Below are 54,966 nucleotides of genomic sequence, written 5' to 3'. Positions count from 1 at the left end.
GGCCGAGGTTGATGTTGCGGATGCCGAGGGCGAGCAGGGCGAGCAGCACGGCGACGGCCTTCTGCTCGGTCCAGGACAGCACCAGGGTCAGCGGCAGGTCGTTCAGCTCGCAGTCGAACGCCTCGGCGAGGGCGGCGGCGATCCGGATCGCCGAGTGGGTGTCGTTGCACTGGCCGAGGTCGAGCAGCCGCGGGATGCCGTCGATGTCGCCGAAGTCGTGCCCGTTGAAACGGTACTTGGCGCAGCCGAGGGTGAGGACCACGCTGTCGGCGGGCGCGCCGACCGCGAAGTCGGTGTAGTAGTCGCGTCCGGGGGTGGGCCCGTCGCATCCGCCGACCACGAAGAAGTGGCGGATCGCACCGCTGCGGACGGCGGCGGTGACCCGGTCGGCGACGGCGAGTACGGCGTCGGCGCCGAAGCCGACGGTGAGCATCCGCTCGGGCTCGCCCTCCGGTTCGGCGGGGAAGCCGGGCAGCGCGCGGGCGGCCTGCAGGACGGGGCCGAAGTCGCCCTGGGCGAGGTGGCGCACGCCGGGCCAGCCGACCGGGCCGGTGGTGAAGATCCGCCGCCGGTAGCTGGCGTGGGGTTCGATGATGCAGTTGGAGGTCATCAGGATCGGGCCGGGGAACGCGGCGAACTCGCGCTGCTGGTCCTGCCAGGCGCCGCCGTAGTTGCCGACCAGGTGCGGGTAGGCCTTCAGCGTCGGGTAGGCGTGCGCGGGCAGCATCTCGCCGTGGGTGTACACGTTGATGCCCTGGCCGGCGGTCTGCTCCAGCAGTTGCTCCAGGTCGTGCAGGTCGTGGCCGCTGACCAGGATCGCCTTCCCGGCGACGGGCGTGGTGCGCACCGCGGTGGGCTGCTGGGCGCCGTACGCGCCGGTGTTGGCGGCGTCCAGCAGTTCGATGGTGGCGAGGTTGAGCCGGCCGAGGCCGACCGCGCGTTCCACCAGGTCGGCGGCGTCGGTGGGTTCGCCCGCGAGGTAGGAGAGGGCGCTCTCCACGCCGCCGAACACCTCGGCGCTCTCCTTGCCGAGGACGTGCGCGTGGTGCGCGTACGCGCAGATGCCCTTCAGTGCGTACAGGTGCAGCGCGCGCAGGCCGACCACGTCCGGTCCGACCAGGGCCAGGCCGGCGTCCACGCCCACCTCGGCGGCCTGGCGCATCAGCGCGTCCGGGTCGTCGGCGGGCTGCCAGGCCGCAGGGCCGGTCAGTTCGCGCGGTTCCTGTCCGGCGGCGCGGGCGGCCCGCTGGTAGGCGGCGCGGGCGCGGTCGCGGTGGGCGACGGCCTGCTGGATCAGTGCGCCGAACCGCGACGGGTTGAAGTTCACGTTGGTGAGCGTGGTGAACATCGCGTACAGCAGGAACCGCGACGCCTCGTCGTCCGCCGCGCCGAGGGTGCGCGCCTCGGCGGCGTACTGGGCGATGCCCTTCGCCGCGTGGATCAGCAGGTCCTGCAGGTCGGACGTGGCAGCGTCCTTGCCGCAGTTGCCGATCGCGCCCGCGCACCCGGGAACCGTACCGGTACGGTCGGTCTGCTCGCACTGGTAACAGAACATGCGGTCCTCCTGGACTCGTGCACCTCGCCCCGGGGCCGGCGGACCCCCCGCACGGGCGTGCCTCCACGCTACGAACCCCGCCCGCGCCGTCGCAGGTCCCGTACGTCCCCGCGCCCCGGGCCGTCCGGCCCCTCCGCGCGGCCCGCGCGGGGCCGCAAGTCCTCTGCCGCGCCCGGCCCGTGGCAGCCGCTCGGCTCCGCTGGCGACGGGCGTCCCGTGGCTGTTGATCCGTTGTTGATCGGCGGAGGCCAGCATGGGAGACGTGCCGGTCCCGGGGGTGGGTTCGAGTGGTGGCCGGCCGTCAGTTTCGGCGCGGTACCCGCTGCGGGGCCGCCGAGATCACGGGGAACAGATCATGCGTATCCGTCAGCTCTCCGCCGCCGCCGTGGTGGCGGCCCTGGGTGTGTCCCTCACCGCGTGCGCCGACGACCGGCCGTCCGGCCCCGTCGCGCCCGCCGGGCCGGTGGCGCCGGTCGCGGCGGAACTCCCGGTGTCGCCCGTGGTGGCGAGCTCCCCGGCCGCGAAGGGGACCCGCCCGTGCACGGCGGCGGACCTGCGGGCGACGGTGGCGGCGGCCTCGGTGGTGCCGGCCTCGGACGGGCCGGTGGTGGAGCGGATCGAGCTGGCCAACCGGGGCACCGCCACCTGCACCATGCAGGGTTTCCCGGGCGTCGACCTGGTGAGCGGGGAGACGACCTGGAGTCTGCCGCGCTCCCGTTCGGCGCAGGCCCGGACGGTGACGCTGCCGCCCGGCGGGACGGCGTACCTGCTGATCGACTACCTGCCCTACCGGGGGCGCGGGCAGCGCGGCCAGGACGAGTTCAAGGTCACCTCGATGGTGCTGACCCCGCCGAACGACACCGGCCGGCTCACCGTCCACTGGGAGGGCGCCAACCCGCAGGACCGCCGCACCGCCCCTCAGCCGGGCACCCAGGTCCGTCCGATCGCCGCCACCCGCTGAGCGGCGATCTGTCGGAACGTCAGGACGCGGACGGGGAGTTCGGGTCGGGACGGATCGCGCCGAGGATGGGCAGCATGGTGACGGGGGCGAGTTTGATCACCGTCCCGGCGTGCGGAGCGTGCACGACGGTGCCGCCGCCCAGGTAGAGCGCGACGTGGCTGGCGTCGTTCTGGTAGATGACGAGGTCGCCGGGCCGCAGTTCGCGCAGCGGGATCCGGTGCAGCGCGGCCCACTGCTCCTGGCTGGTGCGCGGGATGGTGACGCCGGCGGCCAGCCAGGCCTGCGAGGTGAGGCCGGAGCAGTCGAACGCGTCGGGGCCGGTGCCGCCCCACAGGTACGGCTTGTCGCGCTGGTCGAGGGCGAAGGCGATGGCCTGGCGGCCGGCCTCGGACGCGCTGCCGCCGGGGCCGAACACCCCGGCGGCGAGCATCTGTTGGCGGGACTGGTCGGCGCGGTCGTAGTCCAGCTGCTCCAGCAGTTCGAGCTGGTCGGCGGGGGTGGAGTCGAGCAGCTGGGCGGTGCGGTCGGCGGCGGTGCGGGCCTGGTCCAGGGCCTGCTGGGAGTCCTGCGCGGCGGCGGCCGCCGACTCCTCGGCCTGCCGGGCCTGGTCGGCGGCCAGTACCAGCCGTCCCCGGGCCTCGCGCAGTTCGCTCAGCACCTCGGCGGCGCTGTGGGACCCTTCGAACGCCTGGCGCCGGCGGCCGAGGAACTCCTCGGGCCGGTCGGAGAGCAGCAGCCGGGCCAGCGGGCCGAGCGAGCCGAGCGGGCCGTTGCGGTACTGCTCGCCGACCAGCCGCTCGGCCTGCGTCTCCGCCTCCGCGACCCGGGCCCGCTCCCGGTCGGCCTGCACCGCCGCGTCCGCGGATTCCTTTTTCCTGCGGTCGAGTTGGGCACCGGCGGCGGTGGAGCGCTGCTCCGCCGTCTCCGCCGTGTGCCGGGCCTGCGCGAGGTCCTGGGCCAACTGGTCGAGTGCCGCCCCGGCGACCGCGCTCTCGGGGGCCGCCCCGGCGGCCTCGCTCTCGGGTGCCTCCCCGGCCTGCTCGCCGCCGGCTGCTTCGCCGGCGGACTCGTTGTCGGGAACGGGCAACGGCTCGGCGCCGGCGGGTGCGGCGATCGTCAGCAGCAGCGCCACGACCGGCGCGACCACCGCCGACCGCCAGGACCGGGAGGTGCCACGGGACATGGGAGTCCACCGCCCTAGCTACAAACTGCACCGGACGCGCCACCGACCGGTCGGGTCCCCCGGACCCACCGGCCGCCGCGCATCCATCGGATGATCGGAACCCGGCCACTGTGCCACCCGCCCCGCCCACTCCCCCGCAGGCCGACCCCGACACCCCCCACATCTCACCCGGCCGGCGCAGCCTCCTCCGCGACCGCCCAGCCCAGCTCGCGGGCCCGCTCGGCGACGGTGCCGTGGTGCGCGGTGGCGCTGAGCGCCGCGACCGTGGCCCTGGTCAGCGGGGCGCCCGCCATCACCGCCGCCACCGCGTCCCGGTCCACGGGCCGCTCGTAGTAGTCCTCGGCGAAGCTCAGGTACCCGTCCGTGCTCCCGTCCACCAGGAGGTCGAACAGCCAGCCCGCGCCGTCCGACTCGCCGGGGCCGAACCGAACCGGCCCGCACCGCCACGCGCTGTCGCCGGCCTCGCGCCAGACGCACACCGAGGCGTCGAAGAACCCCTCGAACCGGAACGCCGGATCCTGCGCGTAGTGCGCGAGCGAGGCGGGCAGGCCGTCGAGCAGCCCGGGCCAGTGCGCGCGGTCCTCCTCCCGCCACGGCGTCGCGGCGCTCTCGTGGTCGAAGCCGTGAAGGAACACCCCGGCGGCCGGGTCGAACACGATCGCGTACCGGTCGCCCCCGCCGTTGTCCATGCACGCCAGATCCACGCCCTCCCGCCAGCCGGGCAGGTACGTGTGCCTGGGGTCCGACGGGTCGAGGACCGCGTCGAGCAGGGCGATCGCCCGGCAGCGGGCGCGCAGCACAGCCGGTTCGGGCAGCAGGGGCAGCAGGTCGTGAACGTTCATGGCGGCCATTCAACAGTGCGTCACCGACAGCGCTGACCTGCGCGTTCGCTCCGCCCGGGGGCGGGGGCGCCGGGCCCGTGGTTACGGTGGGCACATGACCGATCGTCAGCACCCGGGGTACCTGGGGGCGGCGGGCGCGTTCGCCGTCTGCATGGCGGGCACCACGCTGCCCACGCCGCTGTACGGGCTGTACCAGGAACAGATCGGCTTCTCCGAGCTGATGGTGACGGTGGTGTTCGCCATCTACGCGTTCGGGGTGATCGGCGTGCTGCTGCTGGTCGGCAACGTCTCGGACGCGGTGGGGCGGCGCCCGGTGCTGCTGGTCGGCCTCGGCTGCGCGGCGGCGGCCGCGGTCGCGTTCCTGGCCGAGGGGGGTCTGCCGCTGCTCTGCCTGGGCCGGCTGCTGTCCGGACTGTCGGCGGGCCTGTTCACCGGCACCGCCACCGCGTACGTGCTGGAACTCGCCCCGCCCGGCCGCCGCGCCCGCGCCGGGTTCGTGGCCACCGCTGCCAACATGGGCGGTCTCGGCCTCGGACCGCTGCTGTCCGGGCTGCTCGCCGAGTACACCTCGCACCCGCTGACGCTGCCGTACCTGGTCCATCTGGTGCTGCTGGCGGCCTCGTTCGCCGTCACCTGGTCGCTGCCGGAGACGGTCGCGGACACCGTCCCACTGCGGGCGGCGCGCCCCCGGCGGCCGAGTCTGCCGCCGCAGGTGCGCGGAGTGTTCGTGCCGGCCGGGATCGCCGCGTTCGCCGGGTTCTCGCTGCTCGGGGTGTTCACGTCCGTCAGCCCGGCGTTCCTCGCCGAGAGCCTGGACGTGCACAACCACGCCGCGGTCGGCGCGATCGTCTGCCTGGCGTTCTTCGCCTCCACCGGCGGCCAGCTGCTGGTGCCCCGGCTGGGCGCGGCCCGGGCGATCCCGCTCGGCTGCCTGGTGCTGATCGCCGGACTCGGCCTGCTCTCCCTCTCCCTCGCCACCGGCACCCTTGCGCCCCTCGTGCTGGCGGCGCTGGTCGGCGGCACCGGCCAGGGCATGGGGCTGCGCGGTGCGGTCGACGAGGTCGCGGACGCGTCCCCGGCCGGGGAGCGCGGCGGGGTGCTGTCGGCGCTGTTCGTGGTGGCGTACTTCGGCATCTCGGTGCCGGTGATCGGCATCGGCCTGCTCAGCGGCCCGCTCGGCCTCACCCACGCGGGCCTGGTCTTCGCGGCCTGCATGGCCGCCCTGGCGGCAGCCTCCGGCGCGTACCTGCTGCGCCGTGGGTCCTGACCGGGCCCGGTGACGACAGGTCTGATTGCTGTGACCGAGGAGGACGGGCGAGGAACGGTCGGGGGCGGGCTGTGGGGGCGCTGCTGGCGGCGATCGGCGCTGCTGACGTGCGCACCCGGGGTGGCGGCAGCCGACCGTACACACGCCCAGCCGGAGCACAACTCCCGGCGCCGGCCGGGCCGTTCGCGGTCGTGGGCACCGCCCCGGTCCGGCGGCGAATCGTCGACGCGGTTGATTCACCCACCGGGTGCGCCGAGCCGGGCCTGGCGGGTCTCGGCACCACGCCGCGTCAGTGAGTCAACTCCGGGAACCCCTCGAGACGCTCGCCGACCCGCTCCCGCAGCAGCAGGTACTCCGCCCACCGCCGACGGGTCGGCCCGGCCGGGCGCTCGACAACCCGCGCCGCCGTCACGGTCTCCCCCGCCCGGAACTGTTCGAGCGTCAGGTCGAGCTCCACCCCGCTCGGCAGCCGGTTCCACCAGTGGAACCCCCGCTGCTCGCCCTCGCAGTGCACCTCCCCGACCAGGAGATCCCCGCCGAAGATGTCGTGCACCACGAGCGCCGTGATGTCGCACTGGCCCCACGCCGGATTCTCGGGCTGCCACCCGGCCCGCTCCAGGTCGTCGGGCGAGCAGGTGTCGGCGGCCCAGCTGGCGCGCAGCGCCCTGTCGAGGTCGAGCAGATTCCACGGGATCATCCCGGCAGCATGGCAGCCGCCACTGACAATCCGGCCCGGCCGGCCGTCAAAGCCTCCCCGCACCACGCTCCCGCCCGGGTGGAGGACGGTCGGGCCCGCGTGCCGGGCCTCGCAGGCGGAGACCCGGTGCGCGGGAGAGCGGGTGTCAGGAGGTCTTGGTGATGAGCAGCACGGTGTACACCCCGCACTGGGAGCCGTTGACCTGGTTGCTGACCACCCAGCCGGCCGGGATCGGGGACGGGCCGCAGACCACCATGCTGGTCTGCGTGGTCACCTTCACCAGGGTGTACATGGTGTACGTCCCGCACTGCCCGGAGCTGCCCGCCTGGGTGATCACCCAGCCGACCGGGATCGGCGACTGTCCGCAGACGGTCAGGGTGGTCTGGGTGGTCACCTTCGTCAGGGTGTTGACGTTGTACGCGCCGCAGGCCGAACTGCCGCTCTGCACCTGGGTGATGACGTACCCGGCCGGGATCGCGGACTGCGCGCAGGCCTGGATCGACGGTTGGTCGGCGAGCTTGACGAGCGAGTACACCTGGTAGCTGCCGCAGCCGGCCAGGTTCTGCATCGCGGTGATCACCCAGCCGTCGGGGACGCGCGAGTTGGCGCACACCTGGAGCGAGGTCTGGGTGGTCACCAGCGTCACCGTGAACGTCCCGTACGAGCCGCAGGCGGGCGAGTTGGGCTGGATCGCGGTGACCACCCAGCCGGGCAGGATCGCGGACTGGCCGCAGTCCTGGAGCGTGGTCTGGGTGGTCACCTTCAGCAGCGAGTACAGCGGATAGTTGCCGCAGCCCGCGCCGTTCTGCGAGGAGGTGATCACCCAACCGTTCTGGATCGGCGAGATCGCGCACGCCTGGTACGAGGTCGCCCCCGGCGGGATCAGCGTGACGGTGTACGTCCCATAGGTGCCGCAGGCGGAGGAGACGGTCTGGATCGCGGTGATCACCCAGCCGGGCAGGATCGCGGACTGGCCGCAGTCCTGAAGCGTGGTCTGGGTGGTCACCTTCAGCAGCGAGTACAGCGGGTAACTGCTGCCGCAGGTCGGGCCGTTCTGCATTGCCGTGATCACCCAGCCGGCGGGCACGGGCGAGTTGGAGCAGGCCTGGATGGTGGTGGCGTCGCCCAACTCCGTGATGGTGAACAGCCCGTAGCCGCTGCACCCGGCCCAGTTCTCGCTGGTGATCACCCAGCCGGCGGGCACGGGGGTGTAGCCGCAGATGGTCGTCGTCGCCCCCTGCGCGGCGGCCGGAGCCGCGTCTGCGGGTTGTGCCGTCAGTGCGACGGCGCCCAGCAGGACGGCCATCACCGCGATCCATCGGGTCAGTGCCTGCCGAATTCGTCTCATCTCCGTTGCCCCTCCTGGTCGGTGTCCGGAGCGGCGAGCCTGACAGGCCGCCGGGCCCGTGAACAGACCGCCTCCCACCTGCTGCGACACCGCCGGAACGCGGCCGAAAACCGTTCGCTCACCCGTGTACCGCTGTGTACCGCCGTGGTCCACCACACCTCGCCCACCCGCCCGACAAGCCGAACGGGATACCGGGGCCGATGGACGAGCACTGCTGCGAGACGCTGACCGACCGGGGCGGGCGCCCGCCGGAGTCGCTGGGCGAGCGGCGGTTCGACGCGCTGGAGCGCCTCGGACCGGCCCGTGGGAGGACGAGATCCCGGCCGCGTCCGAGGACGGCAGCCGGCCGACCGCGCATCCCTGCGCCCAGCACGACTCCCACCTGCGACTGCGCGGGAGGGACCAGGCAGAATCGGCGTCATGCGTACCCTTCTCGTCATCGGCATCGGTGCAGGCGATCCCGACCACCTCACTCTGGAGGCGGTCAAGGCGATCGGCCGCACGGATGCGTTCCTGCTGCTGGACAAGCCCGAGGAGCGCCAGGACCTGATCCGGCTGCGGCGCCGGATGATCGCCGAGCACGGGCGACCCGGGCACCGGGTCGTCGAGCTGATCGACCCGGCGCGCGACCGCGGCACGGCCGCGTACCGGGAGGCCGTCGAGGAGTGGCGGGAGCGGCGCGCCGACCTGGTCGAGCAGGCGGTGATCGAGGAACTGGCGGACGGTCAGACCGGCGCCCTGCTGGTCTGGGGCGACCCGGCGCTGTACGACAGTGTGATCGCCGTCCTGGACCGGATCCTGGCGCGCGGCCGCACCGAATTCGACTACACCGTCATCCCCGGCATCAGCAGCATCTCCGTCCTGGCGGCCCGTCACCGCACCACCCTGACCCGCACCGCGCGGCCGGTTCGGATCACCACCGGGCGCCGCCTGGCCGCCGAGGGCTTCGGCCCGGGCTCGGAGGACGCGGTGGTGATGCTGGACGGGCAGGCGGCCTTCACCAAGATCGACCCGGCGGGCGTGCACATCCACTACGGCGCCTACCTGGGCACCGAGGACGAGATCCTGGCCGCCGGCCCACTCGCCGAACAGGCCGACCGCATCGCCGAGTTGCGCGAACAGGCCCGCGAACGCAAGGGCTGGATCATGGACAGCTACCTGCTGCGCCGCACCGAGGACTGATCCCCGCCCCTCCCCCGGAGCGGACGGGCCCGGAGCCCGAACTCCCCCACCCGTCCGCTCCCTTCGACGCCCTCCGCGCCACTCGGCGCGGGCCACCGGGGCTCGCCCGGCGCCGCGCGCTCCAGGCAGCCACCCGCTGCTCGCGGTCGCCGCCCTCCACGCCGTCCCCCGGGACCCGGCAGCGCCCTGGAGGCCTCCGCCGCCGGGACCCGTGCGCGCGTTCACCTGTGCGCGGCCGCCCCTACGGCCTGGCCGACAGGACGTTCTCCCGATAGGACTTGCCCGGGTCCTGCGGATCCGTCGCGGTGTTCCCGCGCGGCGCGAAGTCGCAGGCGATGTAGGTGTCGAACCAGAAGAAACCGTCCTTGTCGGGGCCGCCGTCGCGCGGTCCGCCCACCCGGGCGCAGCCGATCTTCGTCGTGGACTTCCACACCAGCTGGGTGAAGTTGCCGGTCTCGCGGGAGAAGCCGGGCTTGCTGTAGTCGTAGTGCGCGCTCCCCTCGTACCAGGCGTCCACCGCGACCCTGCAACTGTCCGGCGCATAGCCGCTCCCGGGGTTCTCACCGGCGAACGAACTCCAGCTCAGGGTCTCGCCGTACCCACGGGCAAGGCCGTCGTGCTGGAAGCCGCCCGGCTCCGACACCTTCTGCGCCCGGGACTTGGCGTATTCCACGATCTGCGGATCGACGGTGAGTGGAGGTGCCTGATGCTTGGCCCGGTAGGCGTTGATGGCCGCGAGGCAGTCGTTCTGGAACCCGCTGTCGGTTCGGTCCGTGAACGCCCGCCGCACCGGACCGGCAGCCGTCGCGGGCTGCATCACCGTCATCACGGCCACGGCCGCCGCAGCCGCGGCCAGGGCAACCCTGCGGACCTGAGATGCAATCAAGGAGTCCTCCTACTCGCGCTGATCCTGCCACCCTGACTAACGCCCCGACCGCCACCAGGGCACGGCCCCGCAGGCCCTGCCGCTTCCTCGTCACCATCCGGTCGTTCGGAGCCGCGCCGCTGGCGTGCACGCGGCCTCGCGGGCCCGGGGTCACCCTCCTCGGCGTCACCCGTACAGGTGAACGCGGGGGTCGCTGAAAGCTGTGCACCGGCGTACCGTCGGGGGTCTCGTCAATCTGACGCCCCATCAGAATTGCGGGACGCCAATCCTGTTGCCGGTCCGGCGCGTCTGCGCGTTGCGGGGCGCGCAACACCCTCACGATCCGGCATGCTGCTGTCCACCCCGGCGCAGCGGCGGCCGGGGTTGGCGCGACCGGACCGTGACGGGCCGGCGGGTACGGGTGGAGGATTCGGGTGCGGCGTACATGGCGACCCGGCGGATCGATGAACGGCCGACGGGGGTGCGGAGCGTGATGGCAGGGCCTGTCCGGGACGGCGGGCTCCAGCCGCTGGATCGTGAACTGAACAGGGAGTGCCGGGAGTTCGCCGAATCGTTGCGCGAACTGTTCCTGGAGCTCGGCATCTCGGTGCGCCGGTACGCCACCCGCTGCTACCTCAACCCGGGCACGCTGTCCCGGTACTTGGCGGGGTCGCGGATCGCACCGTGGCAGTTCGTCGAGGAGTTGCTGCACCACCTCGACGAGGACTGCGGCACCCGACTCGACCCGTCGGCCCTGGAGGGGCTGCGCCGCAGGCACGTGGCGGCGCTGCGCACGGCGGCGTCGATCGGCCGGGCGGTGCAGCAGCTGGAGGACCAGTTGCAGGCGGCGGACCGGGAGGCCCGCCGGGCGGGGGCGCGCGAGGAGCAGCTCGACCACGCGCTGGACGACACTCGGCAGAGCATCGCCGACCTGGACGCCCGGCTGGTCCGCCTGGAGTCCCGCCCCCTCCTGCCCGCACCGCAGGACCGCACCGAACAAGCCGAACGCGCGGGGCACACCGAGCAGGCCGGGCACACCGAGCAGGCCGAGCAGGCCGGGCAGGCCGAACCGCTCTCGGCGCCGGACCGGGATGCGCTGCTCGCCGAGCGCGACGCGCTCGCCCGCGAAGTGGAGCGGCTGGCCGAGGAGTTGGCCCGCGCCCGGGAGCGGGCGGCGTGCGCGGAGACCCGCTGCGACCTGTTCGAGCGTCAACTCGCCCTGGTGGAGCAGCAACAGGGCCTCGCGGAGATCCCGTTGCAGCCCGCACGTCCGCCGGCTCCGCCCGCTCCCCCGGCTCCGCCGGGCCCGTCGGACGAGGGCCCGCCGCCGAAGGTGCTGCTGGTGGACGACCGGCCGGACAACCTGATGGTGCTGGAGGCCGTCCTGGGGCCGCACGGGCACCGGCTGGTGCGGGCCGCGTCCGGGCCGGACGCGTTGCGGGCGCTGTTGGAGCCGGACGAGTTCGCGGTGATCCTGCTGGATGTGCAGATGCCGGGGATGGACGGCTACGAGACCGCCGCGCACATCAAGCGCCGGGCCCGTACCCGCGACATCCCGATCATCTTCGTCACGGCGATCGGCACGGACCCGGATCACTCGATGCGCGGCTATGCGGCGGGTGCGGTCGACTTCATCCCGAAGCCTGTCGATCCGTGGGCACTGCGTGCGAAGGTCGCCGTGCACGTCGAGCTGCACCGCGAACGCCGCCGCCACACCGCGCTCCCGGCGCCGACCCGGCACACGATCTCGGCGGCCACCGGGACGGCGATCCCGAAAGCCGGTGTTCCTTCAGTGAGTTGACCGTCCGTCGGAAACCCAGTTGCCGTGCAGGCCGAGCGGCACCCGGACCGGCAGGTGGATGCGGGCGACGGGCTCGCCGGCGAAGTCCTGCGCGGCGAGGATCACCAGGTCGGCCGCGCCGCGTTCGGGGTTGTGCGCGTAGGCCATCACGTAGCCGTCGTCCTCGGCGGTGGGCGACTCGGCGGGGACGAACACGCCCTCGCCGACGGCTCCGAACCGGCCGAACTCGTGGGCCTCGACGGTGCCGCGCAGCAGGTCGTGCTTGAGCAGGGCGCTGCTGAACCCCTCGTCGGGGCGCGGGTCGTCGGGGCCGGTGGGCGTGGCGTACAGCTCGGCCACGGCGGCGTAGCCGTAGCGGTGCGGGCGGGCGACCCGGCGGGGGTCTACGCGCGGGAACTCCTGGGTGCGGTCGTCCAGCCGCTCCTCGCGGATCCTGTTCGCCGCCAGGTCGATCCGCCAGCGGTCCAGGGTGGGGCGGCTGCGGCCGAAGTCCCGGATGCTGAAGCCCTCGGGGTGGCGGACCACGTCGATCACCACCTCGGTGCCGTCCTCGTACGCGTTGAGGGTGTGCCCGACCAGGCAGGGGGCGACGTCGAACCAGCGCGCCGGCCCGCCGCCGCGCGGCATGATGCCGACCCGCGCCTGGTGGGTGTCGTCCCAGGTGAACGGCACGCCGGTGGGCAGGTGGGCTGGGCTGAACACCACGGGGGCGTCGAACAGTACGACGTGGTGCTCGGTCAGCGCGAAGTCGTGCATGTACGGGTTGCCGGGGGTGTGGATCAGCGTGGTGCGGCGGACGGTGCCGTGGTGGTCCATCACGATGTGCTGGACGTACTCGGTGCCGTACAGGAACGCCAGCGAGTGCAGTTCCCGGGTGTGCGGGTCGAAGACGGAGTGCGCGTTGGCGCTGTAGCCCTCGGGGGTGGCGCCGAGCTCGCAGGGGCCCAAGGTGTCGAGTTCGTATCCGAGTTCGTAGGGACGTATGCCGCCCTCGATCAGCGCGAAGGTACGACCGTTCAGCCCGGCGACCTGGACGTTCGGCGCGAAGTCCAGCCGCGGATCGACGGGTGCGCCGCGGCGCGCCTCGCCGAGGTGGTCGGCGACGGCGCCCGAGCGCACCCAGCGGTTGCGGTACCACTCGGCGCGGCCGTCGCGGATCCGCACGCCGTGCACCATGCCCGGGCCGAGGGTCCAGATGTGCGCGGTGGGGTCCTCGATGCCCAGCGCGTTGGGGCCATTGCGCAGGTAACGGCCGTTCAGGTGGGCCGGGATGCGGCCGGTGACGGGAAGGTCGTGGGCGGTGACCTCCTCGGTGACCGGGGCGAAGCTTCCCGTCAGATAGCGGTTGATCGTCATGCCGGCTGTCCTTTTCCGTGCGGTTCGTGCGGTGCGCGCAGTCGGTGCGAGGCGCGCGGTTCGTGCGGTTCGTGCCGTCCGTGCGAGGCGTGCCATCCGTGCGGCGCGCACAGTCCGTGCGGTCCGGTTCGACGGGGAACGGTCACTGCGGCTCGGCGAGGAACGCCCGCCCCACCGCCGCCATCAGCGCGTCGAAGCGGTGGGCGGCGCTCTCCGGCGGGAAGTGGCCGGCGAGTTCCAGGCTCACCGCGCCGTGGGCCGCCGCCCAGAGGAGCTTGGAGATCTCGTGTGCGTCGCCGGGCGCGAAGACGCCCGCGTCGATGCAGGCCTGGACGGCCGCCACCGAGGCGTCGAAGGCGTGGTCGGCGGCGGCGAGCGCCTCCGGTCCGGGCTGGTAGCCGGGCACCGCCTGCTCGAACATCACCCGGTAGTAGGCGGGTTCGGCTTGGGCGTGCGCCCGGTACGCGGTGCCGAGGTCGTTCAGTGCGGTCAACGGGTCGTCGGCGCACGGGACTTGCTGCTGGGCGCGGCGCAGCCGGGCGAAGCCTTCCCGGTAGAGCGCGTCGGCCAGGCCTTCCTTGCCGCCGAACATGGTGTACAGGACCTTGGTCGAGGCACCGATGCCGGTGGCGATCCGGCGCATCGTCAGCGCGGCGGGCCCCTCGGTGACCAGGAGGTCGATGGCGTGGTCGAGGATCGCGGTCCGCACAGCGCTCTGGCCGATGCGTTGCGCGTCCTGGTAGGGCGTGTTCACGGGTAACACCGTAGCCCACCGGTAACAGCGTTACCCACACTTTCCGACAATCCGTTGCGTCGTCAGCACGCCTTTCCCGTACGGCAGTTCGCGGTGGTGACTTTGTCCGGACTTACTGGTAGGAAACTTTCCTTTCACCTACGCTCCGGGGAAACGGCCCGGCGTGGCCCCGTCCTCGGCATCCAGGACTCGCGCCGCGGCGCGCCCTGTCCGAAGGGAACCCTCATGACGACCGAGACCACACCCGGAGCCGCATCCGACCCAGCCCAAGACACCGATCCAGCCCAAGACACGGACTTCGCACCGGACTTGGCGGAGCGTCCGGCGGCCGGGGCACGTCTGGTGGTCCTGGTGGTGGTCGTGGTCACGATGCTCGGCTCCGCGCTCGGGTTCGCCCTGCACACCTGCCACCGCGACGGCCCGCACCAGATCGTCCCGGCCGACGCCACCTTCACCCTCGACGAGCCCGGCCTGTACTACCGTGACGCCGCCTCCGGCCGGATCGCCCGCGCCGCGCACACCGTCGGCGATCCGGCGGCGGTCGGCGGCCCGTCCTGCGAACGCTTCTATGCCGCGGGCAACCGCGCACTGTGCCTGCGCACCAGGCCGGGCCGGCCCGCCGGTACCGAAGCGGTGGTCTACGACCGGCACTTCCACCGGCTCCAGACCCTCGCCCTCCCGGGCCTGCCGAACCGGGCCCGGGTCTCCCCGTCCGGGCAGGTGCTGTCCTGGACGACCCTCACCAGAGGCACCCACGCCACCGCCGGCTACTCCACCCGCACCTCGATCCTCGACCTGCGCTCCGGCTCCCTGGTCAGGGCCGTCGAGAACATCCCGCTGACCGTCGATGGCGTCCCCTCCCACGCCACCGACCTCAACTACTGGAGCGTCAACTTCGCCGCCGACGACAACCGCTTCTACGCCACCGTCTCCGCCGACGGCCACACCCACCTGGTCGAGGGCGACCTGAAGGCCTGGTCGGCACACACCCTGCGGGAGAACGTCGAATGCCCGTCCCTCTCCCCCGACGGCACGCAGATCGCCTTCCGCAAGCGCGTCTCCGCCGACCCCGCCGACCCCTGGCGCCTCTACGTCCTCGACCTCGCCGACCTGCGCGACCACCCCGTGGCCGAGACCCGCGCCGTGAACGACCAGGCCGCCTGGCTGGACGCCCGGACCCTCGGCTACGCCCTCCCCGCGAAGGAGGGCCACGCCACCGACCTCTGGTCCGTCCCGGCGGACGGCTCCGGTCGGCCCCATCTGCTGGCCACCGGCGCCTCCTCGCCCGTCGCCATCACCAATTGACGTGCCACGTAGCGATATTGACGGTCAGTCAAGCCAGCGGCCCACTGTGGTGCGCCAGGGCCGGCCCCGGACGACCACCTCGCGGAGGGTCGGCCGCAGGCCCGGGACGCGTTCGAACAGGGCGCAGAACCACTCCTCGAACGCGTCGCGCCTCACCGCACCTCCAGGTTCGCCATCATCCCCATGTCCTCGTGCTCCGCGTTGTGGCAGTGGAACAGGTACCGCCCCCGGTAGCCGTCGAAGCGGGAGATGATCTCGGCCGCCTCGCCGGGCCGCAGCGAGACCGTGTCCTTCAGCCCGGCGTCGTGCGGCAGCGGTGCGCGGCCGCCCCGGCTCAGGATGCGGAAGCCGACCAGGTGCAGGTGGATGGGGTGGTGGACGTCCGCGATCAGCCGCCACACCTCCAGGTCGCCGAGCCGGACGCCGACGTCCTCGCGCGCCGGGTCGAACGGGCGGCCGCCGATCAGCCAGCCGTGGCCCTCGCCCATCCGGCCGGCCCGGAACGCGAACTCCCTGGTTCGGACGGCCTCTTCGCGTCGCCACTCCGGCAGGTCGGTGGCCAGCGTTTGCGGCACCGGGGTGTCCTCCCGCTGCGCCCGGACCACCCGGAACGCCATCACCTCCCGGGTCCGCCCGCTGCCCATGCGGTTCAGCAGCCGGACCGTCCCGCCCACCGGCACCGCGCCGAAGTCGACCAGCAGGTCGTACCGTTCGGCGGGCGCGAGCGGCAGTCGGCGGTGCGTCACCGGCGCGGACAGCAGACCCTGGTCGGCGCCGATCTGCACCAGCTCCAGGGCCCGCCCGTCCTGATCGACCGCCTCCAGCTCGTAGTGGCGGGCGTTGGAGCCGTTGAGCACGCGCAGCCGGTGCCGCACCGCCGCCACTTCGTGCACCGGCCACGGCGCGCCGTTGACCAGGATCACATCGCCCAACACCCCGGCCATGTAAGGTTCTTGAACCCCGGGCCGGTCGCGAAGCGAGGGGTCGAGCGACGGGTACTCCAGGCTCCCGTCGGCAGCGAACGCGCGGTCGGTGATCACCAGCGGCAACTCCCGTTCTCCGTCCGGGAGTTCGAGCGCCTTCTCGCTGTCCTCGCGGATGATGTGCAGCCCGGCCAGGCCGCGCCAGATCGCGGGGGCGGTGTAGTCCATCCGGTGGTCGTGGTACCAGAGCATGGTGGCGCGCTGCTCGTTCGGGAAGGTGTACTCGCGCACCACGCGGCTCTGCACGGCCCTCGGATCCGCCATGGTGCCGCCGTGGCCGCCATGTCCACCGTGGCCGCCGCTCTCCGGCCAACTCGCGGGCAGCACAAGGTCGGTGGGGTAGCCGTCGAACTCGGCGGGGGTGCGGCCCCCGTGCAGGTGGACCACGGTGGGAACGGGCAGTTCGTTGCGGTGCGTGACCACGGCGGGACGGCCACGCCGGGCCTCGATGGTCGGACCGGGGAAGCTGCCGCCGTACGTCCACACCGGGGTGTGCACGCCGGGCAGGATCTCGGCGACGCCCTCCCGCTGGGTGATCTCGTACCGGTCGACACCGCCGGTGGTGGACACCGGCGTCAGCACCTGCGGCCGGGGCAGCGGCACTTGGAACGCGGGCGGCAGCTCGATCGCGCTGCGCAGCAGGCCGCCCGTCCCGGCCGGGCGGTGGGCGAGCGTCGCGGCGGAGGCCAGACCACCCGCCGTCAGCAGTCCGAACGCGCCACCGAGCGCGAGCAACCGCCGCCTGCTGAGCTGGAGTTGGGGCTCACTCACCGCGCACCTCCGGCGCCTGTCCGGGCAGCGGGGCGCGCAGCAGGCCGATGGTGAGGACGGTGAGGGCGGCGATGGTGGCCACGCCGAGCGGCAGGTGCAGCCACAGCGCGCCGTCGAGTCCGGCGAAGTACTGGACGGTCTCGGCGATCACCACCAGCGCGGTGCCGGTCAGCGGCCAGGCGATCCGGCGGCGGTACCAGAACACCATGGCGGCGATCAGTTGCAGGTAGCCGAGACTGGTGACGGCGTTGGCCCCGGCGAGGTGCCAGCCGAGGCCGTCGTACGAGCCGCTGAGGTAGACGCCGGCGAACACCGGTTGCCCGTACACGGCCACCATGTGCACGGCGGCCAGCACGCGCAGCACCTGCCCGGCAGGACCGGTCCGGCCGGCGCGGTCGGCGCGGTCGGCCGCTTCGGCGTGTTCGGGTACGGCTGACACAGCCATGGCAGAGTTCTCCCTCAATCCTGGTACGGGGTACGGAACTTGCACCTCCTCGACGCTATGCCCCGGCGGCTATCCCGTCTAAGATCAATATTGCTATGGGGTTATGCCGTTTCCGGCATGGCCGGTGCCGGACGTGCCGGGCGGTCTCGGGCGGTGTCGGCCGTCGCCGGCCGGTGCCGGACGGTTGCAGCAACACGGGGAGCGGCCATGGATCTGCACGCGCTGACCCAGTTCCTGGTGGTGGCACGTCTGGAGCACCTGAGCCGGGCCGCCGAGGAACTCCGGGTCGCCCAGCCCTCGTTGAGCCGCACCATCGCCCGCCTGGAGGAGGACCTCGGCACCCCGCTGTTCGACCGGGGCGGGCGGCTGCGCCTGAACGAGGCGGGCCGGCTGTTCCGCGGCTACGCGGAGCGGGCCCTCGGCGAGCTGGAGGCCGGCCGCCGGGCCGTCGCGGAGGCGGCGGGCAACGGCTTCGGAACGGTCCGGCTGGCGTCCGAGACCTTCCTGACCTTCACCGCCCCACTGGCCGCGTACAAACGCGCCCACCCCGCCGCCGAGATCGACCTGCGGCAGCTCCCGGCCGATCTGATGCCACGCCAACTCCGCGCTCAGGAAGTGGACTTGTGCGTCGCCTCGCAGCCGATCCGCACCGAGGGCCTGCAGAGCGCCCAACTCCTGGACGAGCCGGTCTGGTTGGCCGTCCACCGCAGCCACCCGTTGGCCGGGCGCAGCTCCGTCGCCCTGCCCGACCTCGCCGCGCTCCCGTTCATCACCGCCCGCCCCGGTCACTGGAACCGCCGTCTGCTCGACCAGCTCTTCGCCGACCTCGGCCACCCGCCCCGCATCGTCTGCGAGAGCGACGAACTCGCCGCCATCGCCGACCTGATCACGGCGGGCCTCGGCGTCGGCCTGATCCCCGCCGTCGGCCGGCAGAGCGCCACCCGCCTCCCGCTCGCCCTCCTCGCCGTCGACCATCCCGCGTGCCGGCGGACCCTCACCCTGCACTGGTCCGAGTCCGCCCGCCTCTCCCCCGCCGCCGGTCTGATGCGCGAGGCCCTTCTCAACTGGCCCTGGCCGAGCTCCTCCTGACGCCCGGCCTCCATTTCGATACACGTGTTGCGCAATGGCGCCGTCCCGCGCTAGCCTCGCCCTCATTACGAGACACGCGTAGCGAAATGAGGGGCGGGAGACATGGCCAGGCCGCGGGACACCGGTGTTGACGCCAAGGTGCTGGAGGCGGCGCGCGGGCTGCTGCGCGAGCGCGGGTACGCAGGGTTCGCACTCGACGAGGCCGCCGCCCGCGCCGAGGTCGCCCGCACCACCGTGTACCGGCGCTGGCCCACCAAGGACCACCTGGTGGTCGCCGCCTTCGCCACCATGTTCGAGACCGCGCCGATCCGGGAGACCGCCGACGTCCGGGCCGATCTGACCGCCACCCTCACCGCGATCGCGGCCGGCCTGCGCCTGCCCGCCACCCGCGCCCTGGTGGCCGAGTTGATCGCCGCCGGCACCCGCCACCCCGAACTCGGCGACGCGCTGCGCCCGTTGTGGACGCAGCGCCGCACCGCGGCCGCCGAGCTGCTCGCCCGGGCCACCGCCCGTGGCGAGTTGGCGGCCGACGCCGACCCCGCGCTGATCATCGACCAGCTGGTCGGCCCGCTCTACTACCGGGTGCTGATCAGCGGCGACCCGATCGACGACCACTTCGCGCGCGCCCTGGTGGACACCACCCTGGCGCGCCACCGCTGAAACACACGACAAGCAATCACCAGGGGGAGACCATCATGAGCCTGTTCACCTGCGAGGTCAGCGCCGAAGCCGAGTTCCCGGGCACCCCGGAGGCCGTCTGGCAGCTGATCACCGACCACGACCGCTACCCGCAGTGGCACCCGGTGGTGGTCCGGGTCGAGGGCGAACTCGCCGTCGGCACCCGCCAGACCGAGGTGGTCCGCACCGCCTCCGGCCGCGAGCTGACCTTCCACCCGGTGCTCACCGTGGTCGCCCCGGGCCGCGAACTCTCCCGCGCCGGCCGCCTCCTGGTGCCCGGGCTGCTCGACAACACGCACTCCTACCTGATCACCGACCTCGGCGACGGCCGGGTCCGGGTCGTCCAGCGCGAACGCTTCACCGGCCTGCTCGCGCTCTTCTTCCACGGCCGCACCGCCCGCGACACCGAGGCCCGCTTCAAGGCCGCGCTCGCCAACCTGGCCCCGCTCGCCGGGCAGGTGGCGCAGCCCGCCGAAGGGTGCGCCGCACGGTAGCGTGGCCCGGTGAACGGCACGGAGATCAACAGCGGCGGCAACGACGACGGCATGGTGCGGGTGCGCGGCGCGCGGGTGCACAACCTGCGCGACGTGGCGGTGGCGGTGCCGCGCGGGGCGGTGGTGGCGTTCACGGGGGTCTCGGGGTCGGGGAAGTCCTCGCTGGCGTTCGGGACGCTGTTCGCGCAGGCGCAGCACCGGTACCTGGAGTCGGTCTCGCCGTACGCGCGGCGGCTGTTGCGGCAGGTGGAGGCGCCGCAAGTGGACTCGGTGACGGGAATGCCGCCGGCGGTCGCGCTGGAGCAGCGCCGTTCGGTGCCGTCCTCGCGCTCCTCGGTGGGCACCATCTCCACCATGTCGAACCTGCTGCGGATGCTGCTGTCGCGGTGCGGCGACTACCCGGCGGGCGCGTCGCGGCTGGATTCGGACGCGTTCTCGCCGAACACCCCGGCCGGCGCCTGCCCGGAGTGCCACGGGCAGGGGGTGCTGCACCGGGTCACCGAGCAGTCGTTGGTACCCGATCCGTCGTTGTCGATCCGGCAGGGCGCGGTCGCGTCCTGGCCGGGTGCGTGGCAGGGCAAGAACCTGCGGGACATCCTGGGCGCGCTCGGCCAGGACCTGGACCGGCCCTGGCGGGAACTGCCCGCACGCGACCGCGAGTGGATCCTGTTCACGGACGAGCAGCCGGTGGTGACCGTCCACCCGGAGCGCGAGCCGGGCCGGATCCAGCGCCCTTACCAGGGCAAGTACAGCAGTGCCCGCCGGCTGGTGCTGAAAGCGTTTTCCGAGTCCCGCAGCGAGGCCACCCGCGCCAAGGCCGCCGCGTTCATGACGCAGTCCCCGTGCCCGGTCTGCCACGGCCACCGGCTGCGTCCCGAGGCCCTGGCGGTGACCTTCGCGGGCCTGCCGGTCACCGGGCTCGCGGCTCTCCCGGCCGACCGTCTCGCCGCCCTGCTGCACCCGTTCACCGGCGACGAGGGCCCGGCAGGTCTGCTCACCGCCGATCTGACGGACCGGCTCGCGGCCCTACGCCGCCTCGGCCTCGGCTATCTCTCGCTCGACCGTGCCGCCCCCACCCTGTCCACCGGCGAGTTGCAACGCCTGCGCCTGGCAAGCCAGTTGCGCTCGGGCCTGTTCGGCGTGGTGTACGTGCTGGACGAGCCCTCGGCGGGCCTGCACCCGGCGGACACCGAGGCGCTGCGCGAGGTCCTCGCCGAGCTGCGCGCCGCGGGCAACTCGGTGTTCGTGGTGGAGCACGACATGACGGTGGTGCGCGGCGCGGACTGGCTGGTGGACGTCGGCCCGGGCGCGGGCACCGGCGGCGGCCAGGTGCTGTACAGCGGGCCGGTGGACGGCCTGCGCGAGGTGACCGGCTCGGCGACCCGCCGCTTCCTCTTCGACCCGCCGCCCGCACCCGCCTCCCGGGGCCGCACCCCGACCGGCGTGCTGCGCCTGCGCGAGGTGACCCGGCACAATCTGAGCGGCGTGGACGTGGACGTGCCGCTGGGCGTGCTGACGGCCGTGACGGGCGTCTCCGGCGCGGGCAAGTCGACGCTGCTGGGCGCGGCGGCCGACGCGGCGGCCGCCGACCCGTCCGTGGGCCGGGTGGTGACGGTCGACCAGACGCCGCTGGGCCGCACCCCGCGTTCCAACCTGGCCACGTACACCGGCCTGTTGGACACCGTCCGGAAACTGTTCGCGGCCACCGACGAGGCCCGCCGGCGCGGCTACGACGCCGGGCGGTTCTCGTTCAACGTGGCGTCCGGGCGCTGCCCGACCTGCGAGGGCGCGGGCGCGATCGAGGTGGAGCTGCTCTTCCTGCCCACGGCCTGGAGCCCGTGCCCGGACTGCCACGGCAGCCGCTACAACCCGCAGACCCTGGAGATCACCTACCGCGGCGCCACCGTGGCCGACGTCCTCGCGCTGACCGTTGACGCCGCCGCCCCGTTCCTCGCCGACGTCCCCGCCGCCGCCCGCGTCCTGACGGTCCTCCAGCAGGTCGGCCTCGGCTACCTGCGGCTGGGCCAGCCCGCGCCCGAACTCTCCGGCGGCGAGGCCCAACGCGTCAAACTCGCCGCGGAGTTGCACCATGCCCGCCGCCACCACACCCTCTACCTCCTCGACGAACCCACCACCGGCCTGCACCCCGCCGACAGCGAGGTCCTCACCGCCCAGCTCCACCGTCTGGTCGACGCCGGCGCGACCGTCCTGCTCGCCGAACACCACCTCCCGCTGATCGCCACCGCCGACCACCTCATCGACCTCGGCCCGTCCGGCGGGACGGCCGGCGGCCGCGTCCTCGCCACGGGCACCCCTGCGGCCCTCACCACCACCGCGGGCAGCCCGACCGCGCCGTACCTGGCCGCCTACCTTCGCTCGAATGTGACCCAACCGCACCACCGTTTACAGACCGACCCTCTACGCTCGGCCCTCGAAGGACTCCGAGCTGTGGGGGCGAGCAATGGACCGTCATGACATCGAACTGGCCGATGCGATCGAGGCGATCAGGCAGGAACTGCTCGACGCCTCCGAGCGCGGTCGCGGCCAGGCCCTCCAGTTCGAGGTCGGCCCGGTCACCCTCGACTTCACCGTGGAGCTGAAGCGCGACGCCCGCGCCAAGGGCGGCATCAAGGCCTGGGTGCTGTCCGCCGACGCCGAAGCGGGCCTGGCCCACGGCCGGACCCACAAGGTCTCCGTCACCCTCACCCCGAAGGACGCGGACACCGGCGGCAGCGTCACCATCTCCAACGACGACCTGGGCAGCCGGGACGGGTTCTGACCGTGCCGTTCCTCGCTCACCACGTGGCGGCCGTCCGGGGTGCCACGCAGGGCAGCGGCTTCCTGCTCGGCCCCCGGCTGGTCCTGACGGCGGCCCACGTCGGCGGGTCGTCGCCGGAGGCCGCCGTCCTGGACGGCACCGGGTGGACGCCCTGCACCACGGTCTGGCGCTCCACCGGCCTCGACGCCGCCCTGCTGCTCGCGGATCGGGAACTGATCCCCGCCGGTCGCTTCGAACCGCTCCGCTGGGGCACCGTCACCACGCTCGACCCGGTGGCCGGCTGCCACCTGACCGGCTTCCCGCTCGCCGGACGCGACCGGGAGGGCCGCCTCGACACCGTCCAGGTGCTGGCCACCCTGACCCCGGCCGCCGGACAGCGGACCGGCCGTCAGGTCCTGGTCGTCCAGCAGCACCCGCCCCGACGCCGCCGCGAGACGGACTCACCATGGTCGGGCCTGTCGGGCGCCGGCGCCGTGTTCCGCGACCGCCTGCTCGGCATCGCCGTCCAGGACCGGACACCGGACACCTGGGAACACTCCCAGTTCGACCTCGTCCCGATGGCCGCGCTGCTCACCGACCCCGGCTTCTGTGCGGCACTCATCTCGAACCTGGGTGAACTCCCTTACCCCGAGGGCATCTCCGCCACCGAGATCGCCGACTCCGACTTCGAACGCGACTACGCCGCCGCCATCGAGGCCGACTACGGCCGCATCCGCATCTTCGGCCTCCGCCAGGCCGCCGGCCACGGCCGCCGCGGCTGGGACCTCACCACCTCCTACCTCAGCCTGGAAATCCGGTCCACCGCCACCACCACCGGCCCCGACCCCGGCCCCGGCCCACAGCGCGCCGAGCGCATCCTCGCGGGCCGCCGCCGCGTCCTGATCCGCGGCGAGGCGGGCTCCGGCAAGACCACCCTCGTGCAGTGGCTGGCCGTCGGCGCCATGAACGGCACCCTCGGCGAGGACCTCGCCAGGTTCAACCACCGCGTCCCGCTGGTCCTCCAGCTCCGCAAGCTGCACCGCAAGGGCGTCATGCAGCCCCGCCCCGAGGAGTTCCTCACCCTCGACGACCGCATGTGCGCCGAGCGCCAACCACCCGGCTGGGCACACCGCCTCCTCTCCACCGGCCGCGCCCTGCTCCTGGTGGACGGCCTGGACGAGGTGCCGACCGACCAGCGCGAGGAGGCCCTCGACTGGCTGGACCGACTGCTCGACCACTACCCCGACACCTGGACGCTGGCCACCGTCCGCCCCTCCGCCGTCCCGCACGGCTGGCTCGGCCACCTGGGCTTCGACGAGTTGCAGCTCTGCCCGATGAACCGCCAGGACCGCCGCCACTTCGTCGAACGCTGGCACGAAGCCGCCCTGCGCGAACTCCTCACCGCCCAGCACACCGAGGCCGAGGCGCAGCGCTGGCGCCGCGAGATCGACCTGGACCAGGCCGATCTCCTCCGCACCCTCGACACCGTGCCGGAGGTCGCCCAACTCACCGACAGCCCCCTGCTGTGCGCGATGATCTGTGCCCTGAACCGCGAGTCGGACGGCGCGCTGCCGCGCCACCGCATGGCGCTGTACCGCGACGCGATGTCCATGATGCTGGTGAAGCGCGACGAAGGCCGCCGGGTGCAGGGCGCGGAGCAGCTCCAGGCCTCCGAGGAGGAGCAGCTGGCGATGCTCCGCCGACTTGCTCACTGGCTGGTGCGCAACAACCAGGCCGAAGGCCGACGACGGGACGCGATCGCCCAACTCGCCAAGGCCCTGCGAGACTTGCCCGCCGTCGCCCGTCGCACCGACGCCGAACAGGCGTACGTCCACCTCCTCAACCGCACCGGCCTGATCACCGAAACCGGCCCGGACACCTTCCAGTTCATCCACCGCACCTTCCAGGAGTACCTGGCCGCGATGGAGTTCCGCGAGGAACGCGACTTCGGCCTGCTCGCGGGCCACGCCGCCGACGAGCAGTGGGGCGACGTGATCCGGATGACCGTCGGCCACTGCGGCCGCCGCGAACGCGCCGAACTCCTCACCACCGTCCTCGCCGCCGCGCACACCGCCCCCGACGAGCTCAAGCCCGTCATCCACCTCCTCGCCGCCACCTGCCTCCCGAGCGCCCCGGAACTCGACGGCGAGGTCCGTGACACCGTCCTTGCCCGGCTCCGCGACCACCTCCCCGCGCTGCTCACCGGCGATGCCACCGCCCTCCAACTGGCCGGCGTCGGAGAAGAACTCGTCCCCCTGCTACGGGAGTTCGCCGAAAACGAGCCGGACCTGCTGGCCGGAACCCGCCACCTGGTCCCGAACGTCCTGGGTCTCATCGGCGGCGCCGACGCCCTGGCCCTGCTGGCGACCCTGGCCGAGCAGGACGACCCGTTGCCGAACGTGGTCCACCAGTGGCCGCGCTTCGAGGTCGACGCCTTCGCCCGGCAGGTGGTGGACCGGGCCGACCTCTCCGCCGTCCATGTGCAGCTCCATTCGCCCGCGCAGCTCGACGCCCTGGTCGACCACCCGACGCTGCGTCAGGTCTGGCTCGGCGGTCCGGCCATGCCCGTCGATCCATGGCGATGGAGCCAACTGGCGGACAGAATCGAGTACTTGACCCTGTCGGCGATCCCCGGGCTGCGGGACATCTCCTTCCTGAGGCAGTGGACGCAGCTCAGCGGTCTCGGCCTCTACCAGTGCCCGGAGCTGGACGATCTGACTCCCTTGCGTGGCTTGCCACTTGAGGCCCTCGCCATTCGATCCGTCCGGGCCGCCGAGCAGCGGTTCGACGAGCTGTGGGCGATCCTGCGCGACATGCGGAAACTGCGCATCCTCTCCCTGCTGACACCCGACCCGGCCGCACTCACCGGACGGGAACCACTGACCGGTGTGTGGTACCTGACGCTGATCGACGTCCCCACCGACTACCCGCTCGCCCCGCTTCTCCCGCTGTTCCCCGGCCTGGAAGAGCTGAGCCTGATCGTCGCCCCCCACTGCACCTCACTCGACCTGACGCAGCTCCCCCACCACCTCCCACTGGTCCTCACCGTTCCCGAGGGGACAGCCCCACCCCACCTGATCGGCCAGGAGCAGTTCCCGCCCCACCACCTCACCGTCCACCAACTCGGCAGCCCCGCGCCCCCGTCCCGGCCCGACCGCGGTTGAGTGCCCCCCGCGCGGTGGAACGCGATGCGGTGCCCGGCTACGCTCCCCCGGTGACCGCGGCCGGCCCAGGATCGGTGCGGAGCAGCGAATAGATCACCTGGTCGCGCCACCGACCGCCGCGCCACTGCGCGGAACGCAGGACACCCTCACGAACGAACCCCGCCTTCTCCAGGGCCCGCTGTTCGGCAAGATTGGCGCAGTCCGTCCAGGCCTGGAGCCGCTCGGCGCGGGTGTGGGCGAACAGGTAGTCGGCGAGCAGACCTTGGGCCCGGGTGCCGATACCGCGCCCCTGGGCGGCGGGAATCAGGCCGATGGCAAGCGTCCAGCAGGCGGAGGTCTCGGGCCGCCCCCAGCTCCCGGCGAACCACTCGACCCGGCCCACCGTACGCCCGGCCTCGGCAACGGAGAGCACGCCACCGTCCGGACCGAGCAGGCCGTTCTCCGCGAAGCGCCGTCGCAGACCGTCCGCCGACCGAAACCCGAACCACTGGTAGGCACCGACACCTTCCGGCCCGCCGAACTCGCGCTCGAACAGGTCGAGGTCGTCAACGGTGACGGGTCGCAGCGTGATCGCGTCCGGCATGAGGGGGCAACTCCTGATCGTCTCGGCTCGGCCTCACCTTACGACGCCCCCTCTCCCGCCCTACCAACAGGTTCTGACTGCCCACCACTGCCCGACGTTCAACCACCGCCCGGATCCGCCGCGGAGCTCGGCGGCGCGGATCCGAGCGCTGCTTGAGGCGCCTGCGCTGACCGCCCGAAGTGGATTGCCAGGGGTCGGCCGCCGCGCAACCATCGCCGGACGGCCTCGGTGAGTTGAGATCGCTGCACACGCCAGGCGCCGGGACGGCGTTCCTCGCCGCCGCCATTGCCCCAGAACCGCGTCCACACACCTCGACCTGGAAACCGTGCTCACCCAAACCGCCACAGCAAGCGCCGGAGGCCCGCACCGGCCTCCGGTGCGGGCCTCCGATATCCGGTCATGGGGCCTCAGTTGGCGAAGTTGAAACCTCAGCGACCTGGTTCAGCTCGACTCCGGACGGGCCGACCGCCGAACTCAGGCTGAACCACCGCGAGTTGGCGGCACCGTCACCGAACTACCTTGTGGTGACATGGCCCTGGGCCCGCAGCAGCAGGTCATCGACGGGGGCGGCGCACCCCAGGGGCGGCCCGGCCAAGGCGCGGGCGAGCGGGAAGTGCCGGGGACTCCTCCCGTGGAGGGGACCTACCGGATGGGCAGGGCGTCAGCGTCCGGGCGCGACGGCGGCACGCTCGACGGGTTCGCCGTGAACGAGTCGGCCGGGCGGCGGCAGCGCGGGGTAGACCTTGTCGACGGGCCGGACGGCGACCGGTGCGTCGCCCTCCTCGCTCCCGGGAACGCCACCCCCCGCAGGGGCCCCGCCGGGCGTGGCGACGTCACCGGTCAGCGGGACACCACCGGGCGTGGCCACATCTCCCGGCTGCTGGAGGCCGGCGGGGGTCTTCATACCGAGGAACTCGAAGAGCTCTCCGACCCCGGGAGCGTGACCGGGCTTGGCGCCCGTGGCCTTGGTGGGCGACAAGCTCGGCTTGTCGGCGGTCGTGCCGGCGGGCGACAGGCTCGGCTTGTCGGCCGTGGTGCCCGCAGGGGCCACGCCCGGCTTCGCCGCCGTCGTGTCGGTCGGCTTGGCGTCCGTCGTACCGGCAGGCGCCGCACCCGGCTTCGCGGCCGTCGTCTTCGCCGGCTTGGTGGCAGCGGTGTTGGCCGGCTTCGCGGCAGCGGTGTCGGCCGGCTTCGCGGCAGCGGTGTTGCCCGGCTTCGAAGCCGTCGTGTTGGTCGGCTTCGAAGCCGTGGTGTCGGCGGCGGTGGACTCGGAGGGGCTGACCGGGGCGCCGACGGCAGCGGCGGTGGGGGCCAGGAGCAGGGTGATCGCGGCGGCCGCGAGCATCGCGGTGCCTCGGAACTGTGGTGCCATGGAAGGTTCCTCGTGATCCCGGCCGGGCGGCACACTCTGTGGCGGCGGGCCCGACCCAGTGGACGGGGTGAGTGGGACTGCCCGAATACCTAACCGCCCGTCAAAATGTTTCTGCCGCCGCGCTCCGCATTCCATACCGACGGACCATCAGTTAGTTCACCCTTCTCCCGCTCCGTCCGCACCCCCGCACCCCGCCGACCGACGCCGCCCGCCGCTTCACCCCCTGCTCCAGGTGCCCGCACAGGTTCGCACCGGTCGCGGCGAGGGGCTCGCCCGAACGGCTTCGACCCGATCTCGCCGAGGCCGGAGTAGGTCCTGGCAACCACTCGGGTACTCGTGATCGACGCCGCACACGGCCACGCTGCCCTGCCCTGCCCTTCCCGGACACGGCGACGGTCGGGCCCCGTATCGCCCGGCGCAGTTGATCGCCACGGTGCCGATCAAGCCGATCACACCGGCGACCCGCTCTGCAGCTGGTGCCACGTCAGAAAGGCGCAGCCGCCGCACCCGAAGTCAGCGGTGGTGCTCGGCGCGGCGTCCCGCTCGCCGGGACCAGCGCGTCCCGCACCGTCCACCGGGCTACGACCCACCGCTTTCCGGCCATCCGCTTTCCGGCCATCCGCGCGGCGCACTCCTCCTCCCTGGCCCACCGTCACCAGCAGCGCTCAGCGGCAGCGACTGTCGGCCCGCGCCCCTGCCCTCTCACCCACACGAGCCCCACTCCATCAACTCCGCCGCCCATCCCCGCACTTGCTCGTCATCGTGCAGGTACGGCCCGCCGGGCCCGGTGCGCAGATCGATGCCGTCCAGCAGGTTCAGCCCCCACCAGCACGCCTCGTCCCAGTCCAGCGCGTCGTCCTCCATCCACCGTCCCGCCCACCGGTCCGCCGCGTCCCGATCCACCCGGCCCTCGGCGACGGCGCCGAGCCACTCCGCGATCTCGGAAGCCCCTGGCTGCGGCCGGTTCACGACCGCCCCTCCGCGGCTTCCTGCGCGGCCATCACCTCGTCGCCGTGCTCGAACGCCCAAGCCCCGAAGGCGTCGATCGGGGTCAGCAGGGTGCGGCCGAGCGCGGTCAGTTCGTACGCCACGCCGGGGCGTTGCGGGTGACGTTCAACCAGGCCGTGGTACTGGAGGCGACGCAACGTCTGCGCGAGGACCTTCGAGCTGATGCCGCCGATCCGTTCCCGCAGTTCGACGGGGCGGCGCGGGCCGTCGCGCAGGGCCCAGAGCACTACGGCGTTCCAGGTGTTGGAGAGCAGGTCGAAGGCGAGCCGGGCTCGGCAGTCGGCGAGGAAGGCGTTGGTCGTCACGTACCGAATGGTGCCCGGCGAGCTCCGTACTGTCGAAGGAGATCTTCCAAACCCGCGCAGAGTGGAGCCAGTTGATGAACACCTCGATGACGATCGGCGTCCTCGGGACCGGCGGAATGGCCGATGCCCTCGCCACGCAGTGGGCGCGGGCCGGTCACCGGATCACCATCGGCGGCCGGGACGCGGCCAAGGCCCGCCGACTCGCCGACCGGATCGGCCATGGCGCCCGCCCGGCCGGCCTGCGCGCGGCGGCGGAGTCCGGAGAGGTGGTGCTCGCGGCGCTGCCGTACGGTGCGGGAACGGAGGTGGTCCGCGAGCTGCGTGACGCGCTGGCCGGCCGCACCCTGATCGACTGCGCCAACCCGGTCGGCCCCGGCTTCCGCCTGCTCACCGGCCAAGGTCCGTCCGCCGCCCAGCAGTTGGCCGAGGCGGCACCCGACGCCCGGGTGGTGAAGGCGTTCAACCTGTGCCACGAGGACGTCTGGCGCCGCCAGCCCCCGGTCTTCGACGGCCGCCCCCTCGCCGTCCCGCTCTGCGGCGACCATCCGGACGCCCTCGCCCGCACCGCCGCCCTGGTCCGCGACCTCGGCTGCACCCCCGTCCACGCCGGCGCCCTCTCCCGCGCCCACCTGCTGGAGGCCACCGCCGCCCTCTTCATCGGCCTCTGGATCGGTGAACACGCCGACGCCCAGGCCATCGCCCCACCCCTCGCCCACGCCGCCGGCTGACCCGACCCGCGCACCACCGACGGCCAGGCCCTCGGCCTCCGCGCACCGCGCCCACAGCTCCTCGTCGTCACCATCCATGTCCTCCCGCACCAGGAGGTGGCGGAGCGGAAACTCCCGCCCCCACGCTGCCTGTTCCCCAAGCTCCGCGCGCCTGTCCGTTGCTCCCCGGACACTGAGCCCATGGTCCGCCACGCGGGGCCGCACCGCGTCTTCACGGCGCCCGCAGTGCGGTCACGCCACCGGCGGCCGCACCCACGGCGCGTGACGCTCCCCCGGCCTCAACTCCTCGCGCCAGTACCGGAAGACCGTTCCTCGGACGATGCTCAGCCGACCGGCGGCGATCAGCCCGTCGGCCGGGTCGGGGCCGCCCGCGTCGGCGGTGAAGGCGACCAACACGGCTGGCGTCGCGCCGAGTTGGCGTTGGACGCGGGTCGTCTCGGCCGGTGTCGGGGCGCGGAAGACCGGGTCCTGGAACGAGGCCGGGCAGGTCACCAACTCGGGCTCGTCGAAGCGCAGTTCGAGCGAGTGGTGGTACGTCAGGTCGTGGTCCGCACCCAGCACCAGGCGGGACGGGTCCCAGGAGACCACGTCCCAGTCCCACCAGGACCCTTCGGGCAGCTCGATCGTCATTGGACGTCCGTGGTCAGCCGTCGAGCAGGGCGGCCAGGTACCGGTCGGCGTCCGCCGCCAGCTCGGCGCGGCCGGGCGGGTACGCGTGCCCGCCGCCCGCCGTCGCGTTGAACAGCACGCCCTCGCACCAGCGCACCAGGCGGCGCGCGTCGGCGACCGGTTCCGCAGAGCCGCACGCCTGCAGCAACTGCACCGCCACCTCCACGAAGCCCGCGCCCAACCGGTCGTAGACGGAACGGAGTTCGGGTCGCCGGGCGGCCTCCAGCGCCAGCTCGATCCGGGCCACCGTCAGCACCCGTCCGGCCGGGGTCAGCGCCTGCTCCAGCCCGTCCGCCACCACTCGCACCAACCGCCGCCGCGCCGCCGCGCCGTCCCCCACCGGCCGGGTCGTCGGCACCTCGCCCAGCATGCCGGCCGCCTCGACCTCGGCGATCCGCACCAGCGCCACCTCGAGCAGCGCGGACCGCGTCCGGGCCACGTTCGACGTCGATCCCAGCGGAAGGCCCGCCGCCTCGTCCACCGCCCGGTGCGTCAGGCCGCGCAGGCCTCGCTCCGCAATCACGGCAATGGCCGCATCGGCAATCCGGGTCGGTCGCGCCACAGTCATGGTCCCGATCATCCCGCGCCCCGCCCGCAACTCCCAAACCCCGCCACACCCTCGCGCACGGAACGTCAGGTCACCACTACCTTCTGCCACATGAACGAGATTCGGCCGCCCCGCCCCCAACCCGCGCCACCCCGCCCCCAACCCGCGCCGCCGAGCCCCCAGCCTGCGCCACCCCGCCCCCAGCCTGCGCCGACCGGCCCCGGCACCAAGGTGTGGTACGCGGCCTACGGCTCGAACATGAGCGCCGGCCGCCTCGCGCGCTACATCACCGGCGGGCGCCCGAACGACGGCACCCGCGTGCACCCGGGCTGTCGCGACCGCACGCCGCCCGAACGGACGTTGCCGATCCGGCTGCCCGGAATCCTGTACTTCGCGCACGAATCCCTGGTGTGGACGGGCGGCATCGCCTTCTACGACCCCACCCGCCACGGCGAGATGCCGGCCCGGGCCCACCTCGTCACCGCCGGGCAGTTCGCCGACATCGCCGCCCAGGAGATGGGCCGCGAACCCGGCGCCGACCTCGACCTCACCCGCGTCCTGACCACCGGCCGCGACCAGCTCGGCCCCGGCCGCTACGAGACCCTGCTCCACCTCGGCAACATCGACGGCATTCCCGTCCTCACCTTCACCTCCCCCTGGACGCTCGCCGACGCCGACCTCAACCCGCCCACCGCCGCCTATCTCGCCGCCGTCGCCACCGGCCTCGCCGAATCCCACGGCTGGACGCCCGCCCAAGCCGCCGCCTACCTCGCCACCCGCCCGGGCGCCACCACCCGCTGGACGCCCCGATCCGCCCTGCAGGCCATCCACTCAGCCTCCGCAGCGCCCGCAGGGCCGGCAGCGCCCGCCTGAGTCGGCTCCCCCACCCCCGGCGAGACCCCCTCCCCACCCGCACTACAGCCGTAGTACGCTCAGCCTCAGCACTCGGAACTACAGGTGTAGTCAACCGGCCGATCGGAGCCCGCCATGCCCTCCGCCCCGCACCCCTCCCCGCACCCCGCCACCGACCCGCGCCCAGCGATCGTTCTCGGTGGTGGCATCGGCGGCCTCGCCGCCGCCCTCGCCCTGCACCGCCGCGGCATCCCCGTCACCGTGCACGAGCGCGCCGCGAGCCTCGAACCGGTCGGTGCGGGGCTGGCGCTGGCGCCAAATGCCTTGCGGGCGCTGGACGTTCTCGGTGTCGGTGGGCGCCTGCGCGCCCTCGCGGTGCGGCACCCGGCCGTCGGCCTGCGCCGCCCGTCCGGCCGGTGGCTGGCCCGGACCGACACCGAGGCCGTGCAGCAGCACTTCGGCGATCCGGTGCTGGGTGTCGCGCGGGCCGAGCTGATCGCCGCACTGCTGGACGCCCTCCCGCCCGGCACCGTCCGCACCGACTCCCCGGCCACCCTGCTCGACGCCGGCGACGCCCACTCCCCGGCCCTGGTCGAGACCGGGGACGGCCGGCGCGAGGCGTCCCTCGTCGTCGCGGCCGACGGCATCCGCTCCGCCACCCGCACACAGCTCTTCCCGGAGCACCCGGGGCCGCGCTACTCGGGGTTCACCACGTGGCGCACCGTCATCGACGACCCCGAACGCCCGCCGGCCATCGTCGGCGAGGTGTGGGGACGCGGCGCGCTCGCGGGCATCGTGCCGCTCGCCGGCGGGCGGGTGTACGTGTACGCGGCCGCCCTCGCACCGGCGGGGCAGCGCGCGGACGGCGGCGACGAGCACGCCGAATTGCTGCGCCGGTACGGCAGTTGGTGCGCCCCGCTGCCGGAACTGCTCCGCCGCACCGACGCCGACCGGGTGCTCCGCCACGACGTGTGGGCGCTCACCGACCCGCTGCCCGCATTCCATCGCGGACGGGTCGCGCTGCTCGGCGACGCCGCGCACGCCATGTCGCCGTTCCAGGGGCAGGGCGCCTGCCAGGCCATCGAGGACGCGGTGGTCCTCGCCGCCACGCTCCCTTCCCCGCAGCACGCGTCGGACCCGCTGGCCACGCTCCCCTTCCCGCAGCACGCGTCGGACCCGCTGGCCACGTTCCCCTCCCCGCAGCACGCGTCGGACCCGCTCGCCGCTCTCCGCGCCTACTCGGACGCCCGTCTGCCCCGCACCTCGCGGATCGTCGCGGGCTCCCACACCATGGGCCGCCTGGTCGCCACCCACTCCCGCCCGGGCGTCCTGCTGCGCGACGGCGCACTCGCCCTCGCCGGACGCCTGCCCGCCCGCGTCCTGCTCGACCGCTCCGCGCCCACGTTCACCTGGCAGCCGCCCGCCCTCGACACCCTCGCGGGGCGCTGACCCGATCGGTCAACCACCGTGCCCAGCAGCACCGTTCGGGCCGCCGAGGGCCACGTTCGCCGCCCGCACCAGCTCGGCCAGCGGGCGGGAGCGGGCGGCCGGGTCCCAGGCCAGCACGGTGGTGACGGGCGGGGCGTCGGGCACGGGGACGACGGCGACGCCGGGGCGCAGCTGGCTGCGGGCGGAGTCCGGCAGCACGGCGTGCATCCGACCGAGCGCGACCAGTTCGGTGAGCTGGGTGCTGTCGCGGATCTCGGGGCCGGGGCCTTCGGGGTAGCTGCCGTCGCGGCGGGGGAAGCGCGGTGCGGGCAGGTCCGGCAGGGCGGCGAGTTCCGCGAGCCGCAGGGACGGGCGGGCGGCCAGCGGGTGGCCGGCCGGGAGCAGTGCGACCCGTCCCTCGGTGTGCAGTTCCTCGCTGTCCAGGCCGTCGGTGGAGTCGAACGGCAGGTGCAGCAGCGCCGCGTCCACCGCGCCTTCGCGCAGCAGGCGTTCCTGCTCGCCGAACCGGCACAGCCGCAGGTCCACCGGCACCGGGTCCGGCCCGGCGGCGTACGCGTCGAGCAGGGCCGCCAGCAGTTCGGTGGACGCGCCGGCCTTCGCCGCCAGGGCCAGACCGGGCGCCTGTCCGGCCCGCCGGGTGCGCGCCTCCGCCGCGGCCACCGCCGCCAGCACGGTGCGGCCCTCGCGCAGCAGGACGTGACCCGCGCCGGTCAGTGCCACGCCGTGGCTGTCGCGTTCCAGCAGGACGGTGCCGAGCCGTCGCTCCAACTGCGCGATCGCCCGCGACAGCGGCGGCTGTGCCATCCCCAGCCGCCGCGCCGCCCGGCCGAAGTTCAACTCCTCGGCCACGGCCACGAAGTAGCGCAGTTCCCTGGTCTCCATGGCCCCAGCCTACGGCGATACCCGCCCGGTATCGCCGGGCCACCGGATCGGTCTTGGCCACCCGCCCCGGCCGGGCCGGAGGATGGCGGCATGAACGAGAACACGAACGGGCGGACCGTGGCGCTGGTGACCGGCGCGAACAAGGGCATCGGGTACGAAATCGCGGCGGGCCTCGGCGCGTTGGGCTGGCAGGTCGGCGTGGGAGCCCGCGACGAGCGGCGGCGCGAGGACGCCGTGCGGGCGCTGCGCGCTGGCGGTGCGAACGCGTTCGGGGTTCCGCTCGACGTCACCGACGACGACTCCGCGACGGCCGCCGCCGAGCTGCTCGCGGAGCGCTTCGGGCGGCTCGACGTGCTGGTCAACAACGCGGCGGTGGCGGGTGGTTGGTCGCAGCAGCCGAGCACGGCCGACCTCGCAGCGGTGCGGCTGGTGATGGAGACCAACGTGCTCGGGGTGATCCGGGTGACCAACGCGGTCCTGCCGCTGCTGCGCCGCTCGGCCGCCCCGCGGATCGTCAACATGTCCAGCGCCGTCGGCTCGTTGACGCTCCAGTCCGATCCCGAGGCGTTCACCGGACCGGCCTCGGCCGCCTACGGGCCGTCCAAGACCCTCCTGAACGCCGTGACCCTGCAGTACGCCAAGGAGTTGAGCGACACCGGCATCCTGGTCAATCTCGCCTGCCCGGGTTACTGCGACACCGACCTCAACGGCCACCGCGGCACCCGAACTCCTGCCCAGGGCGCGGTGATCGCCGTCCGCCTGGCCACCCTGCCCGCCGGAGGCCCGAACGGACAGTTCTTCAACGAGGACGGCCCGCTGCCCTGGTGACGGCACCCGGGCTCGCGCCGACGCTCGACTCCGGTCAGCGGGCGCAGCCGTCCTCCCCATGCGCCCGGCCGGCCCGGCGGGGTCGGCATGCCGCGTTCGGCCGACGCGATCACGCAACTCCCCAACGAGGTTGGCCCATGGTGCTGATGACGGTGCGTCAGCTTGCGCTCAGAGCTCTCCTGCCCACGGCGGATTCGCGCCCGCCACCGCCACCGTCCGTGCCGCGACCCGCGACGCGAAGCCACCCGCCCGCTCCAGGCCCTCGACCGTCAGCGGGTCCAACCTCCCGCCCAGGGCGCCCTGTTCGGCCAGCGAGTGGAGCAGTCCGGCGGTGAACGAGTCGCCCGCGCCGACGGTGTCCACCACGGTGGTCGGCGGTGCGGGCACCCGGATCCGCCGGCCGTCCAGGGAGGCGAGCGCGCCGTGTTCGGCCAGGGTGATCACCACCAGTCGGGCGCCCGCCTCGTGCCAGTGGTCGCAGGCCTGCTCGGGCGTGGCGCCGGGGAGCAGATGCGCCAGGTCGTCGGCGCTCAGTCGCAGGATGTCGGCGAGTTCGCACCAGCGGGCCAGCCGCCGCCGGTAGGCGGCCGGGTCGACCAGCAGCGGGCGGACGTTCGGGTCGATCGAGACGGTGGCCTCGGCCCGCACCTCGGCCAGCAGGTCCTCGATCCGTGGCCCGCCGGGCTCGCGCACCAGCGCGAGTGAACCGGTGTGCACGCACACCGCGCCGTCGGAGCGGGCCGCGGTCAACTCCCGTTCCGTCCACTGCCAGTCGGCGGTCCCCTCGGCGTGGAACGAGTAGTCGGCGTGGCCGTCGCCGTCGAGCGCGGCCAGCGCCAGGGTGCTCGGCTCGGCGGCCCGTACCGTGCCCGACAGGTCCACGCCGGAGCCGGCCAGACGCTCGCGGAACAGTTCGCCGTACGGGTCGGTGGAGATCCGGCCGAGGAACCGCGTGGGCGTGCCCAGCCGGGCCAGCGCGACAGCGGTGTTCGCCGGACCCCCACCCGGCAGCACCCGCAGCGCCAGCTCACCCGGCCGCGCCGCGCCGCGCTCCACGAAGGCGTCGGCGACGCACTCCCCGACCACGGTGATCGACCGACCCGCCATCGAAACCAGCCTCCCATCAGGGCGAACGCACAGCACCGGTCCGGACTCCATCACCGCGACCCACCCCGCGTCAACGCGGACCGGCCCGGGGGGGGTGTCACCGCCGGGCGATGTACCTTTCGGCGCACTCCTGACGCGGATGTGGCAGCCGCGTTGGCGGTCAGCTGCGGACGGCCTCCAGGAACCCGGACGGCTCGCCCCCGGCAACGCCTGGCGGCAGCAACCGGCCGTGGGTGGCGGCGAGTTCGTCGAGGGCGGTGAAGCGGGTGGTCCAGCCGTGGGTGTCGAGCCAGTCGGCGGTGCCGGGTCCGAGGCCGCCGCGCCACAGGGCGGTCATCTCGGTGAGGCCCTCCTCGACGGGGGTGCGGCTGGTGTCGCGGCCCTTCTCGACCAGCAGGCGGCTGCCTGGGGCGGACAACTCGCCGACGGTGGTGAGCAGTTGGGCGGCCTGGTCGGCGTCGAGGTAGACCAGTAGTCCCTCCGCCAGCCAGGCGGCGGGCTGCCCGGGGTCGAAGCCGGCGCTCCGCAGCAGTTCGGGCCAGCCGGGGTCGGTGAGGTCGGCGGGCAGCGTGATGCGCTCGCACTGCGGCCGAGCGCCGCGTTCGGCGAGGATCCGGTCCTTGAAGGCGAGGACGGGCGGCAGGTCCAGTTCGAACAGGCGGGTGCCGTCCGGCCAGGGCAGCCGGTGGGCGCGGGTGTCGAGTCCGGCGGCGAGCAGCACGACCTGGCGGGCACCGGCGGCGAGCAGCCGGTCGTCGTAGTGCCGGGTGCGCAGGATGCCGTGCAGGAGCAGGCGCTGGGCGAACGGCCCGAGCGGTGCGCCGCCGGGGCGGGGCGGGTGGCCGGCGGCGGTGACGAAGGCGAGCGCGTACGGGTCGGTGAACAGCGGGTCGGGCTGGGCGCTCTCGTAGGCGCGGACCCGGGCCACGGCGACGGCGGTGCGCGACACGGGGCTCAGCCGCTCGGCGGCCGGCCGGCCGGAATGTGCGGGGCTCGACTGCTCGGCGGCCGGCAGGCCGGGGCGGGCCGGCTCTTGGGTCGTCATGCCGGAAAAATACATCGGCGCCGATGCATCTGTGAAGATGTATTCTGCCGCGCATGGACGGCGTACGACTTCTGCGGCTCGGCAAGCGACTGACCGAGCTCGGCCGGGAGCTGGTCACCGACCACGCCTCGGCGACCCTCTCCCCCGGCGAGATCGCGGTGATCTCCGACGTGTACCGGCACCCGGACACCTCGGTGCAGGACATCCGGGCGCGCACCGGCTTCGCCCAGAGCCACGTCTCCACCTCCGTCGCCCGTCTGCGCGAACGCGGCCTGCTGGACGCCACGCCCGACCCGGCGGACGGCCGCCGCACCCTGCTGCGCGCCTCCGGACTCGCCCGCGGACACATCCGCGCCCGGGTCGCCCGCCCGGCCGAACCCGTCATCGCCAAGGCCGTCCCCGACCCGGCGCAGGCCCGCCGGGTCACCGAACTCCTCGACGAGCTGGCCGGCCTGCTGCTCCCGCAGGACGCCGATGCGCGAACGGGCGGACCCGCGCACCGTCGATGACCATGGACAGGTCGGGAATCCCCGTCCAGCCACGGTCCGTAGCACCGGCAGGCCGTACCAGCGGCAGGCCGCACCACCGGCGGACCATCCAGCCATCGGAGGCCGTCAATGATCGAGATCGCCGAAATCCGCGAGTGGCGCGGCCACGACGTGGTCGACCAGGACAGCAAGAAGATCGGCACCCTGGAGAACGTCTACGTGGACACCGCCACCGACCTGCCGTACTTCGCCACCGTCACGGTCGGCATGTTCGGCCGGCAGAAACGCCTGGTGTTCGTCCCGATCGTGAACGCGGTGGCCGGCCCGGGCTACCTGCGGGTCCCGTACGGCCGCGACGACGTGAAGAACGCCCCGTCCATCGACCCCGACGGCATCCTGCCCGCCGACCAGGAACCCGAGGTGTTCGCTCACTACAACATCGACTACGCCACCGGCGCAGGCGGCGAACGGCGCCTCGCCCGCCGCTGAGAGCCGCCGCCTCCGGCCGGGCCGACGTGTCCTCCGCGCTGCCCGCCCTGCGCACCCCTCACCGCCCCGGCTGCCCCGGCCTCCCCGGCCTCCCCGGCGGTCACGGCGGTCACGGCGGTCACGGCGGTCACAGCCTGTACATCGGGCAGCACACCGTCGACCGCGGGGGGCGCCGACCCGCACGCCCGGGGCAAGTCCATCTGGGCGGAGGTCGACGCCTCCCGCCTACGCGCGCAGGGCATTACTGGCGTAGGGCGCTCCTGCCTGCGGGCCCTACCGCCTGCGCGGCTTGCGGGCCGCTGCGGTCAGTCCTCCTCCGGCTCCGGCGGCGAGGAGACCGGCACGGCGAACTCGGGGCCGTCCTCCGCCGTCTTCTCGCTCTCGTCCGGCGGCGGCGAGCCCTCGGCGGTCATCCCGGCCTCCGGCGTCTCGGTGGGCGGCCACTCGTCGGCCGGTGCGTCGTGAGTGCCGTGCGTTCCGTGGGTTCCGTGCGTTCCGTGCGTGTGGTGCGACATCTCGCCTCCCGCGGCAGTGGTTCGACCCCCTCGTCTCCATGGTGCGTCCCCATCCGCCGCCGCACCCGGCCGGTGCGGGGCGCGTCCGCCTCGCAACGGAGCGTCCCCGGCCCCGGCTGGCACCAGCACGGCGACAAGCGCACCGTGGACGGGGGGCCGTTGTCCACTGTCGCGAGAGGAGAGTGTGGCCATGTCGTCAAAGCGACGCCGCAAGAAGAAGACCCGCGCCCGGCACAAGGCGAACCACGGCCGTCGGCCCCAGTACTGAGGCCCACCCGCGTTCCCCGCAGTGCCCAACACCGAACCCTGGCACACCGAAGCGGCCGCAAAGCCCGGACCCAGCCCCGGACAGCGGCCGCTTCCGCGCTCCGCTCCAACCCCCCGAACACGCCCGAACGCGCCCGAACATGCCCGGCCGGTAAGCCCACTCCCCGTACGCCCGACCTCACCCCGTCGTCCGTACGCCCGGCCTTACCCCGCCGTCCGGACGCGCGCCCGCACCCGCGCGTGGGCGGCCGCCCTGACCGGGGACAGGCCGCACGCCCACACCATCACCGCGCCGAGCAGCCGGGCCAGCGGCCGGTCCCACAACCGTCGCACCATCCACGGCCTGCGGATGCCGAGTTCGTCGCGGACCCAGCCGGGCAGCAGCCCGACCGCCGCGTTGGTGAGCACCCGCACCGCGAGGCGCTCCCGTCGGCTGCGCCCGAAGCCCCGCAGCAGCGCGACCGCCTCCAACGCCTCAGGACCGGCCCGCAGTTCGCCGCGCACCCGGGCCAGGTAGGCGGCGACCTCGGCGCGTGAGGCGGGCACCCCGTCCGCGCCGAGCAGTTCGCCGATCAGTGCCACCTCGGCCAGGTACGCATCGCACCCGGCGCCGGTCAACCTCCGTTTCCCGGCGAAGACTTGATGGCCGAGCAGGAAGCAGGACACCTCCGCCGTGTGCACCCAGCACAGCAGTTCCGGCTCGTCGGCCCGGTACGGCCGACCCGTCGCGTCGAAGCCGCGGACGTAACGGTGGATGCGGCGCACGTCCGCGATCGCGGCCTCGGCGGCGGAGGAGGAGCCGAGCGTGGTGGTGGAGACGAAGCGTGCGGTGCGGTGCAGCCGCCCGGTGGGGTCGGTGCGGTAGTCGGAGTGCTCGGCGACGGCCCGCATCGCCACGGGGTGCAGCGACTGGAGCATCAGCGCGGCGAACCCGCCCACCAGCATCCCGGCGGACTGCTCGTGCACCCGCCAGACCACGCTGGACGGGCCGAACAGGCCGGGGTCGCCGGGCGGCCGGTCGTAGCGTTCCAGATGCAGGTCGGCGCCGTGCACCGTGGCGTTGATCTCCCGCAACAGCCTCCGCCGCAGCACCTGAACCGGCCGCCGCCACCCGCCTGTCACCGCCGTGCACCTCCCGCCCCGGTTCTGCCCCGGTCTTCCCTGCCGCCACCCTACGCCGCACAGCCCCGCCGGCGAACGGGGCTGACAGCACGCCCGGCGACCCGCTACGATCACCGGCGATGACTACTCACGGATTGGAGGTCCTGTCCCTTCGAAGTGAGTGCTGATGCACCACACTTCGCTGATGGACGAGGACACTCGTACCTGCTTCTGGCCGCGCGTACGGCAGTTCGCCGTTCCCCCGGCCATGATCGAGACCGCCACCGCCCGCCGCGAGGCCGGCGACTGGGGCGGCGCCTGCGCTGCTGCCCGGTTCGACGTGGAATTCGACGTCCGGGCCGTGGCCCGCGCGTACGGTTCCGAGCTTGCCGGTCAACTGCGCGCCGACCTGCGCCACTTGGCACCGGACCTGCTGCGCTGGCACCTGCCCCGCACGGCCCCTGACGGGCTGCTGCGGCCGGGGCTGCGCGCCACGCTGGCCCGCTATCCACGGGACGGGCCGACCGCGTTCCACCTGGTGGCCCGCACCGCGCCGCGCCATGCGTCGAGGGACCAGCGGGTCGCCCTGACCCTGTGGCACCCGGCCACCCCGGCCGCAGGCCCCCGCCCGCAGCCGCGCTTCCGCCTCGACCTGCACCGACACCTGTGGGACGCCCGCCGCGCTCCCGAACTCGCCGACCGGACAGCAGATCTGACGGATGGTCAGGTCACCCACGGCGCCTGGGAGTTCGAGGCAGCGCTGCTGCGTGCCGCCGACGGATTGCCACCCGACACGCCGGTCGCGGCACGGCTGGCCGCTCGCCGGTTCCTGCTGCTCGGCCCCGCCACCGTCGCCACCGTCGCCACCGGCACGGAACTGCGCGCCGCAGGCGGCCTGCCCGTGCTCCCGGACGCCGCCACTTGGGCGCCGCCGGACCTCTGGCTGCTGCGCTCCGGGGCGCTGGACGCCGACCGGTTGCATCCGCTGGTCATGGCGGCGCTCGTCCCGGGCCACCGCCCGGTGCGCGCGGCGCCGCCGTCCGCGGCGGATCCGCTGCTGGTGGACTGCCGGGGCGCCCGGCACCGGGTCGCGCTGGTGGACGGCCGGCTCACCGCCCTGGACCATCCACCGGAGCAACTGCGCCGGGAGGAGCTGCTGTTGGCGTTCGGCGGCCCACCGCTGCCCTGCCTTCGGACCATCGACCGTGCGCACCGGCAGCCCGACGACCTGGACGCCATCATGCAGCGCCTGCTGCACGGCGACCGAACCGGCGCGCTCACGGCCGTCCGTCAACTGATCGGCGAGGACGCGCCGTTGCTCCCCGGGGCGCTCGCCGACCGGCTGGCCGAGGACGACGACCAACGGCTGGTGGCCGCGCTGCACCGGGCCGGGCTCGGCCCCGGCCGCCGGCCCAGTACCCACGAACCCGCTCCCGACCCCATGCCGAACGGCCGCCCGCATCGCCCCCGCGCGCCTCGCGGCCACAGGTGGTGCAACCGACACACCGCGTGCGCCTTCGCGCACCGGATCTGACCTTCACCCGGCGCCCGCCGCGCCGGGATCCGACTCTTCCCTCCCCAGGTGATCACCCATGTCTTCCACCACCCAACTCGCCGTCGCCGACCACCTGTTGGCACTACTCGCCGAGTCCGCCACCGAACCCCGCCAGGACCTCCGGATCGAGGCCCTGACCCTCGCCGTCGCCGCCGACCTGCCGGTCCTTCTCTGGGGGGAGCCAGGTATCGGAAAGACCGCCGCGCTGAACCAGCTCGCCGCCGAACTCGACCTGCCACTCACCACGGTGATCGCCAGCGTGCACGAGCCGTCCGACTTTTCCGGCCTGCCGGTGATCGGCGCGGACCCGGCCACCGACGGGGTGCCGCTCGCGCCGCCGGACTGGGCGGTGCGTCTGGTCCGGCAGGGGCGCGGGCTGCTGTTCCTCGACGAACTCTCCACCGCCCCACCGGCCGTGCAGGCGGCGCTGCTGCGCCTGGTGCTGGAGCGCCGCATCGGGGCACTCCGGCTCCCGCCGGGGGTGCGGATCGTGGCGGCGGCCAACCCGCGCGCCTCTGCCGCCGACGGCTGGGACCTGAGCGCGCCGCTCGCCAACCGGTTCGTCCACCTGGACTGGGTGCACGACCCGGAGGTGGTGGTGCGCGGCCTCGGCGGGGTGTGGCCCCGCGCCGAGCTGCCCCGGCTGGACGCCGAACGGCTGCCCGCCGCCGTCGAGTTCGCCCGCCGCGCGGTGTGCGACCTGCTGACGGTGCGGCCCGAGCTGACCCACCGGCTGCCGTCCGCCGAGACCCGGCGCGGCAAGGCATGGCCGTCGCCGCGCAGTTGGGAGATGACGGTGCGGCTGCTGGCGTTCGGTGCGGCCGCCGGGTCGTCCCGCGAGGTGCTGTCGGCGCTGGTGCGCGGCACGGTCGGCGACGGGCCCGGGCTCGAACTGCTGGCCACCATCGACCGGATGGACCTGCCCGCCCCCGAGGACCTGCTCGCCGACCCGGACAACGCGGAACTCCCGGCCCGCGGCGACCTGCGGCAGACCGTGCTGGACGCGGTGGTCGCCGCCGTACGCACCCGGCCGACCCGGCAACGCTGGGACGCCGCCTGGGCGTTGATGGCCCGGGCGCTGCAGACCGGCACGGCGGACGTCATGGTGGTGCCCGTCACCACACTCGCCTCGCTGCGCCAACCCGACTGGGAGGTACCGGCGTTGATCGAACGCTTCGCGGGCGCACTGGAGCTGTCCCGCCGCGCCGACCGGGCCACCGCCCGGGTCTCCGCCGCCGCCGGCGCGGGCCGCCGATGAGCACGTCCCGCCCGACCCAGGGCCCGCCGAAACCGAAGCCGAAACCGAAGGCCGACCCGAAGGCCGACCCGAAGGCCGACCCGATTCCTGCCCCGAAGCCGAACGCGCCCCACCCGATGCCCGACCCGCCGAAGCCGCGCCCGCCGCGGGCCCGCCCGGCGCCCGTCCCGACCCGGCCCTACGCACCGCACCCGCACGCACCCCGGCCGCCCGCACCCCGGCCGCCCGCACCCCGCCCGGCCGGGCCGCCGCTGGACCTGGAGAAGCTGTACGCGGCCCGCCTGCAGGCCGTCCGGGCCCGCCCGTACCTGGCCACCGCGCTGTTCGCCATGCAGGTGGTCGAGTCGATGCGGGTGCCGACCATGGCAGTGGACCAGTACTGGCGCTGCTACGTCTCCCCCGCGTTCGTGGCCGCCCGACCGGAGGAGGAACTCGCCTCGATCTGGGTGCACGAGGTCTCCCACCTGCTGCGCGACCACGCCCGCCGCAGCGACCGGGCGATGCGCAAGTTCGGCCTGGCCGGGCCCCGGGACCGGCTGCGGATCAACCTGGCGGCGGACTGCGAGATCAACGACGACGTGTTCGGCGACGGCCTGCTCCGCCCCGAGGACGCCGTCCTCCCCGAGACCCTCGGCCTGCCACCGAACCTGCTGATGGAGGACTACCTGCCGAGTTTCACACTCAACGCCCGGACGCAGAGCTTCAGTTGGCTGGAGTGCGGCAGCGGAGCGGACGGGTACGACCGGGAGTGGGAGCTCGGCCCGGACGGCGGCCGAGGACTTCAGGCGCACGAGAGCGACCTGGTCCGGTTCCGGGTCGCCGAGGGCATCCTCGGGCGGCCGGGCGAGGCCCCGGCGGGCTGGCGGCGCTGGGCCCGGGAGGCGTTCCATCCGCCGCAGCCGTGGCGGGAGTTGCTCGGCGCGGCGGTCCGCTCGGCGGTGGCCGGAGCGGGCGCGGGCTCCGACTACACCTACGGCCGCCCGGCGCGCCGCGCCACCGCGCTACCGGGTGTCGTGCTGCCCGCGCTGCGCCACCAACTGCCGCGCGTGGCCGTCGTGGTGGACACCTCCGGCTCGGTCAGTGACCAGGAGCTCGGCACCGCGCTGCTGGAGATCTCCGCGATCGCCCGCACCCTCGGCGGACGGCGCGAGGTGCTGTCGGTGATCTCCTGCGACGCCGCCGCCCAGCAGGTCCAACGGATCGGCGGCGACGGCATGTTGACACTGATCGGCGGTGGCGGCACCGACCTGCGGGAGGGCTTCGCGGCCGCGCTGCGGCTGCGCCCGGGCCCGGACGTGGTGGTGGCGCTGACGGACGGCCAGACCCCCTGGCCCTCGCGTCAGCCGGCCTGCCGGACGGTGGTCGGCCTGTTCCGCCGCCCGTCCTACGTCAACGAGAACGATCCGAACTATCGGCCGGACCTGCCGCCGGAGTGGGCGCGGGTGGTGCAACTCGGCTGACAGCGCCGCGAGTTCAGGCAAGCCGGAAGTGCAGGGTGTCGCCGGGGCGGGCCTGCGCGGCGGCGCCGAGGTCGGCGCGGCGGACCACCGCGATGACGGGGTAGCCGCCGGTGACGGGGTGGTCGGCCAGGAACAGGATCGGCCGCCCGGACGGCGGTACTTGCAGCGCTCCGCCGACCATGCCCTCGGAGGGGAGTTCGCCGGTGCGGGCACGCTCCAGGGCGGGCCCGTCCAGGCGCATGCCGACCCGGTCGCTGTCGGGGGTGACGGTGTACGGCTCGGTGAGCAGGGTGCGCAGCGCGTCGGCGGTGAACCAGTCCTCGCGGGGGCCGGGCAGCACGTGCAGGACGGTGCGGTCGGCGGGGGCGGGGCGCGGGGCGTGGTCGGCGGTGGGCCAGCCGGTGGCGGCGTCGCCGAGGGGCAGCAGTTGCCCGGCCGCCAACCGGTCGGGACCGATCCCGGCGAGGGTGTCGGTGGCGCGCGAGCCGAGCACCGGGGGAACGTCCAGGCCGCCGCGGACGGCGAGGTAGACCCGCAGGCCGCGGGTGGGGGTGCCGAGGCGCAGCCGGGCGCCGGCGGGGAGGTGCAGCGGGGTGCGGGCGGCGGCGGGGCGGCCGTCGATCCAGGCCGGGCAGTCGGCGCCGGTGAGCGCGCAGGTGGCGGCGCGGGAGAAGGCCAACTCCAGCCCGCCCATGGGGGCTTCGAGGCCTGCGGCGTCCTCGGGGTTGCCGACCAGGCGGTTGGCCAGCCGCAGCGCGTCGCGGTCGGCGGCCCCGGCCCGGCCGACGCCGAGCGCGGCCAGCCCGGGGCGTCCGAGGTCCTGCACGGTGGCGCCGAACCCGGCGCGCAGGACCAGCAGTTCGGCGCGCGTCATGACTCGCTCCCGGCGCTCTCCCGGGCTTCGACACCATTGACACCTTCGACGGCTCCGGCTGCTCCCACGGCTCCGACAACTTCGACAACCTCGACGACCTCGACGACTTCGACGAAGCGGACGGCGGTGCCGGGGCGCAGCCGGGTGGGCGGGTCGGCGGTGGGGTCCCACAGGGTGAGGGTGGTGCTGCCGAGCAGGTGCCAACCGCCGGGCGAGGGGCTGGGGTAGATACCGGTGTACTCGTCGGCGACGGCGACGGACCCGGCGGGCACCCGGGTGCGGGGTTCGGTGCGACGGGGCAGGCGCAGCTGCGGGTCGAGGCCGGTGAGGTAGGCGAATCCGGGGGCGAAGCCGCAGAACGCGACGCGGTAGTGCGCGGCGGTGTGGCGTTCGATCACCTGGCGTTCGGTCAGCCCGGTGCGCGCGGCGACCTCCGCGAGGTCGGGCCCGTCGTAGCGGACGGGGACGCGGACGGTCCGGGCCGCGTCGGCGGAGGTGGCGGCGTCGGTGCGGGGCAGTGCGGCGAGGGCTGCGAGGGCGGTGATGGCGGCGCGCAGGCGGCCCGGGTCGGTGACCCGGGGGTCGTAGCGGACCAGCAAGGTGCGCGCGGCGGGGACGAGTTCGGTGACGCCGGCGGGTGGTGCGGTGTGCAGTGCACCGTGCAGTTGCTGAACCTGCTCGGCGGTGTCGGCCTCGATCAGGACGGCATCGCTTCCGCATGGCAGTACTCGCACCGGACCGTCCTGTTCCGTTCGCCCGGCCGCTGCTGGGCCGTCCTCGGCTCAAGCTACCAAGCGTGCGGCGGGTGCGTTGCGTACGCCGTACACCGGAGCACCGTCGGGGCCGGGCAGCGGCCGCGAGGGGTGCCCTCCGCACCGGCGGGAGGTCGCAGGAATGCCGTCCACACCGGCGGGAGGTCACAGGAATGCCGTCCGCACCGGCGGGAGATCGCAGGAATGCCCTCCGCACCGGCGGGAGGGCGCAGGAATGCCGTCCGCGGCCCCCGACCGCTCGGTGTGCGGGGGTCGCGGACGGTGTGCACGGCGCAGGCCACGCTCCTGCGCCGTGGGCCGCCCCGGTCTAGGCCGGGGTCGCTTCGCGTTCGGCGAGGCGGCGCGCCTTGCGCTTGCTCAGGGGCTGGTCGGGGAGCCAGCCGAAGGCCAGGGTGCTGCCGATCAGGCCGAGGATCAGGCCGATGAAGAACCCTCCGATGTTGGAGGTGATCCAGCTGCCGAGGGTGGCGAGGACCGCGACCAGGGAGTAGAAGAGCCGTTGCACGGGGTGGAAGATCAGCAGCAGTCCGCAGAGCACCATGAGCGCCGGGATGACATAGCCGGCCAGGCCGAGCAGTCCGATGCGGATGACCATGTGCATCGGGGCTTTCTCGGTGAACAGGATCTCGGCGCCGGCGAGGGTGACCAGCAGTCCGCCCCAGAACGGGCGGCGGTCGCGCCAGCCGGCGAAGCCGGTGCGGGCGGCGGGGGCCGGTGGAACGTCCACGGCGGGGTGCTCGGAACCGGTGGGCCGGGCGGCCGCGGTGTGCTCGGCCGCCCGGTCCGGTGCCGAGTCGAACTCAGCAGCCATCGGTGCTGAAGCTGAGGTGCATGTTGGGCAGCCGGAACACTCCGGCGGTGGTGGCGTAGTTCCGCTGGCGGAAGTGGTCGACGGTCACCTCGTCGCCCTGCTGGCCGAACATTCCGGGCGGGCCCTGGACCGGGCCCTTGTCGAAGGTGCTGGCGTCACGGCCGACTTCGAGACCCTTGAACTCGGCCTCGCCGCTCATCAGGTCGGAGTCGGTGGTGAGGTTCTCGGCGTGGACAGGGGTGCCCTTGTCGCCCGCCGTGATCAGCAGGTTGATGCCGCCCAGGTTGACGCTCTGACAGAGCTTCGTCAGATCGGCCGACTTGACGGCGGTCTGGATCAGGAACAGCTGGCCGCCGGTGTCACCGGCGTTCGGGCTGTTCTCGATCATGTTGTCCAGTACGCCGAACTGCGCGACCCCGGTGCCGTGCAAACGGTCGGCAGTGACCTCGAAGGCCATGCCCGAGATGGAGAACTGGTTGGCGAGGACGTTCTGCGCGGTCAGGGTCACCAGGACGCCGGCGGTCACGCAGGCGGGAATCGCCATCAGTGCGGCGCGGCGCAGCCGGACCCGGCCACGCCCCGAAGGGGTGACGGCGGGCTGTTCTGCGGGGTGGGGCATGTGCAGCTCCAGAGGGTTCGAGTGGGGGTGCGCTCCTCGCCGGCGGTGAGGTCCTGGCGTGGACGGATGCGTCAACGATCTTTTTTTGCAAGGAAGTTGACGATCTTTCTCATACCTGCGAGCTGTCTGGAAGTTACCCCGGGGTACATGGCGGGTCAATACTTCGCGCACCGTCCCCACACATCTGAATGCCAGTCAACTCCTGTGACTGGAATGCCTATTGTGGCGAGGAGGCACTGGAACTCCACTCACCGACCTGCCAACTTCCGCACATCTCCTTGACGTTGCCGTCCGGCCCCCCATAGAACTTGGCGATGTACCCGGCGGTAACCGCGCGCTGTCACGGCGCGGCCCCGGGTGACTTTCCGCCCCGGCGGTACGGACCGCCCCGGTACCACGGACCGCCCCGGCGGCAGGTGCGGACGTGCGCCTTCGTTCCGGTCGCTCGTGGCGTCGAGCGACCCGGCCGCTCGCTGAACACCCGTATGCCGCATCGCCGTTGAAGCGTCCAGCACGGGCCGCCACCCCCCCCGATCCCTTGCCTTGAGGAGTTCCCCCACCATGCGCCGTACCCTGCCGGACCACTCCGCCAGCAGCTCCGACCGCTCCGCCGCCCGCCGCGGCTCCCGTCGACTGCTCGGCCGTCTCGCCGTCCCGGCCGCGCTGGCCTGCGCCGCGCTGCTGGCCGGCACCGTCCCGGCCTCCGCCGCCGCGCCGGGCGGGCCGTACACCGGCATGGGCAACTGCCCGCTGAGCGCACCCGCCATGACGAACCCGGAGAACCTCCAGGTCGGCTGCCTGGTGTCGATCACCAATGCCGGGAAGTTCACCCTGGGCAGCACGGTGGTGCCGTTCAACTCGCCGATCAAGCTTCAATTCGGCTTCTACTGGGACAAGTCCGCGCCCTCGGTGACCTTCCCGGACGGCACCACCGCCAACCTGTACAACGTGGTGCCGCCCACCAACGGCCCGCTGATGAGCGCGCCCATGGTGGAGATCACCATCCCCGGTATCCAGAACTTCCTGCCGGGCATCACCAGCGTCTTCGCCCAGGTCGAACTGGCGGGCTCCGTCAGCAAGTTCACCCCGATGGCGACCGGCGAGCCGTACCCCGTCTTCCAACTGCCGATCAAGCTGCACCTGTTCAACGCGCTGTTCGGCCCGGACTGCTACGTCGGCTCGAACTCCGCGCCGCTGATCCTCAAGCCCACCACCGGCACCACCGCCCCGCCCGCGCCGACCGCCCCGATGACCGGTGACCCCGGCACCGTCGACTTCACCATGGACCCGGCCGGCCACAACGCGCTGGTGGTCTCCGAGAGCAACGCGAACCTGGTCGACAACACCTTCTCGGTGCCCGGCGCCAACGGCTGCGGCCTGCTCGGCTCGCTCAACCAGATCATCAACTGGACCATGAACCTGCCTGCCACGCCCGGCAAGAACTCGGTGAGCTTCCAGCAGACCAACGCCAACTTCGCGCTGGACGAGAGCATCTCCGACCTGACCGCCGCCATGGCCGCCAGCGCCGGCCACTGATCCGCTCCCTGACGCGGCGGCCGCCCGCCGGCCGGCCGCTCCCCCACCGACTCGTGCCCGCCCCGCCGCGGGCGGGCACGCGCTCCGCACCACCGGAGCCCCGCCCCGGCCACCCGGCCGGGGCCGCCCTCACCGGACGCCCCCACCCACCGGAAGGAACCCTCATGCGCAACCGTCTCGTCGCCGGCACCGCCGCCCTGGTCGCCGCCACCGCCCTGGTCGCCCTCCAGGCCGGCACCGCCAACGCCACCGTGGCCGGGCCCCTCCTCTACACCAGCAGCGGCGCCGTGAACGTCAACGACCCGCTGTCCGCCGACCTGGTCGCCGGCACCGTGGCGACCATGTTCAATCCCGGCACCACCACCGGCGTCACGTGCACCGCCTCCCACATCGGCGGCACCGTCGGCTCCAACCCCATCGTCGGCCCGACCACCCCCGGCACCGCGTCCGGCCCGGTCAACGTGCTGACGTTCAGCGGCTGCACCTCCAACGTGCCCGGTGTCATCTCCGTGACCAGCCTGACCATGAACAACCTGCCGTACACACTCGCCATCTCCGACACGGCCGGCTACCCGGTGTCTCTCACCCCCTCCGCGGGCAACGTCATCCAGGCCACCGCCGTCCTCAAGACGCTGGCCGGAACCGCCACTTGCGTCCTCAAGGCGAACGTCCTGAACGGCAACGCCACCAACGTCCCGCCGCAGATCAACCTGGTCAAGCAGCTCCTCACCAAGTCCTCCGGCCCGGGCATCTGCTTCCCGAGCATCGAGTTCACGGCCTCCTACGGCCCGGTCACCGACGGCGGCGCCACCGTCCTCGTCAACTGACGTTCCCGACCCGGCACTTCGGGTGCCGCCCCGCCCCACGGCGCGGCGCTCTGCCATGACCTGCCGTCAGCTCCCTGTCTGAACGGCCCTTGGCCGTCCGCGCCCGCACATGCACCCGCTCCCCGGCGGCCCGAACAGGCTCAGGAACTCCGCCGGCGTAGAACGAGCCCGCGTCGGTGCACACGTGCGGCGTGCGGGTGTCGAACTCGGCCACCCTCACCGGACGCCCCCCACCCACCGGAAGGAACCCTCGTGCGCAACCGCCTCTTCGCCGCCCTGGCCGCCGCGACCGCCCTGATCGCCCTCCAGACCGGCACCGCCAACGCCACCGTGCCCGGCTCCCCGGTTCTCTACACCAGCGGCCCCGCCGTCAACGTCGGCGACCCGCTGTCCGCGGACCTGGTCGCCGGCACCGTGGCGACGATGTACAACCCGGGCACCACCACCGGCGTCAAGTGCGGCGCCTCCCACATCGGCGGCAAGGTCGCCGTCAACCCGCCCGCCCCGGGCACCGCCTCCGGCCCGGTCAACACGCTCACCTTCGGCAGCTGCACCTCCAACGTGGTCGGTGTGTCCTCCGTGATCAGCCTGACCATGGACCACCTGCCCTACACGCTGAGCATCTCCGACTCGACCGGCTTCCCGGTCAGTCTCGACCCGACCTCGGCGGGCGTCATCCAGGCCACCGTCGTCCTCAAGACGCTGGCCGGAACCGCCACCTGCGTCTACCACTCCACCTCGCCGAACCTGGCCGGCTCCGCCACCAACGTCCCGGCGCAGATCAACCTGAGCACCCAGAACTTCACCAAGACCACCGGTCCGAGCATCTGCTTCCCGTCCATCGACTTCTCGGCCTCCTACGGCCCGGTCACCGACACCGCTCCGGGCAACGGCCAGGTCGTCCTCGTCAACTGACGTTCCGCACCCGGCACTTCGGCGCCGCGCCCGGCCGGGGCGCGGCGCTTTGCCGTTCCGGGCCGTCAACTCTCCGTGCCCGTGGTCCGCGCCCGCACATGCACCCGCTCCCCCTGCGGCCCGAACAGGCTCAGGAACTCCACCGGCGTCGGGCCCGCGCTGGTGAACCCGCGCGGCGTGCGGGTGTCGAACTCGGCCACCCTCACCGGACGCCCCCCACCCACCGGAAGGAACTCTCGTGCGCAACCGCCTCTTCGCCCGCACCGCCGCCCTGGCCGCCGCCACCGTCCTGCTTGCCCTCCCGGCCGGTACCGCCGGCGCCATGCCCGGAACCCCGGTTCTCCACACCACCGGCCCCGCCGTCAACACCGGCAACCCGCTGTCCGCCGACCTGGTCGCCGGCACCGTGGCGACGATGTACAACCCTGGCACCACCACCGGCGTCAAGTGCCTCGCCTCCCACATCGGCGGCACGCTCGCCGTCAACCCGAACCCCCCGGTCATCGTGTCCGGCCCGGTCGACACGCTCACCTTCAGCGCCTGCACCTCCAACGAGGTCGGAATCATCTCCGTGCTCAGCCTGACCATGAACTACCTGCCGTACACGCTCGCCATCTCCGACTCGACCGGCTACCCGGTGACCCTCACCCCCTCCGCGGGCAGCATCCTCCAGGCCACCGTCGTCCTCAAGACGCTGGCCGGAAACGCCACTTGCTTCTTCCGCGCGAACGTCCTGAACGGCTACGCCACCAACAACCTGACGCAGATCAACCTGGTCAAACAGCCCCTCACCAAGAGCTCCGGCCCGAGCATCTGCTTCCCGAGCATCGAATTCTCGGCTTCCTACAGCCCGATCACGTACGGCGGCGCCACCGCCCTCGTCAACTGACCTGCCACACACAGCACTTCGGCGCCGCGCCCACCCAGTGCGCGGCGCTTGGCCATGCCGGACCGTCAACTCTCCTTGCCCGTGGTGCGCGCCCGCACATGCACCCGCTCCCCCTGCGGCCCGAACAGGCTCAGGAACTCCACCGTCGTCGGGCCCGCGTTGGTGAACACGTGCGGCGTGCGGGTGTCGAACTCCGCCGCCTCGCCCGCCTTCAGCACCACGTCGTGCTCGCCGAGCCGCAGCCGCAGCTGACCCGACAGCACGTACAGCCACTCGTGGCCCTCGTGGGTGCGCTGTTCGGCGTTCTCCCGAGTCCCCGGCGGGACGATCATCTTGTACGCCTGCATTCCGCCGAGGTTGCGGGCCAGCGGCAGGTACGTCCAGCCGTGCCGGACGAACGGGCGCAGCCGCACCCGGGGGTCACCCGTCGGCGGTGCGTCCACCAGCTCGTCCAGCGCCACCCCGTGCGCCCGGGCCAGTGGCAGCAGCAGCTCCAGCGTCGGCCGGCGGCCACCCGACTCCAACCGGGAGAGCGTGCTCACCGAGATGCCGGTCTCCTCACTGAGCTGCGCGAGCGTGGTGCCGCGCTGCTGCCGGATCGCCCGCAGCCGCGGCCCGACCGCGCTCAGCACCGCCTCGAAGTCCTCGTCCTCCGCGCCCACCACGCGACCCCTTCCGTTCGACATCGACCCACTTCCTCCATTTGCCACCTCAGCAACATTGTTTGTCAATCCGGCCACAGCGGCGCACCATCGAGCCATGACCGCCACGCACCGCGACTCGCACCCGCACCCCGCCCGCCACCACGACGTCCTGGTCGTCGGCGGCGGCGCCGCCGGACTGAGCGGCGCCCTCGTCCTGGCCCGGGCCCGCCGCTCCGTCCTGGTCGTCGACGCCGGCCGACCGCGCAACGCGCCCGCCGAGGGCGCCCACGGCCTGCTCGGCCAGGAGGGCGTGCCGCCCACCGAACTCCTCGCCCGCGGCCGGGCCGAAGTCGCCTCGTACGACGGCGAGTTCCACGACGCCGAAGTACGCGCCATCACCCGGCAGCCGGACGGCGCCTTCCGCGCCGAACTGTCCGACGGCAGCGCCGTGCACGCCCGCCGGGTGCTGCTGGCCACCGGCACCACCGACGTACTGCCCGAGCTGCCCGGCCTCGCCGAACGCTGGGGACGCCAGGTGCTGCACTGCCCGTACTGCCACGGCTGGGAGGTCCGCGACCGCCGGATCGCGGTGCTCGCCACCGAACCCGCACTCGCCGTCCACCAGGCGCTGCTGTGGCGCCAGTGGAGCTCCGACGTCACGCTGCTCGCCCACACCACCGCGCCGTTCACCGAGCAGCAGCAGCGCGAACTCGCCGCCCGCGGCATCACCGTGCACACCGGCGAGGTCGTCGCCGTCCTGCCGGAGAACGAGGCCGGCCCGCTCACCGGCGTCCGGCTCGCCGACGGCACCGTGATCGACTGCGACGCGCTCGGCGTCGCCACCGGCCTGACCATGCACGCGCCGTTCCTCGCCGGCCTCGGCCTCACCCCGACCCCCCTGGTCCGCGACGGCGTCAAGCTGGGCGAACGCCTCGCCACCACCGACCCGTCCGGCGCCACCGAGGCCCCCGGCGTGTGGGCGGCCGGCAACCTCACCGACCCGATGGCCCAGGTCGCCGTCGCCGCCGCCGACGGCCTGCGGGCCGCCCTCGCGATCAACGCCGACCTGATCGCCGAGGAGACCAGGCTCGCCGTCGAGGCCGTCGAGTTCTGGGAGAACCGTTACGGCGAGAGCGAGCAGATCTGGAGCGGCCGACCCAACGCCTCGCTCACCCGCGAGGTCACCGGCCTCGCCCCCGGCCACGCCCTCGATCTCGGCTGCGGCGAGGGCGGCGACGCGATCTGGCTGGCCCAGCAGGGCTGGCGGGTCACCGCCGTCGACATCTCCCAGGTCGCCCTGGACCGGGCCGCCGCCCGCGCTGCGGCCGCCGGCGTCGCCGACCGGATCAGCTGGCAACGCACCGACCTGGCAAACGCTTTCCCGTTGGGTTCCTACGACCTGGTCTCCGCCCAGTTCCTGCACTCCCCCGCCGAGTTCCCGCGCGAACGGGTGCTGCGCCGCGCCGCCGACGCGGTCGCCCCCGGCGGCACCCTGCTGATCGTCAGCCACGCCGTCGCCCCCGCCCGGCACAACCACGCGCAGGACAACTCGCACAAGCACACCCACGACCACGACCACGACCACAACCACAACCACAGCGACGCCCACGACCACGCGCCCTCGCACAATCACGGGCACGACCACTCCGGAATGACCTTCCCCACCCCCGCCGAGCTGCTCGACTCCCTGCACCTGACCCCGGGCGCCTGGACGGTGGAGCGCGCCGAGGAACACCCCCGGCACGACCACCCCGAGCACCCCGTCACCGAGCCCGACGGCCGCCCGAACCGCGACTCCACCGTCCGCCTGCGCCGCGAGCCCTGACCCGCCCCCCGCACCCCTCCTGTTCGGCCGCCCGCGCGCGCACGCGGGCGGCCGACGTTTTCGTCCACCCGCCCGGCCACCCGCCCGACCACCCGTCCACCCGCCCGGCGAACGCGTCAGCCCTATGATCACGGCGTGCCCGCATTCCGCCCCACGATCCGCCCCCCGGCCCTCCCCGCCGTCCGCAAGGCCCTGGCCAACCACGAGGACGCGGTGCTGCGCCGGCTGCCGATCGTGTTCCGGGTCGCCGCCGTGCTCCTCCTGCCGTGGATCGTCGACCTGGCGCTGAACGTCCGCGGCCACTTCGGCGCCCGCAACCTGTCCAACTCCTGGGTCTGGCTGGACCTGCTCGAATCCGCCGCGCTGCTCCTGCTGGCCTCCCTGGTCCGCCGCCGCCACCGCGCCACCAGCCCGATCGCCGCTGCCACCGCTGTCCTGCTGGCCATGGACGCGTTCTTCGACCTCTGGTCCGCCCACCGCGGCGACGCCTTCCGCACCGCCGAGATATGCGCCTACGTCGCCGAACTCCCCAGCGCCGCCCTGCTCGCAGGCCTCTCCTGGTACTCCCTGCGCTGGGCCGCCGCACTCCACCCCACCCCGACCACCTGACACTCAGTTCCCTCATTCGGGACACTGAGTCCCCTCACACTTCACTCCAAACCATCAAAGAGTGGATCTGTGGCACGGAGTGTGGTCTAGTGGGGGTACTGAGTTCCCTCCGCGCCGTGAAAGGACAAGGTGGCCGTGAGCTTGAGGATCGTTGTCTGTGTGAAGTACGTGCCCGACGCGACCGGTGATCGTCGCTTCGCGGACGATGCGACCACCGACCGGGAGGGCGTGGACGGCCTCCTGTCGGAGCTGGACGAGTACGGCGTCGAGCAGGCGCTGCGGATCGCGGAGGCGAACGACGGCGCCGAGGTGACGGTGCTGACGGTGGGCCCGGACGACGCGAAGGACGCGCTGCGCAAGGCGCTGTCGATGGGCGCGGACAAGGCCGTGCACGTCAATGACGACGACATCCACGGCACCGATGTGATGGGTACCTCCGCGATCCTCGCGGCGGCGCTGGAGAAGACCGGCTACGACCTGGTGGTGTGCGGCATGGCCTCCACCGACGGCACGATGGGCGTGCTGCCCGCCCTCCTCGCCGAACGCCTCGGTGTTCCGCAGGCCACCCTGCTGTCCGAGGTCTCGGTCTCCGGCGGCGTGGTGACCGGCCGCCGCGACGGCGACGCCGCGACCGAGAT

At 73.5% G+C, this 54,966-nt stretch carries 55 protein-coding genes and 1 pseudogene (1 of these 56 only partly in view); 28 read left to right on the top strand and 28 right to left on the bottom strand.

The genetic code is table 11. From position 1 onward, the window contains the following. Window positions 1–1,555: the 5' portion of a hydroxylamine reductase gene (gene hcp, locus ACZ6R9_RS33195; RefSeq protein ID WP_465542450.1), read on the bottom strand. It extends 122 nt beyond the left edge of the window; the window shows 1,555 of its 1,677 coding nt (coding positions 1–1,555); it begins with the start codon at window positions 1,553–1,555; its stop codon lies beyond the left edge, outside the window. Window positions 1,556–1,910: 355 nt separating this feature from the next. On the opposite strand from hcp, the gene ACZ6R9_RS33190 reads away from it, so the two are divergent. Beyond that, window positions 1,911–2,516 (top strand): DUF4232 domain-containing protein, encoded by a 606-nt coding sequence (locus tag ACZ6R9_RS33190; protein WP_380479067.1) that lies wholly within the window; start codon window positions 1,911–1,913, stop codon window positions 2,514–2,516. Between the two features lie 19 nt (window positions 2,517–2,535). Here ACZ6R9_RS33190 and ACZ6R9_RS33185 read toward each other — a convergent pair whose 3' ends face one another. Then, on the bottom strand, window positions 2,536–3,699 hold the full coding sequence (locus ACZ6R9_RS33185) for a C40 family peptidase (RefSeq protein WP_465542448.1): 1,164 nt from the start codon (window positions 3,697–3,699) through the stop codon (window positions 2,536–2,538). Between the two features lie 164 nt (window positions 3,700–3,863). After that, window positions 3,864–4,541 carry a hypothetical protein gene (locus tag ACZ6R9_RS33180; protein WP_465542446.1) on the bottom strand — a complete coding sequence of 226 codons (678 nt, stop codon included), beginning with the start codon at window positions 4,539–4,541 and terminating at the stop codon, window positions 3,864–3,866. Between the two features lie 94 nt (window positions 4,542–4,635). Between ACZ6R9_RS33180 and ACZ6R9_RS33175 the strand changes: the two genes are divergently transcribed. Continuing rightward, window positions 4,636–5,808, top strand: coding sequence for an MFS transporter (locus ACZ6R9_RS33175; protein ID WP_380479072.1), 1,173 nt, complete (start codon window positions 4,636–4,638; stop codon window positions 5,806–5,808). Window positions 5,809–6,097: 289 nt separating this feature from the next. On the opposite strand, the gene ACZ6R9_RS33170 is transcribed toward ACZ6R9_RS33175, so the two are convergent. After that, on the bottom strand, window positions 6,098–6,505 hold the full coding sequence (locus ACZ6R9_RS33170) for a YunG family protein (protein ID WP_465542443.1): 408 nt from the start codon (window positions 6,503–6,505) through the stop codon (window positions 6,098–6,100). Window positions 6,506–6,650: 145 nt separating this feature from the next. Then, entirely contained in the window at window positions 6,651–7,853 is a 1,203-nt protein-coding gene (locus tag ACZ6R9_RS33165) for a hypothetical protein (RefSeq protein WP_465542441.1), read from the bottom strand. Between the two features lie 420 nt (window positions 7,854–8,273). Between ACZ6R9_RS33165 and cobF the strand changes: the two genes are divergently transcribed. Further along, window positions 8,274–9,035 carry a precorrin-6A synthase (deacetylating) gene (cobF, locus tag ACZ6R9_RS33160; RefSeq protein WP_380479078.1) on the top strand — a complete coding sequence of 254 codons (762 nt, stop codon included), beginning with the start codon at window positions 8,274–8,276 and terminating at the stop codon, window positions 9,033–9,035. Window positions 9,036–9,276: 241 nt separating this feature from the next. Here cobF and ACZ6R9_RS33155 read toward each other — a convergent pair whose 3' ends face one another. After that, window positions 9,277–9,921 (bottom strand): CAP family protein, encoded by a 645-nt coding sequence (locus ACZ6R9_RS33155; protein WP_465542439.1) that lies wholly within the window; start codon window positions 9,919–9,921, stop codon window positions 9,277–9,279. 472 nt (window positions 9,922–10,393) lie between these two features. On the opposite strand from ACZ6R9_RS33155, the gene ACZ6R9_RS33150 reads away from it, so the two are divergent. Beyond that, complete coding sequence (locus ACZ6R9_RS33150) at window positions 10,394–11,701, top strand: response regulator (RefSeq protein WP_465542437.1); 1,308 nt, start codon at window positions 10,394–10,396, stop codon at window positions 11,699–11,701. Here ACZ6R9_RS33150 and ACZ6R9_RS33145 read toward each other — a convergent pair. Together ACZ6R9_RS33145 and ACZ6R9_RS33140 are read right to left on the bottom strand one after the other, a co-directional pair. After that, window positions 11,690–13,057: a carotenoid oxygenase family protein gene (locus ACZ6R9_RS33145; protein ID WP_465542435.1), complete on the bottom strand. Its 1,368-nt coding sequence runs from the start codon at window positions 13,055–13,057 to the stop codon at window positions 11,690–11,692. The genes ACZ6R9_RS33150 and ACZ6R9_RS33145 overlap by 12 nt on opposite strands. Window positions 13,058–13,199: 142 nt before the next feature. Further along, complete coding sequence (locus ACZ6R9_RS33140) at window positions 13,200–13,811, bottom strand: TetR/AcrR family transcriptional regulator (RefSeq protein WP_465542433.1); 612 nt, start codon at window positions 13,809–13,811, stop codon at window positions 13,200–13,202. A gap of 309 nt (window positions 13,812–14,120) precedes the next feature. Here ACZ6R9_RS33140 and ACZ6R9_RS33135 point away from each other — a divergent pair, with 309 nt between their 5' ends. Then, window positions 14,121–15,116 (top strand): TolB-like translocation protein, encoded by a 996-nt coding sequence (locus ACZ6R9_RS33135; RefSeq protein ID WP_380479084.1) that lies wholly within the window; start codon window positions 14,121–14,123, stop codon window positions 15,114–15,116. Window positions 15,117–15,140: 24 nt separating this feature from the next. Here ACZ6R9_RS33135 and ACZ6R9_RS33130 read toward each other — a convergent pair whose 3' ends face one another. From ACZ6R9_RS33130 to ACZ6R9_RS33120, 3 genes are read right to left on the bottom strand one after another with little or no spacing between them, the layout of a single operon-like run. Continuing rightward, window positions 15,141–15,272, bottom strand: coding sequence for a hypothetical protein (locus ACZ6R9_RS33130; protein WP_465542430.1), 132 nt, complete (start codon window positions 15,270–15,272; stop codon window positions 15,141–15,143). Continuing rightward, window positions 15,269–16,870, bottom strand: coding sequence for a multicopper oxidase family protein (locus ACZ6R9_RS33125; protein ID WP_465542428.1), 1,602 nt, complete (start codon window positions 16,868–16,870; stop codon window positions 15,269–15,271). The genes ACZ6R9_RS33130 and ACZ6R9_RS33125 overlap by 4 nt, the downstream gene beginning before the upstream one ends. Further along, the gene (locus ACZ6R9_RS33120) at window positions 16,863–17,315 is read right to left on the bottom strand and encodes a hypothetical protein (protein ID WP_380479092.1); all 453 of its coding nucleotides are present in this window, start codon (window positions 17,313–17,315) and stop codon (window positions 16,863–16,865) included. The genes ACZ6R9_RS33125 and ACZ6R9_RS33120 overlap by 8 nt, the downstream gene beginning before the upstream one ends. A gap of 207 nt (window positions 17,316–17,522) precedes the next feature. Here ACZ6R9_RS33120 and ACZ6R9_RS33115 point away from each other — a divergent pair, with 207 nt between their 5' ends. From ACZ6R9_RS33115 to ACZ6R9_RS33090, 6 genes are all read left to right on the top strand, one after another. Next, window positions 17,523–18,404 carry a LysR family transcriptional regulator gene (locus tag ACZ6R9_RS33115; RefSeq protein ID WP_465542426.1) on the top strand — a complete coding sequence of 294 codons (882 nt, stop codon included), beginning with the start codon at window positions 17,523–17,525 and terminating at the stop codon, window positions 18,402–18,404. A 102-nt stretch (window positions 18,405–18,506) separates the two neighbouring features. Next, a complete protein-coding gene (locus ACZ6R9_RS33110; RefSeq protein WP_380479100.1) occupies window positions 18,507–19,064 on the top strand; it encodes a TetR-like C-terminal domain-containing protein in 558 nt (185 codons plus the stop codon). A gap of 35 nt (window positions 19,065–19,099) precedes the next feature. Next, window positions 19,100–19,576: an SRPBCC family protein gene (locus ACZ6R9_RS33105; protein ID WP_465542423.1), complete on the top strand. Its 477-nt coding sequence runs from the start codon at window positions 19,100–19,102 to the stop codon at window positions 19,574–19,576. A gap of 51 nt (window positions 19,577–19,627) precedes the next feature. Continuing rightward, window positions 19,628–22,051, top strand: coding sequence for an ATP-binding cassette domain-containing protein (locus ACZ6R9_RS33100; RefSeq protein WP_465542468.1), 2,424 nt, complete (start codon window positions 19,628–19,630; stop codon window positions 22,049–22,051). Continuing rightward, window positions 22,038–22,355, top strand: a complete 318-nt coding sequence (locus ACZ6R9_RS33095) for a trypco2 family protein (RefSeq protein ID WP_465542421.1) — start codon at window positions 22,038–22,040, stop codon at window positions 22,353–22,355. The genes ACZ6R9_RS33100 and ACZ6R9_RS33095 overlap by 14 nt, the downstream gene beginning before the upstream one ends. Before the next feature lie 2 nt (window positions 22,356–22,357). Continuing rightward, window positions 22,358–25,498 (top strand): NACHT domain-containing protein, encoded by a 3,141-nt coding sequence (locus ACZ6R9_RS33090; protein ID WP_465542419.1) that lies wholly within the window; start codon window positions 22,358–22,360, stop codon window positions 25,496–25,498. Window positions 25,499–25,535: 37 nt separating this feature from the next. Here ACZ6R9_RS33090 and ACZ6R9_RS33085 read toward each other — a convergent pair whose 3' ends face one another. The 4 genes from ACZ6R9_RS33085 to ACZ6R9_RS33070 form a co-directional block, all read right to left on the bottom strand. Then, a complete protein-coding gene (locus tag ACZ6R9_RS33085) occupies window positions 25,536–26,081 on the bottom strand; it encodes a GNAT family N-acetyltransferase (protein ID WP_465542417.1) in 546 nt (181 codons plus the stop codon). Between the two features lie 661 nt (window positions 26,082–26,742). Next, window positions 26,743–27,453 (bottom strand): hypothetical protein, encoded by a 711-nt coding sequence (locus ACZ6R9_RS33080; protein ID WP_465542415.1) that lies wholly within the window; start codon window positions 27,451–27,453, stop codon window positions 26,743–26,745. Between the two features lie 702 nt (window positions 27,454–28,155). Further along, a complete protein-coding gene (locus ACZ6R9_RS33075) occupies window positions 28,156–28,422 on the bottom strand; it encodes a hypothetical protein (protein WP_465542413.1) in 267 nt (88 codons plus the stop codon). Further along, window positions 28,419–28,766 (bottom strand): winged helix-turn-helix transcriptional regulator, encoded by a 348-nt coding sequence (locus ACZ6R9_RS33070; RefSeq protein ID WP_465542411.1) that lies wholly within the window; start codon window positions 28,764–28,766, stop codon window positions 28,419–28,421. The genes ACZ6R9_RS33075 and ACZ6R9_RS33070 overlap by 4 nt, the downstream gene beginning before the upstream one ends. 86 nt (window positions 28,767–28,852) lie before the next feature. Between ACZ6R9_RS33070 and ACZ6R9_RS33065 the strand changes: the two genes are divergently transcribed. Next, on the top strand, window positions 28,853–29,494 hold the full coding sequence (locus ACZ6R9_RS33065; protein WP_465542466.1) for an NADPH-dependent F420 reductase: 642 nt from the start codon (window positions 28,853–28,855) through the stop codon (window positions 29,492–29,494). 231 nt (window positions 29,495–29,725) lie between these two features. On the opposite strand, the gene ACZ6R9_RS33060 is transcribed toward ACZ6R9_RS33065, so the two are convergent. Together ACZ6R9_RS33060 and ACZ6R9_RS33055 are read right to left on the bottom strand one after the other, a co-directional pair. Continuing rightward, entirely contained in the window at window positions 29,726–30,124 is a 399-nt protein-coding gene (locus ACZ6R9_RS33060) for a hypothetical protein (protein WP_465542409.1), read from the bottom strand. Between the two features lie 13 nt (window positions 30,125–30,137). Continuing rightward, on the bottom strand, window positions 30,138–30,731 hold the full coding sequence (locus tag ACZ6R9_RS33055) for a TetR/AcrR family transcriptional regulator (RefSeq protein WP_465542407.1): 594 nt from the start codon (window positions 30,729–30,731) through the stop codon (window positions 30,138–30,140). A gap of 90 nt (window positions 30,732–30,821) precedes the next feature. On the opposite strand from ACZ6R9_RS33055, the gene ACZ6R9_RS33050 reads away from it, so the two are divergent. Further along, complete coding sequence (locus ACZ6R9_RS33050) at window positions 30,822–31,583, top strand: histone deacetylase (RefSeq protein ID WP_465542405.1); 762 nt, start codon at window positions 30,822–30,824, stop codon at window positions 31,581–31,583. A gap of 114 nt (window positions 31,584–31,697) precedes the next feature. Next, window positions 31,698–33,011, top strand: a complete 1,314-nt coding sequence (locus ACZ6R9_RS33045) for an FAD-dependent monooxygenase (protein WP_465542403.1) — start codon at window positions 31,698–31,700, stop codon at window positions 33,009–33,011. A gap of 9 nt (window positions 33,012–33,020) precedes the next feature. On the opposite strand, the gene ACZ6R9_RS33040 is transcribed toward ACZ6R9_RS33045, so the two are convergent. Further along, window positions 33,021–33,893 (bottom strand): LysR family transcriptional regulator, encoded by an 873-nt coding sequence (locus ACZ6R9_RS33040; protein WP_465542401.1) that lies wholly within the window; start codon window positions 33,891–33,893, stop codon window positions 33,021–33,023. 90 nt (window positions 33,894–33,983) lie between these two features. Between ACZ6R9_RS33040 and ACZ6R9_RS33035 the strand changes: the two genes are divergently transcribed. Continuing rightward, complete coding sequence (locus tag ACZ6R9_RS33035) at window positions 33,984–34,721, top strand: SDR family oxidoreductase (RefSeq protein WP_465542399.1); 738 nt, start codon at window positions 33,984–33,986, stop codon at window positions 34,719–34,721. A gap of 168 nt (window positions 34,722–34,889) precedes the next feature. On the opposite strand, the gene ACZ6R9_RS33030 is transcribed toward ACZ6R9_RS33035, so the two are convergent. Continuing rightward, window positions 34,890–35,828, bottom strand: a complete 939-nt coding sequence (locus ACZ6R9_RS33030) for a carbohydrate kinase family protein (protein ID WP_465542397.1) — start codon at window positions 35,826–35,828, stop codon at window positions 34,890–34,892. Window positions 35,829–35,988: 160 nt separating this feature from the next. Then, on the bottom strand, window positions 35,989–36,873 hold the full coding sequence (locus tag ACZ6R9_RS33025) for an SAM-dependent methyltransferase (RefSeq protein WP_465542395.1): 885 nt from the start codon (window positions 36,871–36,873) through the stop codon (window positions 35,989–35,991). Window positions 36,874–36,926: 53 nt separating this feature from the next. Between ACZ6R9_RS33025 and ACZ6R9_RS33020 the strand changes: the two genes are divergently transcribed. Together ACZ6R9_RS33020 and ACZ6R9_RS33015 are read left to right on the top strand one after the other, a co-directional pair. Then, the gene (locus ACZ6R9_RS33020) at window positions 36,927–37,382 is read left to right on the top strand and encodes a MarR family transcriptional regulator (RefSeq protein ID WP_465542393.1); all 456 of its coding nucleotides are present in this window, start codon (window positions 36,927–36,929) and stop codon (window positions 37,380–37,382) included. Between the two features lie 108 nt (window positions 37,383–37,490). After that, entirely contained in the window at window positions 37,491–37,850 is a 360-nt protein-coding gene (locus ACZ6R9_RS33015) for a PRC-barrel domain-containing protein (RefSeq protein ID WP_380479147.1), read from the top strand. 305 nt (window positions 37,851–38,155) lie between these two features. Here ACZ6R9_RS33015 and ACZ6R9_RS33010 read toward each other — a convergent pair whose 3' ends face one another. Continuing rightward, a complete protein-coding gene (locus ACZ6R9_RS33010) occupies window positions 38,156–38,365 on the bottom strand; it encodes a hypothetical protein (protein ID WP_465542391.1) in 210 nt (69 codons plus the stop codon). 190 nt (window positions 38,366–38,555) lie between these two features. Between ACZ6R9_RS33010 and ACZ6R9_RS33005 the strand changes: the two genes are divergently transcribed. Continuing rightward, entirely contained in the window at window positions 38,556–38,633 is a 78-nt protein-coding gene (locus ACZ6R9_RS33005; RefSeq protein WP_465542464.1) for a hypothetical protein, read from the top strand. A 203-nt stretch (window positions 38,634–38,836) separates the two neighbouring features. Here the strand turns inward: ACZ6R9_RS33005 and ACZ6R9_RS33000 are convergent, their stop codons facing one another. After that, entirely contained in the window at window positions 38,837–39,706 is an 870-nt protein-coding gene (locus ACZ6R9_RS33000) for an oxygenase MpaB family protein (RefSeq protein ID WP_465542389.1), read from the bottom strand. 232 nt (window positions 39,707–39,938) lie between these two features. Between ACZ6R9_RS33000 and ACZ6R9_RS32995 the strand changes: the two genes are divergently transcribed. From ACZ6R9_RS32995 to ACZ6R9_RS32985, 3 genes are all read left to right on the top strand, one after another. Then, window positions 39,939–41,267 (top strand): hypothetical protein, encoded by a 1,329-nt coding sequence (locus ACZ6R9_RS32995; protein ID WP_465542385.1) that lies wholly within the window; start codon window positions 39,939–39,941, stop codon window positions 41,265–41,267. A gap of 58 nt (window positions 41,268–41,325) precedes the next feature. After that, window positions 41,326–42,546 (top strand): AAA family ATPase, encoded by a 1,221-nt coding sequence (locus ACZ6R9_RS32990; RefSeq protein ID WP_465542383.1) that lies wholly within the window; start codon window positions 41,326–41,328, stop codon window positions 42,544–42,546. Between the two features lie 116 nt (window positions 42,547–42,662). Then, window positions 42,663–44,006 carry a vWA domain-containing protein gene (locus ACZ6R9_RS32985; RefSeq protein ID WP_465542462.1) on the top strand — a complete coding sequence of 448 codons (1,344 nt, stop codon included), beginning with the start codon at window positions 42,663–42,665 and terminating at the stop codon, window positions 44,004–44,006. A gap of 13 nt (window positions 44,007–44,019) precedes the next feature. Here ACZ6R9_RS32985 and ACZ6R9_RS32980 read toward each other — a convergent pair whose 3' ends face one another. From ACZ6R9_RS32980 to ACZ6R9_RS32965, 4 genes are all read right to left on the bottom strand, one after another. Continuing rightward, window positions 44,020–44,880 (bottom strand): 5-oxoprolinase subunit C family protein, encoded by an 861-nt coding sequence (locus ACZ6R9_RS32980; protein ID WP_465542381.1) that lies wholly within the window; start codon window positions 44,878–44,880, stop codon window positions 44,020–44,022. Further along, on the bottom strand, window positions 44,877–45,614 hold the full coding sequence (gene pxpB / locus ACZ6R9_RS32975; protein ID WP_465542379.1) for a 5-oxoprolinase subunit PxpB: 738 nt from the start codon (window positions 45,612–45,614) through the stop codon (window positions 44,877–44,879). The genes ACZ6R9_RS32980 and pxpB overlap by 4 nt, the downstream gene beginning before the upstream one ends. Before the next feature lie 346 nt (window positions 45,615–45,960). Next, entirely contained in the window at window positions 45,961–46,464 is a 504-nt protein-coding gene (locus ACZ6R9_RS32970; protein WP_380479163.1) for a DUF6114 domain-containing protein, read from the bottom strand. Then, window positions 46,454–47,083: a DUF6230 family protein gene (locus ACZ6R9_RS32965; protein WP_380479166.1), complete on the bottom strand. Its 630-nt coding sequence runs from the start codon at window positions 47,081–47,083 to the stop codon at window positions 46,454–46,456. Before ACZ6R9_RS32965 ends, ACZ6R9_RS32970 begins: the two co-directional genes overlap by 11 nt. Before the next feature lie 561 nt (window positions 47,084–47,644). Here ACZ6R9_RS32965 and ACZ6R9_RS32960 point away from each other — a divergent pair. The 3 genes from ACZ6R9_RS32960 to ACZ6R9_RS32950 all read left to right on the top strand — a co-directional run bounded on the left by ACZ6R9_RS32960 (window position 47,645) and on the right by ACZ6R9_RS32950 (window position 50,361). Continuing rightward, window positions 47,645–48,619, top strand: a complete 975-nt coding sequence (locus ACZ6R9_RS32960; protein ID WP_465542377.1) for a hypothetical protein — start codon at window positions 47,645–47,647, stop codon at window positions 48,617–48,619. A gap of 164 nt (window positions 48,620–48,783) precedes the next feature. Continuing rightward, a complete protein-coding gene (locus tag ACZ6R9_RS32955) occupies window positions 48,784–49,446 on the top strand; it encodes a Tat pathway signal sequence domain protein (RefSeq protein WP_465542375.1) in 663 nt (220 codons plus the stop codon). Between the two features lie 252 nt (window positions 49,447–49,698). Then, window positions 49,699–50,361, top strand: coding sequence for a Tat pathway signal sequence domain protein (locus ACZ6R9_RS32950; protein ID WP_465542373.1), 663 nt, complete (start codon window positions 49,699–49,701; stop codon window positions 50,359–50,361). A gap of 65 nt (window positions 50,362–50,426) precedes the next feature. Here the strand turns inward: ACZ6R9_RS32950 and ACZ6R9_RS32945 are convergent. Then, window positions 50,427–50,558, bottom strand: a pseudogene (locus tag ACZ6R9_RS32945) (XRE family transcriptional regulator); the annotation flags it as partial. A gap of 41 nt (window positions 50,559–50,599) precedes the next feature. On the opposite strand from ACZ6R9_RS32945, the gene ACZ6R9_RS32940 reads away from it, so the two are divergent. Next, window positions 50,600–51,250 (top strand): Tat pathway signal sequence domain protein, encoded by a 651-nt coding sequence (locus ACZ6R9_RS32940; RefSeq protein ID WP_380479176.1) that lies wholly within the window; start codon window positions 50,600–50,602, stop codon window positions 51,248–51,250. A gap of 65 nt (window positions 51,251–51,315) precedes the next feature. Here the strand turns inward: ACZ6R9_RS32940 and ACZ6R9_RS32935 are convergent, their stop codons facing one another. Then, window positions 51,316–51,936, bottom strand: a complete 621-nt coding sequence (locus ACZ6R9_RS32935) for a helix-turn-helix domain-containing protein (protein WP_380479179.1) — start codon at window positions 51,934–51,936, stop codon at window positions 51,316–51,318. 73 nt (window positions 51,937–52,009) lie between these two features. Here ACZ6R9_RS32935 and ACZ6R9_RS32930 point away from each other — a divergent pair, with 73 nt between their 5' ends. From ACZ6R9_RS32930 to ACZ6R9_RS32920, 3 genes are all read left to right on the top strand, one after another. Further along, window positions 52,010–53,719, top strand: a complete 1,710-nt coding sequence (locus tag ACZ6R9_RS32930; RefSeq protein WP_465542370.1) for an FAD-dependent oxidoreductase — start codon at window positions 52,010–52,012, stop codon at window positions 53,717–53,719. Window positions 53,720–53,854: 135 nt separating this feature from the next. Next, window positions 53,855–54,328, top strand: coding sequence for a hypothetical protein (locus ACZ6R9_RS32925; RefSeq protein WP_465542368.1), 474 nt, complete (start codon window positions 53,855–53,857; stop codon window positions 54,326–54,328). 135 nt (window positions 54,329–54,463) lie between these two features. Beyond that, a partial coding sequence (locus ACZ6R9_RS32920) for an electron transfer flavoprotein subunit beta/FixA family protein (RefSeq protein WP_465542366.1) occupies window positions 54,464–54,966 on the top strand: 503 nt, incomplete at its 3' end.

It is taken from the genome of Kitasatospora sp. NPDC048662, from assembly GCF_055587065.1.
This window is presented reverse-complemented; position numbering and strand designations above follow the sequence as displayed.

Excerpts from the sequence above, each read along its gene's own strand:
- ACZ6R9_RS33190 (WP_380479067.1), top strand. The coding sequence starts at position 1,911 with ATGCGTATCCGTCAGCTCTCCGCCGCCGCCGTGGTGGCGGCCCTGGGT.
- ACZ6R9_RS33185 (WP_465542448.1), bottom strand. The coding sequence starts at position 3,699 with ATGTCCCGTGGCACCTCCCGGTCCTGGCGGTCGGCGGTGGTCGCGCCG.
- ACZ6R9_RS33180 (WP_465542446.1), bottom strand. The coding sequence starts at position 4,541 with ATGAACGTTCACGACCTGCTGCCCCTGCTGCCCGAACCGGCTGTGCTG.
- ACZ6R9_RS33175 (WP_380479072.1), top strand. The coding sequence starts at position 4,636 with ATGACCGATCGTCAGCACCCGGGGTACCTGGGGGCGGCGGGCGCGTTC.
- ACZ6R9_RS33170 (WP_465542443.1), bottom strand. The coding sequence starts at position 6,505 with ATGATCCCGTGGAATCTGCTCGACCTCGACAGGGCGCTGCGCGCCAGC.
- ACZ6R9_RS33165 (WP_465542441.1), bottom strand. The coding sequence starts at position 7,853 with ATGAGACGAATTCGGCAGGCACTGACCCGATGGATCGCGGTGATGGCC.
- cobF (WP_380479078.1), top strand. The coding sequence starts at position 8,274 with ATGCGTACCCTTCTCGTCATCGGCATCGGTGCAGGCGATCCCGACCAC.
- ACZ6R9_RS33150 (WP_465542437.1), top strand. The coding sequence starts at position 10,394 with ATGGCAGGGCCTGTCCGGGACGGCGGGCTCCAGCCGCTGGATCGTGAA.
- ACZ6R9_RS33145 (WP_465542435.1), bottom strand. The coding sequence starts at position 13,057 with ATGACGATCAACCGCTATCTGACGGGAAGCTTCGCCCCGGTCACCGAG.
- ACZ6R9_RS33120 (WP_380479092.1), bottom strand. The coding sequence starts at position 17,315 with ATGGCTGTGTCAGCCGTACCCGAACACGCCGAAGCGGCCGACCGCGCC.
- ACZ6R9_RS33115 (WP_465542426.1), top strand. The coding sequence starts at position 17,523 with ATGGATCTGCACGCGCTGACCCAGTTCCTGGTGGTGGCACGTCTGGAG.
- ACZ6R9_RS33110 (WP_380479100.1), top strand. The coding sequence starts at position 18,507 with ATGGCCAGGCCGCGGGACACCGGTGTTGACGCCAAGGTGCTGGAGGCG.
- ACZ6R9_RS33105 (WP_465542423.1), top strand. The coding sequence starts at position 19,100 with ATGAGCCTGTTCACCTGCGAGGTCAGCGCCGAAGCCGAGTTCCCGGGC.
- ACZ6R9_RS33100 (WP_465542468.1), top strand. The coding sequence starts at position 19,628 with ATGGTGCGGGTGCGCGGCGCGCGGGTGCACAACCTGCGCGACGTGGCG.
- ACZ6R9_RS33095 (WP_465542421.1), top strand. The coding sequence starts at position 22,038 with ATGGACCGTCATGACATCGAACTGGCCGATGCGATCGAGGCGATCAGG.
- ACZ6R9_RS33085 (WP_465542417.1), bottom strand. The coding sequence starts at position 26,081 with ATGCCGGACGCGATCACGCTGCGACCCGTCACCGTTGACGACCTCGAC.
- ACZ6R9_RS33080 (WP_465542415.1), bottom strand. The coding sequence starts at position 27,453 with ATGGCACCACAGTTCCGAGGCACCGCGATGCTCGCGGCCGCCGCGATC.
- ACZ6R9_RS33065 (WP_465542466.1), top strand. The coding sequence starts at position 28,853 with ATGACGATCGGCGTCCTCGGGACCGGCGGAATGGCCGATGCCCTCGCC.
- ACZ6R9_RS33060 (WP_465542409.1), bottom strand. The coding sequence starts at position 30,124 with ATGACGATCGAGCTGCCCGAAGGGTCCTGGTGGGACTGGGACGTGGTC.
- ACZ6R9_RS33055 (WP_465542407.1), bottom strand. The coding sequence starts at position 30,731 with ATGACTGTGGCGCGACCGACCCGGATTGCCGATGCGGCCATTGCCGTG.
- ACZ6R9_RS33050 (WP_465542405.1), top strand. The coding sequence starts at position 30,822 with ATGAACGAGATTCGGCCGCCCCGCCCCCAACCCGCGCCACCCCGCCCC.
- ACZ6R9_RS33045 (WP_465542403.1), top strand. The coding sequence starts at position 31,698 with ATGCCCTCCGCCCCGCACCCCTCCCCGCACCCCGCCACCGACCCGCGC.
- ACZ6R9_RS33040 (WP_465542401.1), bottom strand. The coding sequence starts at position 33,893 with ATGGAGACCAGGGAACTGCGCTACTTCGTGGCCGTGGCCGAGGAGTTG.
- ACZ6R9_RS33035 (WP_465542399.1), top strand. The coding sequence starts at position 33,984 with ATGAACGAGAACACGAACGGGCGGACCGTGGCGCTGGTGACCGGCGCG.
- ACZ6R9_RS33030 (WP_465542397.1), bottom strand. The coding sequence starts at position 35,828 with ATGGCGGGTCGGTCGATCACCGTGGTCGGGGAGTGCGTCGCCGACGCC.
- ACZ6R9_RS33025 (WP_465542395.1), bottom strand. The coding sequence starts at position 36,873 with ATGACGACCCAAGAGCCGGCCCGCCCCGGCCTGCCGGCCGCCGAGCAG.
- ACZ6R9_RS33020 (WP_465542393.1), top strand. The coding sequence starts at position 36,927 with ATGGACGGCGTACGACTTCTGCGGCTCGGCAAGCGACTGACCGAGCTC.
- ACZ6R9_RS33015 (WP_380479147.1), top strand. The coding sequence starts at position 37,491 with ATGATCGAGATCGCCGAAATCCGCGAGTGGCGCGGCCACGACGTGGTC.
- ACZ6R9_RS33010 (WP_465542391.1), bottom strand. The coding sequence starts at position 38,365 with ATGTCGCACCACACGCACGGAACGCACGGAACCCACGGAACGCACGGC.
- ACZ6R9_RS33005 (WP_465542464.1), top strand. The coding sequence starts at position 38,556 with ATGTCGTCAAAGCGACGCCGCAAGAAGAAGACCCGCGCCCGGCACAAG.
- ACZ6R9_RS32995 (WP_465542385.1), top strand. The coding sequence starts at position 39,939 with ATGGACGAGGACACTCGTACCTGCTTCTGGCCGCGCGTACGGCAGTTC.
- ACZ6R9_RS32990 (WP_465542383.1), top strand. The coding sequence starts at position 41,326 with ATGTCTTCCACCACCCAACTCGCCGTCGCCGACCACCTGTTGGCACTA.
- ACZ6R9_RS32985 (WP_465542462.1), top strand. The coding sequence starts at position 42,663 with ATGCCCGACCCGCCGAAGCCGCGCCCGCCGCGGGCCCGCCCGGCGCCC.
- ACZ6R9_RS32980 (WP_465542381.1), bottom strand. The coding sequence starts at position 44,880 with ATGACGCGCGCCGAACTGCTGGTCCTGCGCGCCGGGTTCGGCGCCACC.
- ACZ6R9_RS32970 (WP_380479163.1), bottom strand. The coding sequence starts at position 46,464 with ATGGCTGCTGAGTTCGACTCGGCACCGGACCGGGCGGCCGAGCACACC.
- ACZ6R9_RS32965 (WP_380479166.1), bottom strand. The coding sequence starts at position 47,083 with ATGCCCCACCCCGCAGAACAGCCCGCCGTCACCCCTTCGGGGCGTGGC.
- ACZ6R9_RS32960 (WP_465542377.1), top strand. The coding sequence starts at position 47,645 with ATGCGCCGTACCCTGCCGGACCACTCCGCCAGCAGCTCCGACCGCTCC.
- ACZ6R9_RS32955 (WP_465542375.1), top strand. The coding sequence starts at position 48,784 with ATGCGCAACCGTCTCGTCGCCGGCACCGCCGCCCTGGTCGCCGCCACC.
- ACZ6R9_RS32935 (WP_380479179.1), bottom strand. The coding sequence starts at position 51,936 with ATGTCGAACGGAAGGGGTCGCGTGGTGGGCGCGGAGGACGAGGACTTC.
- ACZ6R9_RS32930 (WP_465542370.1), top strand. The coding sequence starts at position 52,010 with ATGACCGCCACGCACCGCGACTCGCACCCGCACCCCGCCCGCCACCAC.